This is a genomic window from Stenotrophomonas sp. FR010 (assembly GCF_047520755.2).
GTDB lineage: Bacteria > Pseudomonadota > Gammaproteobacteria > Xanthomonadales > Xanthomonadaceae > Stenotrophomonas > Stenotrophomonas sepilia.
Genome location: NZ_JAXBQT020000025.1, coordinates 1 through 56,271, shown reverse-complemented (window position 1 = coordinate 56,271; position 56,271 = coordinate 1). Strand labels below are relative to the sequence as shown.

Annotated in this window: 50 protein-coding genes and 2 pseudogenes (1 of these 52 only partly in view); 17 read left to right on the top strand and 35 right to left on the bottom strand. The window is 67.7% G+C overall.

The window, feature by feature from the left end; all coding sequences use genetic code 11:
- The 3 genes in view from ACM0PK_RS18610 to ACM0PK_RS18600 are tightly spaced (each overlapping or abutting the next) and all read right to left on the bottom strand, a layout consistent with a single transcriptional unit that may run on beyond the window.
- Positions 1 to 91, bottom strand: the start of a protein-coding gene (locus ACM0PK_RS18610; protein WP_227836764.1) for an ABC transporter permease. It extends 1,163 nt beyond the left edge of the window; the window shows 91 of its 1,254 coding nt (coding positions 1-91); its start codon is at positions 89 to 91; its stop codon lies off the left edge, out of view.
- Positions 84 to 779 (bottom strand): ATP-binding cassette domain-containing protein, encoded by a 696-nt coding sequence (locus ACM0PK_RS18605; protein ID WP_111200952.1) that lies wholly within the window; start codon positions 777 to 779, stop codon positions 84 to 86. Before ACM0PK_RS18605 ends, ACM0PK_RS18610 begins: the two co-directional genes overlap by 8 nt.
- Positions 776 to 1,309, bottom strand: coding sequence for a ZrgA family zinc uptake protein (locus ACM0PK_RS18600; RefSeq protein WP_414607882.1), 534 nt, complete (start codon positions 1,307 to 1,309; stop codon positions 776 to 778). Before ACM0PK_RS18600 ends, ACM0PK_RS18605 begins: the two co-directional genes overlap by 4 nt.
- Positions 1,310 to 1,341: 32 nt before the next feature.
- On the opposite strand from ACM0PK_RS18600, the gene ACM0PK_RS18595 reads away from it, so the two are divergent.
- Positions 1,342 to 1,815, top strand: a complete 474-nt coding sequence (locus ACM0PK_RS18595; protein WP_005416722.1) for a MerC domain-containing protein — start codon at positions 1,342 to 1,344, stop codon at positions 1,813 to 1,815.
- Between the two features lie 175 nt (positions 1,816 to 1,990).
- On the opposite strand, the gene ACM0PK_RS18590 is transcribed toward ACM0PK_RS18595, so the two are convergent.
- Entirely contained in the window at positions 1,991 to 2,893 is a 903-nt protein-coding gene (locus ACM0PK_RS18590; RefSeq protein ID WP_069138427.1) for a LysR family transcriptional regulator, read from the bottom strand.
- A 118-nt stretch (positions 2,894 to 3,011) separates the two neighbouring features.
- Between ACM0PK_RS18590 and dkgB the strand changes: the two genes are divergently transcribed.
- The 4 genes from dkgB to ACM0PK_RS18570 are packed head-to-tail and all read left to right on the top strand — an operon-like array spanning position 3,012 to position 6,053.
- Positions 3,012 to 3,815 carry a 2,5-didehydrogluconate reductase DkgB gene (gene dkgB / locus ACM0PK_RS18585; protein WP_111200951.1) on the top strand — a complete coding sequence of 268 codons (804 nt, stop codon included), beginning with the start codon at positions 3,012 to 3,014 and terminating at the stop codon, positions 3,813 to 3,815.
- Positions 3,816 to 3,826: 11 nt separating this feature from the next.
- Positions 3,827 to 4,798 carry a TIGR03571 family LLM class oxidoreductase gene (locus tag ACM0PK_RS18580; RefSeq protein ID WP_414607881.1) on the top strand — a complete coding sequence of 324 codons (972 nt, stop codon included), beginning with the start codon at positions 3,827 to 3,829 and terminating at the stop codon, positions 4,796 to 4,798.
- Entirely contained in the window at positions 4,795 to 5,733 is a 939-nt protein-coding gene (locus ACM0PK_RS18575; RefSeq protein ID WP_414607880.1) for a cyclase family protein, read from the top strand. Before ACM0PK_RS18580 ends, ACM0PK_RS18575 begins: the two co-directional genes overlap by 4 nt.
- Positions 5,730 to 6,053, top strand: a complete 324-nt coding sequence (locus ACM0PK_RS18570; protein ID WP_414607879.1) for a MoaF-related domain-containing protein — start codon at positions 5,730 to 5,732, stop codon at positions 6,051 to 6,053. Before ACM0PK_RS18575 ends, ACM0PK_RS18570 begins: the two co-directional genes overlap by 4 nt.
- 19 nt (positions 6,054 to 6,072) lie before the next feature.
- On the opposite strand, the gene ACM0PK_RS18565 is transcribed toward ACM0PK_RS18570, so the two are convergent.
- Positions 6,073 to 7,026, bottom strand: a complete 954-nt coding sequence (locus ACM0PK_RS18565; protein ID WP_414607878.1) for a LysR family transcriptional regulator — start codon at positions 7,024 to 7,026, stop codon at positions 6,073 to 6,075.
- A gap of 105 nt (positions 7,027 to 7,131) precedes the next feature.
- Between ACM0PK_RS18565 and ACM0PK_RS18560 the strand changes: the two genes are divergently transcribed.
- Complete coding sequence (locus tag ACM0PK_RS18560) at positions 7,132 to 7,875, top strand: SDR family oxidoreductase (RefSeq protein WP_414607877.1); 744 nt, start codon at positions 7,132 to 7,134, stop codon at positions 7,873 to 7,875.
- A 139-nt stretch (positions 7,876 to 8,014) separates the two neighbouring features.
- Here the strand turns inward: ACM0PK_RS18560 and ACM0PK_RS18555 are convergent.
- A pseudogene (locus ACM0PK_RS18555) lies at positions 8,015 to 8,260 on the bottom strand (efflux RND transporter permease subunit); the annotation flags it as partial.
- A gap of 112 nt (positions 8,261 to 8,372) precedes the next feature.
- Between ACM0PK_RS18555 and ACM0PK_RS18550 the strand changes: the two are divergent.
- Both ACM0PK_RS18550 and ACM0PK_RS18545 read left to right on the top strand, forming a co-directional pair.
- Positions 8,373 to 9,047 carry a response regulator gene (locus tag ACM0PK_RS18550; protein WP_414607876.1) on the top strand — a complete coding sequence of 225 codons (675 nt, stop codon included), beginning with the start codon at positions 8,373 to 8,375 and terminating at the stop codon, positions 9,045 to 9,047.
- The gene (locus tag ACM0PK_RS18545) at positions 9,040 to 10,413 is read left to right on the top strand and encodes a sensor histidine kinase (protein WP_414607875.1); all 1,374 of its coding nucleotides are present in this window, start codon (positions 9,040 to 9,042) and stop codon (positions 10,411 to 10,413) included. Before ACM0PK_RS18550 ends, ACM0PK_RS18545 begins: the two co-directional genes overlap by 8 nt.
- A gap of 142 nt (positions 10,414 to 10,555) precedes the next feature.
- Here the strand turns inward: ACM0PK_RS18545 and ACM0PK_RS18540 are convergent, their stop codons facing one another.
- Entirely contained in the window at positions 10,556 to 12,907 is a 2,352-nt protein-coding gene (locus ACM0PK_RS18540) for a GH92 family glycosyl hydrolase (RefSeq protein ID WP_414607874.1), read from the bottom strand.
- 462 nt (positions 12,908 to 13,369) lie between these two features.
- Between ACM0PK_RS18540 and ACM0PK_RS18535 the strand changes: the two genes are divergently transcribed.
- Complete coding sequence (locus ACM0PK_RS18535) at positions 13,370 to 13,612, top strand: hypothetical protein (protein ID WP_032962604.1); 243 nt, start codon at positions 13,370 to 13,372, stop codon at positions 13,610 to 13,612.
- A gap of 59 nt (positions 13,613 to 13,671) precedes the next feature.
- Here the strand turns inward: ACM0PK_RS18535 and ACM0PK_RS18530 are convergent, their stop codons facing one another.
- Together ACM0PK_RS18530 and ACM0PK_RS18525 are read right to left on the bottom strand one after the other, a co-directional pair.
- Complete coding sequence (locus tag ACM0PK_RS18530; RefSeq protein WP_180866964.1) at positions 13,672 to 13,995, bottom strand: thioredoxin family protein; 324 nt, start codon at positions 13,993 to 13,995, stop codon at positions 13,672 to 13,674.
- A 5-nt stretch (positions 13,996 to 14,000) separates the two neighbouring features.
- On the bottom strand, positions 14,001 to 14,417 hold the full coding sequence (locus tag ACM0PK_RS18525) for a host attachment family protein (protein ID WP_134968715.1): 417 nt from the start codon (positions 14,415 to 14,417) through the stop codon (positions 14,001 to 14,003).
- Between the two features lie 558 nt (positions 14,418 to 14,975).
- Here ACM0PK_RS18525 and proP point away from each other — a divergent pair.
- Positions 14,976 to 16,463, top strand: coding sequence for a glycine betaine/L-proline transporter ProP (gene proP, locus ACM0PK_RS18520; protein ID WP_414607873.1), 1,488 nt, complete (start codon positions 14,976 to 14,978; stop codon positions 16,461 to 16,463).
- A 54-nt stretch (positions 16,464 to 16,517) separates the two neighbouring features.
- Here the strand turns inward: proP and ACM0PK_RS18515 are convergent, their stop codons facing one another.
- The 10 genes from ACM0PK_RS18515 to ACM0PK_RS18470 form a co-directional block, all read right to left on the bottom strand.
- A complete protein-coding gene (locus ACM0PK_RS18515) occupies positions 16,518 to 17,132 on the bottom strand; it encodes a hypothetical protein (protein ID WP_111200940.1) in 615 nt (204 codons plus the stop codon).
- A gap of 63 nt (positions 17,133 to 17,195) precedes the next feature.
- Positions 17,196 to 17,822, bottom strand: a complete 627-nt coding sequence (locus ACM0PK_RS18510) for an ATPase (RefSeq protein ID WP_134971057.1) — start codon at positions 17,820 to 17,822, stop codon at positions 17,196 to 17,198.
- A 3-nt stretch (positions 17,823 to 17,825) separates the two neighbouring features.
- Positions 17,826 to 18,167, bottom strand: a complete 342-nt coding sequence (locus ACM0PK_RS18505) for a type II toxin-antitoxin system prevent-host-death family antitoxin (protein WP_014037381.1) — start codon at positions 18,165 to 18,167, stop codon at positions 17,826 to 17,828.
- Between the two features lie 70 nt (positions 18,168 to 18,237).
- Entirely contained in the window at positions 18,238 to 19,824 is a 1,587-nt protein-coding gene (locus ACM0PK_RS18500; protein ID WP_414607872.1) for a sensor histidine kinase, read from the bottom strand.
- A 9-nt stretch (positions 19,825 to 19,833) separates the two neighbouring features.
- On the bottom strand, positions 19,834 to 20,238 hold the full coding sequence (locus tag ACM0PK_RS18495) for a response regulator (protein WP_414607885.1): 405 nt from the start codon (positions 20,236 to 20,238) through the stop codon (positions 19,834 to 19,836).
- Positions 20,239 to 20,374: 136 nt separating this feature from the next.
- Positions 20,375 to 21,829, bottom strand: coding sequence for a surface lipoprotein assembly modifier (locus tag ACM0PK_RS18490; RefSeq protein WP_414607871.1), 1,455 nt, complete (start codon positions 21,827 to 21,829; stop codon positions 20,375 to 20,377).
- 90 nt (positions 21,830 to 21,919) lie between these two features.
- Positions 21,920 to 22,684 (bottom strand): Slam-dependent surface lipoprotein, encoded by a 765-nt coding sequence (locus ACM0PK_RS18485; protein ID WP_414607870.1) that lies wholly within the window; start codon positions 22,682 to 22,684, stop codon positions 21,920 to 21,922.
- 52 nt (positions 22,685 to 22,736) lie between these two features.
- A complete protein-coding gene (locus tag ACM0PK_RS18480) occupies positions 22,737 to 25,859 on the bottom strand; it encodes a TonB-dependent receptor (protein WP_414607869.1) in 3,123 nt (1,040 codons plus the stop codon).
- A 182-nt stretch (positions 25,860 to 26,041) separates the two neighbouring features.
- On the bottom strand, positions 26,042 to 26,998 hold the full coding sequence (locus ACM0PK_RS18475; protein ID WP_180884258.1) for a FecR family protein: 957 nt from the start codon (positions 26,996 to 26,998) through the stop codon (positions 26,042 to 26,044).
- 82 nt (positions 26,999 to 27,080) lie between these two features.
- Complete coding sequence (locus ACM0PK_RS18470) at positions 27,081 to 27,584, bottom strand: RNA polymerase sigma factor (RefSeq protein ID WP_414607868.1); 504 nt, start codon at positions 27,582 to 27,584, stop codon at positions 27,081 to 27,083.
- Positions 27,585 to 27,905: 321 nt separating this feature from the next.
- On the opposite strand from ACM0PK_RS18470, the gene ACM0PK_RS18465 reads away from it, so the two are divergent.
- A complete protein-coding gene (locus tag ACM0PK_RS18465) occupies positions 27,906 to 28,304 on the top strand; it encodes an OsmC family protein (protein WP_005416759.1) in 399 nt (132 codons plus the stop codon).
- A 160-nt stretch (positions 28,305 to 28,464) separates the two neighbouring features.
- Here the strand turns inward: ACM0PK_RS18465 and ACM0PK_RS18460 are convergent, their stop codons facing one another.
- The 6 genes from ACM0PK_RS18460 to ACM0PK_RS18435 form a co-directional block, all read right to left on the bottom strand.
- Positions 28,465 to 28,794 carry a hypothetical protein gene (locus ACM0PK_RS18460; RefSeq protein ID WP_005416760.1) on the bottom strand — a complete coding sequence of 110 codons (330 nt, stop codon included), beginning with the start codon at positions 28,792 to 28,794 and terminating at the stop codon, positions 28,465 to 28,467.
- A gap of 97 nt (positions 28,795 to 28,891) precedes the next feature.
- Positions 28,892 to 30,637 carry a putative porin gene (locus tag ACM0PK_RS18455; protein WP_414607985.1) on the bottom strand — a complete coding sequence of 582 codons (1,746 nt, stop codon included), beginning with the start codon at positions 30,635 to 30,637 and terminating at the stop codon, positions 28,892 to 28,894.
- Between the two features lie 43 nt (positions 30,638 to 30,680).
- Positions 30,681 to 31,346, bottom strand: coding sequence for a cell envelope integrity protein TolA (gene tolA / locus ACM0PK_RS18450; RefSeq protein ID WP_414607984.1), 666 nt, complete (start codon positions 31,344 to 31,346; stop codon positions 30,681 to 30,683).
- A gap of 39 nt (positions 31,347 to 31,385) precedes the next feature.
- A complete protein-coding gene (locus ACM0PK_RS18445) occupies positions 31,386 to 31,799 on the bottom strand; it encodes an ExbD/TolR family protein (protein WP_005409874.1) in 414 nt (137 codons plus the stop codon).
- Positions 31,800 to 31,809: 10 nt separating this feature from the next.
- Positions 31,810 to 33,594: a DUF2341 domain-containing protein gene (locus ACM0PK_RS18440; protein WP_111200550.1), complete on the bottom strand. Its 1,785-nt coding sequence runs from the start codon at positions 33,592 to 33,594 to the stop codon at positions 31,810 to 31,812.
- A gap of 38 nt (positions 33,595 to 33,632) precedes the next feature.
- Entirely contained in the window at positions 33,633 to 35,249 is a 1,617-nt protein-coding gene (locus tag ACM0PK_RS18435) for a ShlB/FhaC/HecB family hemolysin secretion/activation protein (RefSeq protein ID WP_414607983.1), read from the bottom strand.
- Positions 35,250 to 35,450: 201 nt separating this feature from the next.
- On the opposite strand from ACM0PK_RS18435, the gene ACM0PK_RS18430 reads away from it, so the two are divergent.
- Positions 35,451 to 35,786 (top strand): hypothetical protein, encoded by a 336-nt coding sequence (locus tag ACM0PK_RS18430; protein WP_111200552.1) that lies wholly within the window; start codon positions 35,451 to 35,453, stop codon positions 35,784 to 35,786.
- A gap of 90 nt (positions 35,787 to 35,876) precedes the next feature.
- On the opposite strand, the gene ACM0PK_RS18425 is transcribed toward ACM0PK_RS18430, so the two are convergent.
- Positions 35,877 to 36,326 carry a hypothetical protein gene (locus ACM0PK_RS18425; protein WP_414607982.1) on the bottom strand — a complete coding sequence of 150 codons (450 nt, stop codon included), beginning with the start codon at positions 36,324 to 36,326 and terminating at the stop codon, positions 35,877 to 35,879.
- 115 nt (positions 36,327 to 36,441) lie between these two features.
- Between ACM0PK_RS18425 and gspH the strand changes: the two genes are divergently transcribed.
- From gspH to ACM0PK_RS18410, 3 genes are read left to right on the top strand one after another with little or no spacing between them, the layout of a single operon-like run.
- The gene (gspH, locus tag ACM0PK_RS18420; protein WP_111200554.1) at positions 36,442 to 36,888 is read left to right on the top strand and encodes a type II secretion system minor pseudopilin GspH; all 447 of its coding nucleotides are present in this window, start codon (positions 36,442 to 36,444) and stop codon (positions 36,886 to 36,888) included.
- Complete coding sequence (gspI, locus tag ACM0PK_RS18415; protein ID WP_111200555.1) at positions 36,885 to 37,247, top strand: type II secretion system minor pseudopilin GspI; 363 nt, start codon at positions 36,885 to 36,887, stop codon at positions 37,245 to 37,247. Before gspH ends, gspI begins: the two co-directional genes overlap by 4 nt.
- Complete coding sequence (locus tag ACM0PK_RS18410; protein WP_414607981.1) at positions 37,244 to 37,858, top strand: prepilin-type N-terminal cleavage/methylation domain-containing protein; 615 nt, start codon at positions 37,244 to 37,246, stop codon at positions 37,856 to 37,858. The genes gspI and ACM0PK_RS18410 overlap by 4 nt, the downstream gene beginning before the upstream one ends.
- 386 nt (positions 37,859 to 38,244) lie before the next feature.
- On the opposite strand, the pseudogene ACM0PK_RS18405 reads toward ACM0PK_RS18410, so the two are convergent.
- The 8 genes and pseudogenes from ACM0PK_RS18405 to glgA all read right to left on the bottom strand — a co-directional run.
- A pseudogene (locus tag ACM0PK_RS18405) lies at positions 38,245 to 41,013 on the bottom strand (putative filamentous hemagglutinin family protein); the annotation flags it as partial.
- Between the two features lie 90 nt (positions 41,014 to 41,103).
- Positions 41,104 to 43,224, bottom strand: coding sequence for a glycogen debranching protein GlgX (gene glgX / locus ACM0PK_RS18400; protein WP_414607980.1), 2,121 nt, complete (start codon positions 43,222 to 43,224; stop codon positions 41,104 to 41,106).
- Positions 43,211 to 43,381 carry a DUF2934 domain-containing protein gene (locus ACM0PK_RS18395; RefSeq protein WP_072167575.1) on the bottom strand — a complete coding sequence of 57 codons (171 nt, stop codon included), beginning with the start codon at positions 43,379 to 43,381 and terminating at the stop codon, positions 43,211 to 43,213. Before ACM0PK_RS18395 ends, glgX begins: the two co-directional genes overlap by 14 nt.
- A complete protein-coding gene (gene treY / locus ACM0PK_RS18390) occupies positions 43,350 to 45,923 on the bottom strand; it encodes a malto-oligosyltrehalose synthase (protein ID WP_414607979.1) in 2,574 nt (857 codons plus the stop codon). Before treY ends, ACM0PK_RS18395 begins: the two co-directional genes overlap by 32 nt.
- Positions 45,920 to 47,764, bottom strand: a complete 1,845-nt coding sequence (locus ACM0PK_RS18385) for a 4-alpha-glucanotransferase (RefSeq protein WP_252745097.1) — start codon at positions 47,762 to 47,764, stop codon at positions 45,920 to 45,922. Before ACM0PK_RS18385 ends, treY begins: the two co-directional genes overlap by 4 nt.
- Positions 47,761 to 49,479 carry a malto-oligosyltrehalose trehalohydrolase gene (treZ, locus tag ACM0PK_RS18380; RefSeq protein ID WP_072167572.1) on the bottom strand — a complete coding sequence of 573 codons (1,719 nt, stop codon included), beginning with the start codon at positions 49,477 to 49,479 and terminating at the stop codon, positions 47,761 to 47,763. Before treZ ends, ACM0PK_RS18385 begins: the two co-directional genes overlap by 4 nt.
- Positions 49,476 to 51,710, bottom strand: coding sequence for a 1,4-alpha-glucan branching enzyme (locus ACM0PK_RS18375; protein WP_414607978.1), 2,235 nt, complete (start codon positions 51,708 to 51,710; stop codon positions 49,476 to 49,478). Before ACM0PK_RS18375 ends, treZ begins: the two co-directional genes overlap by 4 nt.
- Entirely contained in the window at positions 51,707 to 53,233 is a 1,527-nt protein-coding gene (gene glgA, locus ACM0PK_RS18370) for a glycogen synthase GlgA (protein ID WP_080376923.1), read from the bottom strand. Before glgA ends, ACM0PK_RS18375 begins: the two co-directional genes overlap by 4 nt.
- A 441-nt stretch (positions 53,234 to 53,674) precedes the next feature.
- Between glgA and ACM0PK_RS18365 the strand changes: the two genes are divergently transcribed.
- Positions 53,675 to 54,103, top strand: coding sequence for a PAS domain-containing protein (locus ACM0PK_RS18365; protein WP_069138376.1), 429 nt, complete (start codon positions 53,675 to 53,677; stop codon positions 54,101 to 54,103).
- Entirely contained in the window at positions 54,100 to 55,629 is a 1,530-nt protein-coding gene (locus ACM0PK_RS18360; protein WP_111200568.1) for a diflavin oxidoreductase, read from the top strand. The genes ACM0PK_RS18365 and ACM0PK_RS18360 overlap by 4 nt, the downstream gene beginning before the upstream one ends.
- A 93-nt stretch (positions 55,630 to 55,722) precedes the next feature.
- On the opposite strand, the gene ACM0PK_RS18355 is transcribed toward ACM0PK_RS18360, so the two are convergent.
- A partial coding sequence (locus ACM0PK_RS18355; RefSeq protein WP_495498538.1) for an ATP-binding cassette domain-containing protein occupies positions 55,723 to 56,271 on the bottom strand: 549 nt, incomplete at its 5' end.

Below are 56,271 nucleotides of genomic sequence, written 5' to 3'. Positions count from 1 at the left end.
GCAACAGCACCACGCTGAGGGTGATGACCAGCACGGTCAGGCCCACGCTCAACGCACGGCTGCGCAGGCTGGCCCAGGCAAGCTCAAGCATGGCCGGCACCTGCCTGGTTGATCTGAGACAGGGCAATCGTGCGGTCGAACAACCGCTCCAGGCTGTCGTCATGGCTGACCACCAGCACCGTGGTGCCGGCCGCCTGGCACTGCGCGGACATCAGCTTCAGGAACGCGGTTGCCGCGTCGCGGTCAAGCGCCGAGGTGGGCTCATCGGCCAGCAGCAATGCCGGACGACCGATCAGGGCGCGTGCTGCCGCCACGCGTTGTTGCTGGCCGACACTGAGCGTGCCTGCGCGCCGCTGCATCAGCGCCGGGTCCAGCTGCAGGGCCTGCAGCAGGCGGGCGATCTCGGCATCCAACGGGCCACTGATGCGTGCGCTGCGCAGGCGCGAGAAGCGCAGGCCCAGCGCGATGTTGTCGCGCACGGTGAGGAACGGCAGCAGGTTGAACTGCTGGAAGATCACACCCAGGTGGTCGGCGCGGAAGCGGTCCCGCGCGGCACCACGCATCGCCTGCAGCGCGTGACCGGCGACCTCGATGCTGCCCTTGCAGGGCAGCAGCACGCCCGCGAGCAGGCCCAGCAGCGTGCTCTTGCCACCGCCACTGATCCCGCGCAGCAGCACGCTGCTGCCCTGCTCGATCCACAGCCGCGGCACGTCCAGCACCAGCTGCCGGCCGTAGCCGAACTGCACGCCATCCAGCGCGATCACCGGTCGCATGCTCACGGAGCCAGCACCACGCGCAGGTTGTCCGGGGTCAGCACGCTGCGGTTCTGGCCATGGGCGGTGGCGCTGTTGACGATTACTTCGTGCAGGCCCGGGAACAATGCGGGCAGGCGCACGACAATGGCCCGCAGCTCGGCAGGCTTGGCGCAGTGGTACTGCAGCGTTGCGCTGAACCCCGCGTGCCGATGCTGACCTGATGGCGGTGCGGCAACCGTCGCATCGAATCCCTCGGCCTTGGCATCGTTGCCTGAAAGGCGGCAGCCCGCGGCGGTAGGCAAGGTGACCCAGCTGCCGCCCTGCAGCAGCGCAGTCGCACGCGCCAGCGCGGACTGCTCGGCCGCATTGGCCGGCGGCCGCTCGAAATCAAGGATGCCGATGCCGGGGGCCTGCAGGGCGAATTCCAGCGTCTGCTGGTCAAGCGCAACATCGACGCTGGCCTGGCCGTGCACGTGCGGTGCGTGCTGGCGGATATCGTGGGCCTGCGCGGCGCTGGCGGCCAGCAGCAGGAAAAGAGCAGCAGAAAGCTTCATGGGGGACACTCCAATTGTTACTCTGTAACATTATGGACCACATCCCCACGACGCCCGCAAGGGCCCTGGCCCAGCCGCCAACTTCGGCACGCTGGCACCCCCGCTTCGATCTTGCCGGTGCCTGGCTGTCCCTGGCCTGCGCCGCCCATTGCATCGCCCTGCCCCTGCTGCTGGCCTTCGTGCCGGCAGCGATGATGGCGCTGCGTTCGTTCCAGCACCCCGGCCATGGCGCGATGACCGTGCTGCTGATGATGTCGCGCTGGGAATGGCTGTTCGCGCTGCTGGCCTCGTCGCTGGCCTTGGCGAGCACCTCGGCCGGGCTGCACCGGCACGGGCGCGGGCGGCCTCTGCGGCTGGCGTGCGTCGGCGCGATCCTTCTACTGTCAGCCTCGCTGTACCTGCCGCTGAAGGAATCACTGCTCTGGCATGGCGTCACCACCGCGTGCGGCGGCATGATGCTGGCGGCAGCACACATCGGCAATCGGCGGGCGCTGCACAACCGCTAACACCGGCTGCGGGTCGGTTGGAACACGCCATCCACGCATGGCGTGGATCTACTGAAACATGCAACACAGCCAACGGTAGTGCCGGCCGCTGGCCGGACGGAAAACACCATCCACGCATGGCGTGGATCTACTGATGCACTCCCGGCAGCCGGCCAGCGGCCGGCTCTACCCCTCCTTATTCGTCAAACGGACGCTGCCCCAGCGTCTGCGTCACATGGTCGACGAAGCAGGTGATGCGCGCAGCCAGCGCGGTGTTGCGGTAGTACACCGCGTTGATTGGCTGCCGCACCTCCTGCGTCTGCCTGGCCAACAGCTGCACCAGGCGGCCATCACGCCGGTCCTGACGGGTCAGGAAGTCGGACAGGCAGGCGATGCCCAACCCGGCCACCGCCATCTGCCGCAGCGTCTCGCCGCTGGATGAAGCGATCGCCGGCGCGATCACGAAAGGCCCGCCATCGGCATCGTGTAGTGGCCATTCGTTCAACGAACTGGGCTGGGTAAAACCCAGCAGGTCGTGCTCGCGCAACTGCTCCACGCGCGTCGGCGTGCCGTGCCGTCGCAGGTACTCGGGGCTGGCCACCACGCGGATGCGGCTGTGACCGATCGGTCGCGCATGCAGGGTGGAATCGCGCAGCACGCCGATGCGGAACGCCACATCGGTGCGCTTTTCGATCAGGTCGGTGATGCCCTCGTTGGAATTCAGCTCCAGCTCCACCTGCGGGTAGCGATCACGGAAGCCCTCCAGCAGCGGCACGATCACGTGCAGCATGAACGGCGTGGCCGCGTCCACGCGCAGGCGCCCGACCGGCTGCAGCCGCCGCGCCGCCATCTGTTCCTCGGCCTCGTCAACCGTGGCCAGGATCGTGCGCGCGTACTCCAGGAACGCCGCGCCTTCCTCGGTCAATTCCAGCCGGCGCGTGGTCCGCCGCAGCAGCGTGGTCTGCAGCTTGTCCTCCAACCGCGCCAAGGTGCGGCTGGTGGCCGAGATGGTCAGCTCCAGCGCCTCGGCCGCCGCCGTGATCGAGCCACCATCGACCACCGCCACGAAGGCCTTCAGCTCATCCAGGGTGGTTTTCATTATTTACCTCGTTGCAAAAGCATTTCCCGTATACACGGCTTAATCAACAAATGTAAAGCGCCCACACTTCGCCCTGTCCCGAGCCCGCCGGCTCTCAACGAAGTCCCTGGAGTCCCTCATGAGCGTTCCTTCCTTTGGCGTCGGCACCTTCCGCCTGACCGGCCAGACCGTCATCGACTCGGTGCGCAACGCGCTCGACGTCGGCTACCGTGCGATCGATACGGCGCAGATCTACGGCAACGAAGCCGAGGTCGGCCAGGCCATCGCCGAATCCGGCGTCCCGCGCGACCAGCTGTTCCTGACCACCAAGATCTGGGTCGACAACTACGCCGCCGACAAGCTGATCCCGAGCCTGCGCGACAGCCTGGCCCAGCTGCGCACCGACTACGTCGACCTGCTGCTGATCCACTGGCCGGCGCCGGGCAATGGCGTTGAACTGCGCGAGTACATGACCGCGCTGGCCGAAGCCAAGACGCTGGGCCTGACCCGCCAGATCGGTGTGTCCAACTTCAACATCGAACTGACCCGGCAGGCCATCGAGGTGGTCGGCACCGGCGAGATCGCCACCAACCAGATCGAACTGAGCCCCTACCTGCAGAATCCGGCACTGACTGCTTTCCTGCAGGACCAGGGCATCACCGTCACCTCCTACATGACCCTGGCCTACGGCAAGGTGCTGAAGGACCCGGTGCTGGCCGCCATCGCCGACAAGCACCAAGCCACTGTAGCCCAGGTCGCGCTGGCGTGGGCGCTGCAACGGGGCTACGCGGTCATCCCGTCCTCGACCAAGCGCGAGAACCTGGCCAGCAACCTGCTCGCCCAGGACCTGCGCCTGGATGCCGACGACATGGCCGCGATCGCCGCGCTTGACCGCAACGGCCGCGAAGTCGATCCGCCGGGCCTGGCCCCGGCCTGGGACTGAGGAGCCTCGCCATGGGCAGTGCGTTGGCGCGGCTGCAGGCCGGGGGTTTCAGCATCGGCATCGAAGCACCGCTGGACAATGACTGGACGCCGCTGGGCGAACAGGCGCGCCGCGCCGCGCGACGCCTGCCCGGCGAACCGGACCTGCAGCGCCATGCGGAGCTGGCACGGCTGGCCGACCGCCTCGGCTTCCGTGCGCTGTGGGTACGCGACGTGCCGGTGTACGACCCGGCCTTGGGCGATGCGGCGCAGGTGTTCGAGGTGTTCAGTTACCTCGGCTACCTGGCCGGCATCACCGAGCACATCCTGCTGGGCACCGGTGCGGTGGTGCTGCCGATCCGCGAGCCGTTGCTGACCCTGAAGTCGGCGCGTAGCGTGCAGCGGCTCAGCGGCGACCGCCTGCTGCTGGGCGTGGCCAGTGGCGACCGCCCGGTGGAGTACCCGCTGTTCGGCCGCGACTTCGACAGCCGTGGCAGCCGCTTCCGCGAGCAGATCGCACTGTTGCGCGAAGGCGCCGCCGCGCACCTGCCGCAGGGCCTGGATGTGCTGCCCGCGGATGGCCCGGCCCTGCCGCTGTTCGTGGCCGGCCTGGCCCAGCAGCAACCGGCGTGGATCGGCCAGCACATGGACGGCTGCCTGGCCTACCCGGGCACGCCACAGGACCATGCGCAACGTGTAGCGGCCTGGCGCGCCGTGGCCGGCAACAAGCCCTATGCGAGCTTCATCCACCTGGACCTGGTGGCCGATGGCAATGCCCCCCTGCAGCGCTGGCGCTTCGGCCTGCGCGGCGGCCGCAACGCCCTGCTGGCCGAGCTGCGCGCCATGCACGCGGCCGGTGTCGACCACGTCGGCCTGCAGTTCCGCCGTAACGAACGGCCCCTGGCCGAAACCTTCCACGAAATCGCCGAGTACGTGCTGCCGCACTTCCCGGCCCCATGCCCGCGCCGCCGCGACGGCCTGACAGCTACCGGAGCTTTGCCATGAAGATGAAGACCCTGGCCGCGCTTGCGCTGGCCCCCCTGCCGCTGTCCTTCCAGGCCACCGCCGAGGATTGGCATCCCTCTGCCTACGGCGCCAACGACGAGATTGGCGCGGCCAACCTGCTGACCGCGGACGTGGTCAAGCACGCGGTCTCGCTGGTCAGGACCGGCAAGACCTATCCGCTGGCGGTGCCGGTGGACAAGAACCTGCCCGCGTTCCGCCACCGCAGCTTCCGCCTGTACAACGTGCAGGTCGGCCAGCAGGCCGGCACCTCGCTGGGCCCCAACAAGTTCACCTTCAACGATGAACTGGTGAACGCCTGGACCGGCGTCGGTACCCAGCTCAACGGCATCGGCCATATCGGCATCGACAACGTCTACTACAACGGCAACAGGGCCGCCGACTTCGTCACCGTGGACGGCGTGCGCAAGCTCGGCGTCGAGAAGGTGCCGCCGATGGTCACCCGCGGCGTGGTGCTGGACATGACCGAGTACTACGGCAAGGCGATCGTGCCCGGCGGCACCGAGTTCACCGTGGCCGACATCCAGGCCGTGCTGAAGAAGCAGGGCCTGAGCCTTCGCAAGGGCGACGTGGTGCTGTTCAACACCGGCTGGCTGGAACTGATCGGCAAGGACGACACGCAATTCCTGCAAGTGGAACCGGGTATCGGCATGGAGGCCGCGAAGTGGCTGGCCGACCAGGGCATCGTCGCCTTCGGTGGCGACACCTGGGCCTCGGAGGTCTACCCGAACCCGAACGGTGCCGAGGAATTTCCGGTCAACCAGTACATGCTGGCCAAGCGCGGCATCTACAACCTGGAGCTGATCGACAGCCGTGCCCTGGTGCGCGACAAGGCCTGGGAATTCCTGTTCGTACTCGGCCAGCCGCTGTACGTCGGCTCGACCCAGGTCAACATCAACCCGGTGGCGATTCGATGAACGCTGCCACCGACCTGCCCGTGTTCGCCGGCCGCCGTTTCCGCGTCTGCTATGACGGCCTGGCGGCCGACAATGCCTATAGCGCCGATGGTCGCCACGTGCAGTACGTCATCGTCTCCGGCGCCTATGCCGGCGCACGTGGCGAAGCCGCCTGCGAGTGGCAACAGATCAGCGACGGGATCTATGCCATTTCGTGGCAGGAAGCCGACGGCGCCACGGTGGTGCATGTCGACGACTTCGTGGGTGGGCGTTCGCTGGCCTGGTTCACCGCCCCCGAAGGGGGTTTCCATCGCATGCAGGGGCCGCTGCACGCGCTGTGATGCCGGCCAGCGGCCGGCACTACCCAAGCAATACCCCACTCTGTTTGACCGGGCCCGGTAGTGCCGGCCGCTGGCCGGCAACTTCGGCCTGGTCGAACACGCCAGCCACCCAGTCGATGAACACCCGCAACCGCGGCGACGGCGTGCGGTTGCGCGGGTAGACCAGGCTCAACGGGCTTGGCGTCGGCGGCGCGTCCGGCAACAGCTCCACCAGCTGCCCGCGCGCGATGTACGGGTCCATCCGGTAGCGCGGCGCCTGGATGATGCCCAGGCCGGCCAGCGCGGCACCGAGGAACGCCTCCGCGCCGGACACACGCACCCGCGCCGGCAGCGGCAGGTAACGCACCTGCCCGCGCTGCTGGAACTCCAGGGGAATCAGCTGGCCGGTGGCGCTGGAGCGATAGCCAACCATTTCATGCCCGTCCAGCAGTGACTCGATGCTGCCTGGGACGCCCTTGGCCTGCAGGTAGCCCGGCGCGGCCACCGTCACCTCGCGCAGCATCGTCAACCGGCGCGCCGCCAGATCGCTGTCGGCCAGCGTCCCCACCCGCAACGCCGCATCCACGCCTTCGCGCAGCAGATCGACATAGCGGTCGCCTTCGCTGACGTCCAGTTCGATCTCCGGGTAGCGCTGCAGGAATTCCGGCAGGCGCGGAAACAGCAGGTGCCGGCCCAGCGTGCCGTGCACTTCAATGCGCAACGGGCCGCGTGGCGGCGCGTCACGGAACGCAGCTTCGGCATCGTCCATGTCGGCGATCAGGCGCAGGCAACGGCCGTAGAAGGTTTCGCCTTCCAGCGTCGGCACCACCACCCGCGTGCTCCGGTTCAGCAGGCGCACGCCCAGCCGCTGTTCGAGCGCCTTGATCGCGTCGGTCACCGTGGCCCGCGGCAGGCCGAGGTCCTCGGAGGCGCGGGTAAAGCTGCGGCGCTCGACGATACGGACGAAGGCGCGCATGGCCGTGAAGCGGTCCATTGTTCGGCTATCCGGATGATGTTGGCGGATTATGCAGGATTATCCGAACGGGCAATGGCGCGAAGATGGCCCTGCGCCACTCCGGCGTGCCCACTGGAAACCACCATGACCCCCTCCCCCGTCCGCTCTGTCGCCCTGGTTACCGGCGGCTCCCGTGGCATCGGCGCCGCCATTTCCCGCCGGCTCGCCGCCGGCGGCCACGCGGTCGCGATCAACTATGCGGGCCGCCGCGGCGACGCCGAAGCCTTGGTGGCCGAACTCAACGCAGCCGGCGCGCAGGCCATCGGATTGCAGGCCGATGTCGCCGATCCGCAGGCGGTGCGGCAGCTGTTCGACGCCATCGAAGTCCGCTTCGGCGGGATCGACGTGGTGGTCAACAGCGCGGGCGTACTGCAGCTGGCACCATTGGCCGACACCGACGATGCCTTGTTCGAGCGGCTGATCGGCATCAACCTCAAGGGCGCCTTCAATGTGCTGCGCGAAAGTGCGCGCCGGGTGCGCGACGGTGGCCGCATCATCACCCTGTCCACCAGCGTGGTCGGCACCCGGCTGGAGAACTACAGCGTGTACGCCGCCAGCAAGGCAGCGGTGGAGACGATGGGCGCAATCCTCAGCAAGGAGCTGCGCGGGCGCGACATCACCGTGAACGCCGTGGCGCCGGGCCCGACCGCTACCGACCTGTTCCTGGACGGCAAGTCACCGGAACTGATCGAGCGGCTGGCGAAGATGAGCCCTCTGGAGCGGCTGGGTACGCCAGAGGACATCGCCGGTGCGGTGGCCTTCCTGGCCGGTGCCGATGGCGGATGGATCAACGGCCAGGTGCTGCGCGCCAATGGCGGGATGGTGTAGGTCGCGCGGACGGCATCCACGCATGGCGCGGATCGCACCTGCGTGTGACGCGCGAATTCGGTAGAGCCGAGCCCACGCTCGGCTGCTCTTCGCGCAAAGGCCGGAAGCAGCCGAGCGTGGGCTCGGCTCTACAGCAGGGTCAGGCGATACGCGCCTCACGGCGGTGATGCACCCAGTAGTACGGCGTGGGTAACACCAGCAGGGTCAGCAGCATCGCCGACAGCATGCCGCCGATCACCACCACCGCCAGCGGCTTCTGGGTTTCGGCACCGATCGCGTGCGAGGTGGCCATCAGCAGCAAGCCGAACATCGCCAACAGTTCGGTCATCAGCACCGTGCGCAGGCGCTGCAGTGAGCCCTGCACCACCGACGGCAGCAGATCCATGCGCACAGGAGGGCGGCCAACACGGCCACAGGGCAAGGGGAGAAATTCATGCGCGTCACGGTAAGGTGACGCACTTGCGTCAATCTTGCCCCAACCTTGCACGAAGCCTGCAATGCGAATCCTGCTGATCGAAGACAACGCCGCCCTGGCCGATGGCCTGATCCGTGCCCTGCAGGGCGCGGGTCATCTGTGCGACCACCTCTCGCGCGGACTGCATGCACCCGCCGCACTGGCCAGTGCACCGTATGACGTAATGGTGCTCGACCTTTCATTGCCCGACGTCGATGGCCTCGACCTGCTCTCGCGCCTGCGCAACGACGGTGTGACCCTGCCGGTGCTGATCCTGACGGCACGCGATGGCGTGGAGGACCGCATTCTCGGCCTCGACCGGGGTGGCGATGATTACCTGGCCAAGCCATTCGCACTGGGTGAGCTGGAAGCGCGCCTGCGTGCGCTGTCACGTCGCCGCAGCGACGCGCCTGCGCAGAAGCGATTGGGTCGCCTGTGCTTCGACAGCATCCGCAATGAAGTGCAGGTGGACGGCCAGCGCATCGAACTGACCGCGCGTGAGCTGTCGCTGGTCGAGGCACTGATGAAGCATCCCGGCCGCACCGTCGCCAAGCAGCGCCTGTTCGACGCGCTGTACAGCTGGGACCACGAGGCCAGCCTGTCGGTGATCGAAGTGCATGTCAGCCGCCTGCGCCGCAAGCTGGAACAGGCGCGTGCCGGCGTCGGCATCCGCATGCTGCGTGGGCTTGGATACCGCTTGGAGGCCGTGGGTGACTGAGCGCGTGCACAGCCTGCGTAGCCTGCTGCTGCGCCGCCTGTGGCTGCCGCTGCTGGTGCTGCTGCTGTGCAGCGCGGTAGGTTCCTTCGCGCTGGCCCGTTTCTACGCCGGCCAGGTCTATGACCGCTGGCTGCTGGACTCGGCGATGTCGCTGTCCGAGCTGGTGACGGTGCAGGAGGGTCATGCCTCGATCGAGATCACGCCCGCGGTGTCACGTATGTTCAGCTGGGACACCGCCGACGAAGTGCATGGCGAAGTGGTCGATGCTGCGGGTGCACGCTTGTATGGCGACCTGGCCGAAGCCCTGCCCCGCCCGACCACCGCCGCTTCAAGCGACGACGCGGTTTATTACGATGCGCGCCTACGCGGGCAGCCGGTGCGCATGGTCGAAGTCGTGGTCGGCGCCGGGCCCGGCCACGATATCCGGCTGCGCGTGGCCGAGACGCTGCGCAAGCGCCACCGGCTGGAGCGCAAGCTGCTGCTGACCAGCATTCCGTTCCAGGCCGCGATCCTCGCCCTCGCGGCCTGGCTGGCCTGGTCCGGGACCGGCGCTGCCGCACGCCATGCCAACCTGGTCGCGCGGAAGCTGGCCAGTCCGCGGCCGGACCCGCTGGCACCCCTGGAGCCCGCGAAGGAAGCGCCACGCGAACTGTGGCCGGCGGTAGAAGCCTATAACGCGCTGCTGCACCGGTTGGATGCGATGCAGGCCGCGCAACGGCGCTTCGTCAGCAATGCCGCACACCAGCTGCGCACCCCCTTGGCGGCAATGCACGTGGAACTGGAAAGTTCACTGCGCCAGCATGATCCACAGGCGCAGCAGCTGGCGCTGTCGGGCACGCTGGCCGGGCTGGCGCGGCTGCAGCACCTGGTCAATCAGCTGCTGATGCTCAGCCGTTCCGAAGATCCCCATGGCAGCGCGCTGCCGCTGCAGCCGCTCGACCTGGCCACGCTGGCGCGTGGCGTGGTCGAGCGTTACACCGATCGTGCGTTGGCTGCGGGCGTGGACCTGGGTTACGACGGACCCGACGACGGCGTGCAGGTACAGGGTGATCCGCAGTTGCTGCGCGAGGCGCTGGGTAACCTGCTGGACAACGCGCTGCGCTACGGCGCCACGCCCGGAGTCATCACCCTCGGCCTTCGGCAGGGAACCGACGGCGTGCGGGTATGGGTGGACGATGACGGCACCGGCATCGCCGAAGCCGAGCGCGCGCGCGTCACAGAACGCTTCTACCGGGCCAGCAGCGAGGGCGACGGCTGCGGGCTTGGCCTGGCGATCGTGGCCGAGATCGCGCAGCGGCATGGTGCGATGTTGAAGATCGAAACGGCGCCGCTCGGTGGCGCGCGGGTGGGGGTGCGGTTTCGCTGAGCTTTGTTGAGTTGCCCTTGTAGAGCCGAGCCCATGCTCGGCTGCTCCTGGCACGATGCCTGAGCCGAGCGTGGGCTCGGCTCTACAGGTTCCTGGTCACCCGTGAAGCGTGCCAACCAAGTTGGCACCTACCGGGTGCGCGTCATCGGCTCATCGAATACGGCGCCTGCGCGCCCTGCCCCGGCCAGCCCTTGTTCGGCTCGGCCTGCATGCTGAAGCGCAGTTCGCCACCGGCCAGGATCTCGTCGTGGCGCAGGAAGGTACGCTGCAGCGGCTTGCCGTTCAACGTCACGCTGCCCACGTACGTGTGCGCGTCATCCAGCCCCTCGGCCACGATGGTGAACGTCTTGCCGTTGGGCAGGCGCATCGCGGTCTTCGGCAGGAACGGACGGCCAAGAATGTACTCGCCCGAACCCGGTGCAACCGGGTAGAAGCCCAGCGCGGTGAACACATACCACGCCGACATCTGGCCGACGTCATCATTGCCGGCCAGGCCATCGGGGCGGTCGGCATACTGGGTATCCATGATCTGCTTCAGGCGCGCCTGCGTGCGCCACGGCTGGCCGGCATACGAATACAGGTAGGCCACGTGGTGGCTGGGCTCGTTGCCGTGCGCATACCAGCCGATCAGGCCGGTGATGTCTTCCATGTGCTCGAAGATCGATGGATCCACCTTGGCGTTGAACACCTCGTCCAGGCGCGCGAGCAGCTTGTCGCTGCCACCGTGCGCGGCCGCCAACCCGGCGACGTCCTGCGGCACGTACCACGAATACTGCCAGGCATTGCCTTCGGTGTAGTCGGTGCCGTAGCCGCTGGCGCTGGGGTCGAAGGGCGTGCGGAAACTGCCATCGCGCTTGCGTGCGCGCATGAAGCCGGTGTCCTTGTCGAAGGCATTGCGCCAGTTGCCTGCGCGCTTGTCGAAGGTCGCCGCGATATCGGCCTTGCCCATGGCCTGCGCCATGCGTGCGATGGTCCAGTCGTCGAAGGCGTATTCCAGCGTCTTGCTGGCTGCTTCGCCCTCCTCGTCGATCGGCACGTAGCCCAGCTCGCGGTACTGCGCGATGCCGTCATAGGGACCGTAATTGGCGGTCTCGACCATCGCCTTCAGCGCCTTGTCGGCGTCGAAGCCACGAATGCCCTTCACGTAGGCATCGGCGATCACCGGCACGGCGTGGTAGCCGATCATGCACCAGTCTTCCAGGCCATGGAACGACCATACCGGCAGCATGCCGTATGGGCTGTGCTCATGGTGGGCAAGCATGGAATTGACGAAGTCGCTGTTGCGCTTCTCCGGCTGCACCAGCGTCAGCAACGGGTGCAGCGCACGGTAGGTGTCCCACAGCGAGAACGTGGAATAGTTCGCGTAGCCCTCGGCCTTGTGCACGGCATTGTCCGGCCCGCGGTACTGGCCATCGGCATCCATGAACAGCGTCGGCCCCAGCAGGGTGTGGTACAGCGCGGTATAGGCACTGCGCCGCGCATGCTCGGGGGCGTCGATATCGAGTACCGACAGCGCCTGCGTCCACTCCTGCTTTGCCTGCGCACGCACGCGGTCGAAATCGAAGTCGGCCACTTCGGCGTCGAGGTTGGCGATGGCGCCGGCTTCACTGACCGGCGAGATCGCCACCTTCACCACCAGCGGTGCATCCAGCTTGCCGAATGCGAACGTACCGACCAGCTGTCGGCCTTCGATCTGGGCGCGCTGCGCGGGATCCTTCTCACCCGGCGGCGGGAAGCCCTTGTAGACGATGTCCTGCTCGGTGCTGTGCAGCTCGTGCCCGGCCAGCGGGCGCGAGAAACGCATCGCGAAATACAGCTGGCGGCCCGGCGCCCAGCCGCGCGTCTCGCGGAAGCCGGTCACCGTACCGTCGGCGCGCACCCGTACCCGCGACCACAGCACCTTGCCCGGGTAGTCATACATGCTGGTACGCATGTCCAGCAGCACCTTGGCGTCGGTGCCCTTGGGGAAGGCATAGCGGTGCACGCCCACGCGGGTACTGGTGGTCAGTTCGGCGCGTACCTTGTAGTCATCCAGGGTGACCGCGTAGTAGCCCGGCTCGGCCTTTTCATCGTCATGACGGAAGCGCGATGCATAGCCGCTGCGCGGCTTCTCCGGATCGCCGCGCTCCAGCCCGGGAGTGCCGGTGAACGGCATCAACAGGATGTCGCCCAGGTCCGAATGACCGGTGCCGGAGAAGTGCGTATGCGAGAAGCCGACGATGCTGCTGTCGTCGTAGCGGTAGCCTGCGGCCCAGCCATAGGCCTTTTCGCGCGGCTGGATGCGCGTGTCCGGGCTGAGCTGGACCATGCCGAACGGCACTGTGGCCCCCGGGTAGGTGTGGCCTTCGCCACCGGTGCCGATGAACGGGTCGACCGAGGCATAGGCGCGTTCGGCGGCGGATTTCGACGGGGCCGCCAAGGCGGTACCGGTGACAAGCATGGCGGTGGCAGCGAAGGCGATCAGGAGGCGACGGTCCAGCGTGGGCATCGGCATTTGGATCGATTCAGGTGGTAGACGGATCCTAGCACCGGGCCTGTCTTGTCGCATGCTGCAGTGCGGCCGCCGGAACCGGCACGATGATTTGCACGTAATTGCATGGCCGGACGACGAGTCGCCTCATAGCCTTGCGGTCTCCCGCCTCCCGATCGGTGCCGATACGCCAATGGATGTCCACACATGCACTTCTGAAAGACCGCGCCTTCGAAACGGGAGAAAGCGAGACGAACCATCAATTGGTATGCAGCGCCTCGATCTGCCCAGGATGGCACCGCAGCGCAAACGCCGCTGCCGGGATTGGAACCCCGCAATGAGCTACGAGATCTGCTTGCCGTGACTACGGCGGGCGATGCGCGGCGGCCGCATGGCCCTCCGGCTTTTCTCGTAGCTCAGCCGAAGTTCCAACCTCGCATCGCCCGCCACCCTTGCGGTGGCCTTCGCTTCCCAAGGAGTTCCCGCATGACCCAACGTCCGCTCAGCCCGGCCATGGAATCGCTGTTCCAGCGCATCGAACACGCCCTCAACAGTGCCGAAGGCATGGCCATCCTCATCGGCGAGCAGTACGGCCCCGAGCCGAAGCCACCCGCACCGATGGGCTACAACGCCAAAGAGATCGCCAATGCGATGGTCATGCTGAGCCAGCATGGGCGTTGCCTGCTGCAGAAGTTGCGCGCGGAAGCGGAAAAGGTGACCTATCACTAGACCGCAATGCAGCCAAGCCTGCTCGGCGCGGTTCGGGCCGCAGGCAGCGACTGCTGCCGTCAACCCGGCAATGCGCCCTGCAACGTAGCGAGGTCGGAGCTTTCGACCGGCCTCACCACCCGCGCCACTTCCTGGCCGTCATGCAGCAGCACCACGGTGGGCCACAGTTTTACCGTGAAGGCACGCCCCAGTGGCTTTCCCTTGCCATCTTCGATCTTCCAATGCACCAGATCATGGGCGTCCACAAACGCCTGGAGTGTGGGCTGCGCGGTCTGGCAATGGCCACACCAGGGTGCACCGAACTCGAGCAGCAGCCAGCCCGCCTGAGCTTCCACGTCCGCGTCGGCGGGCTCCGCCGCCGGGTAGTCACGCATGAACGGCATGGTCGTTACCCCGCCAAGGCCTTCTGGATGTCCTCCACCGGTGAATTGGTCAGGTCCTTGGCAATATCGCCCAGCAGGCGCGCCTGGACCTCCTTGTGCAGCAGCGGGCGGATACGGCCCAGCGTGGTCGGGTCTGCCACCAGTACCAGGTGTGCATAGCGATTATTCAAGGCATCTTCGTTGAGCTGCTCAGCCACCTGCTTGGCGAACGTCGCCTCGTTGAGCTGGGAAATGGACATGTCCTTCGGCACCGCACCGGCCGGCCCCTGACCTGAGATACCCTGCTCGCTGATGTCCTGCAGGCGCAGCTCACCTTCCTGCTTCAACGCAAGCTGATGTTCGCTGCCCACGTTGGTGAACACGCGGGCCGAACCACCATCGGCAACGACGATCAGGGTGCCTTCGGGAATGCGACGGGTCATGCGATGCTCCTTCTCGATTGCGTTCGGCACTACCGTAGACAGCACTGCGTGAGGGCTGCGGCCAAGGTTCGTTCAACGCGTGTCATCGCATGCATTGCGGATGAACAGGCGCAATGGAACACAGCGTGCAGATCAGCCCGCTTCTCCGCATGCTCACACCGATGCCGTTATCATGAACCGATGATCGACACGACCCACTACGTGACGGGCGCACCTGTTACGTGGGAAGCACTGCCGACCGGCGCTTCGCTTGCCACGATGGCTCCCGCCCTGCCCTTCCATCGCCTCGCGCTGGATCCCGGCGGATGACGCCCGCAGGCGCTCTGCCTGCATTCCCACGCTGACGTGACCGCTGGCCGCTGATTGCGCGGCTGCAGCGGTGTGTTTCCGCATGTCCACCGTTACTGCGGTGCGATTTCGTGCGCGTGGCGTCGTGCGTGCGCACATTCCCCCAGCCCCGATGCCCCCTGCGCCACCTGCGCCTGCATCGCCGTTTCCGTTTCTCGGGACACACCACACCGTCTATTCCGCACCGTATTTACTCAACAAGGAGTCCCCATGCAGGACACCCCCGATGCACACGCCCACTTTGGCTGGTTCAAGCGCCGCCGCCACCTGAAGGTCGATGAGATCACCGTCGTCGACAAGCCCATGCTCAAGCGCGCCGTTGGCGCCGCTGCACTGGGCAACGCGATGGAATGGTTCGATTTCGGTGTCTACGGCTATCTGGCGGTCACCATCGGCCAAGTCTTCTTCCCCTCCAGCAATCCCACCGCGCAGGTGATCGCCGCGTTCGCCACTTTCACCGTGGCGTTCCTGGTACGGCCGCTGGGCGGCCTGGTGTTTGGGCCGCTGGGTGATCGCTACGGTCGCCAGAAAGTGCTGGCGTTCACCATGATCCTGATGGCGCTGGGCACGTTTGCCATCGGCCTGATTCCCGCCTACGAGCGCATCGGCATCTGGGCGCCGGTGCTGTTGCTGCTGGCGCGCGTGGTGCAGGGTTTCTCCACCGGCGGCGAATATGGGGGCGCGGCGACCTTCATCGCCGAGTATTCCACCGACCGCAACCGCGGCCTGATGGGCAGCTGGCTGGAGTTCGGCACGCTGGGCGGCTACATCGCCGGCGCCGGTACCGTGACCGCGCTGCACATGCTGTTGAGCAGCGAGCAGATGCTGGACTGGGGCTGGCGCATTCCGTTCCTGGTGGCCGGCCCTCTGGGCCTGCTCGGCCTGTACATGCGCATGAAGCTGGAGGAAACCCCGGCGTTCCGCGCCTTCGCCGAGGAAGCCGAGAAGCGCGAACACGACCGGCCGGGGCTGCGCGCGCTGTTCAAGGTGCATGGCCGCCAGCTGCTGGTGTGCATGGGCCTGGTGCTGGTGTTCAACGTCACCGATTACATGCTGTTGACCTACATGCCCAGCTACCTCAGCGTCACCATGGGCTACGCCGAGAGCAAGGGCCTGCTGCTGATCATCATCGTGATGCTGGTGATGATGCCGTTGAACATCGTCGGCGGGTTGTTCAGTGACCGGCTGGGCCGCCGCCCGATGATCATCGGTGCCTGCATCGCGCTGCTGGTGCTGGCCATTCCGTGCCTGCTGCTGGTCGGCAGCGGCCATGACGGGCTGATCTTCCTCGGCCTGATGCTGCTGGGCCTGGCGCTGGTGTGCTTCACCAGTTCGATGCCGTCCACGCTGCCGGCGCTGTTCTACACACCGGTGCGCTACAGCGCGCTGTCGATCGCCTTCAATGTGTCGGTGTCGCTGTTCGGCGGCACCACGCCGCTGGTGACCGCGTGGCTGGTGGAACGCACCGGCGACCCGCTGGTGCCGGCCTATTACCTGATGGGCGCGGCGGTGATCGGGCTGCTGACCATGCTGTTCGTGAAGGAAACCGCCGGCCTGCCGCTGCGCGGCTCACCGCCGGCGGTCGGCTGCAGGAAGGAAGCCGCTGCGCTGCTGATGAGCGATGCACCGGTGACCGTGGACCCGACCCTGCCGCCGCTGCCGGATGTTGCCGAGACCGAGCAGGTGAAGCCTGCCTGAGATCGGGTGCAAAACGCGATCCACGCATGGCGTGGATCTGCGGCGCCACTGGCGCTACGTCTTGATGCGCGCCAGCTTTCCCGGCGTCCAACGCAGCGTCCAGGTGTAGTTCCCGTCCGGCGGACAGACGTGGCGATTTGGGCTCTTCCATTCGCAGACCGTCGCCCCGGCACTGACGGTGAAATCGACAATGATGCGATCACCCTGGATGCGGATGGCATGGATGGCGCCTGGAATCTGTTCGACCGCGTCGTCGCCATAGCCATACCTGCGGATGGCGGCATAGTCCTCTGCCTCCACCGGCGACAGGCTCTTCGGGTTCTCCTGGCCACGCGGATCGTTCGCTGTCAGCGCCGTCATCACCGCCACCACATTGCTCTGCGCGAAGCTGCCGCCGGTGTAGGTGGACGTGTAGAAATACACGACCTCGGCACGGCCATCGCCATCGAGATCGGCAACAGCGGTCCACACCGGACGGAACTCGGATTCAATGTCGTCGCCGGGAATCAGCCGCAGGTTCGCTTCGGCGGCCCGATAGGCCTGCACCAGGCTGGGTGGCGCAACCACCCGCTTGGATCCGGGCGCAGCCACCGCCGTCAAGCTGGACAGCGCCAGCGCAGCAAGCGCCAGGAAGATCGAAGTGGAGCGGAATATCGCGGGTCCGTGCATGTCATCCTCCTTGATGGTGCGGCCAGTCTAACCACAGCCAAGGCATCCACGCATGGCGTGGATCTAGCGCGGGCTGTTCAATTCCATCGCACGCATCACGATGGGCTTGGCCCAGCCGGGCGTGTGCAGCAGGTCGGCTACCGCAATGGGGTATTGCAGTTCGCCTGCAGCCATGGCCAGTACCGGCAGCGGCACCACGCAGCCCTGTGCGTCGGCCGGTGCGCTGTTGTCGTAGACGTGCAGCTCGGCCAGGTGTGGCAGCAGCTCCAGCAGGTTCGCGCGCGCGGAATCGAAACGCGCGCGGATCCTCTCCACCGGAATATCGTGGCCGCCAGCGGCCACCCGCGCCGAAACACGGGCGATGTGCAGCTCGACATCGGCCAGCCCACAGAACCAGATCGCCACCTGATGCCGTTCGCAGGCCTCACGCAGCAGGCGCGGAATGGTATTGCCGCCGAGTGTGGTCTCGAAGGCGAAGTCGGTGCCATCAGCCATGGCCTGGCGCAGGCGGCGGGTGCCTTCCTGCCATGCCTCGGCGTTGGCCTCCGGCAGCGGCCAGCCGGCGTCGACCAGGCGACGGGTGAACGAGTCCGGGTTGAACCAGCTCAGCCCTTCGGCGTCCAGCCAGGTGCCCAGCAGCGAACTCTTGCCGGCGCCATTGACGCCGGCCAGCGCCAGGATGCGTCCCATCGATCAGAGCGGGCGGCCGAGGGTGACCTTGCGGCCGCGCCGGATCGGCTGGCCCAGCACCTTGCCCAGCCCTTCCCCACGCTGCAGCCCGGCCAGGGTCTGGTCGAACTCGCTGCGCAGGCGCTGCAGTTCCTCGTTGCGCTCACCGGCATCACCGCCCGCAGCCTTGGCCAGCAGTTCCTGGTAGGTGCGGATGTCCACGATCACCGCTTCCGGGTGATTGTGGTTGGTGATGACCAGCGCCTGCTTCTCGCGCACGGTGCGCATCAGGCTCGGCCAGCCCCGGGTCTTCACCGATGAGGCCGGGGCCTTCTCGAGGCCAGGCAGATCCAGCGGCAGGGTCATCACACGGCTCCAGACGGGGTGGATAAGCGCCACTATACCCAATTTGGCCAAATTGGAGCTAAATACCCTTTTACCCAGGCAGCCCGGTGTCCGGGGCGTCGGTCTGCAGCAGGCTGTCGCGCTCGCGCAGCGGGAAGCGGATCCAGGCATCCAGGCCTTGCGGGGCAAAGCGCAGCTCGCCGCTGCCGGCCAGTTCATAGGGCACCCGCTGCTCGATCAGGACCCGGCCCAGGCCACGCTGGCGTGGCATCTCCCACCCCGCCACCTCGGCATGGCGCTCGCACCAGTGCAGGCCCAGCCACGGCTGCCCATCCTGCACCTGCAGGTGCCAGCAGACATCGATCCGGCCGTCCTCGTGGGCCAGCGCACCATACCGCAACGCATTGGTGGCCAGCTCATGGATGGCCAGCGACAGTACTTCGGCCGCCTTCGGTGGCAACAGCACATCCTCACCCTGCAGGTGATAGGCGGCGGCGGCCGGTGTCTGCGCCGCGATCTCCTCCTCGAGCATGCCGCGCAGGCAGACCCCTACATTGGCGCCACGGGTCAACAGGCTCTGCGTGCGCGCCAGTGACATCAGCCGCGCGCACAGGCGCTCGGCATACTCGTCCACGCTGCCGACCGATGCGCGGGTCCGCCAGGCAAGGGCATGGATGGTCGTCATGATGTTGCGCACGCGATGCTGCAGTTCGGCCAGCAGCACCGATTGGCGCTCGGTGGCACGCTTGAGGTCGTCGATGTCCACAGCGATCGCGAACACGCCACTCACCCCGCCATCGGCATCACGCAGCGGTGCGGCGGCGACACGCGTCCAGCGCGCGCGCCCATCGTCATGGATGAACTGGAACTCCAGGCCTGGGACCATCGTCTCCCCCCGCAGGGCGCGGGCGATGGCGAAATCGTGGGGTTCGATGCGCGAACCATCGGGATGCGTACCCTGCCACCGGTAGTGGTTGGGGCGATCCATGGAGGGCACCTTGCCGGTGGGAAGATAGGTCCGCATCTGGTCGTTGGACAGTTGCAGGTTGCCGTCGGCATCGACAATGCAGACACCCACCGGCAGCACCTTGAAGGCCAGCGCCAACCGGCGGTCGCTCTCACGGCGCTTCTGTTCCTCGCGTTCGCGGGCCGCCTGCGCAACGTGCGCGGCCGTCGTTTCGAACATGGTCACCAGCACGCCGTTGATGCACCCGTCCTCTCCACTTATGGGGCTGTAGGTGATGGTGAACCAGACATCCTCCAAGCGCCCCCGCCGCGCCAGCGGATAGAGCTTGTCCTCATAGGTGATGGTCTCGCCCTGCCACACACGCTGGTAGATCGGGCCGTTGATGTGCCAGACCTCGGGCCAGCACTCGCGCGTCGGCTGGCCCAGTCCGCCAGGATGCTTGTCAGCCAGGATCTCGGCATAGCCATCGTTGTAGAGCTGCACCAGCTGCTCGCCCCACAGCACGATCATCGGAAAGCCGTGCGCAAGCATCAGGTCGACGGTGGCGCGCAGGTGCGGCGGCCATTGCTCGATCGCACCCAGTGGCGTGCCTGACCAGTCGTGCCGGGCAATACGGGCGGCCATGCCGTCATGGCGCGCATGCGCCTGCAGCGACGGCGGGATGCCCGCCGGGCGCTCAACGGCCCGGAGGCCTTCGGTGTGGCGCGACATGCCGCGCAATCAGGCGATGCCCGCAGGGGCCTGCGGCGTCGCCACCAGTCCCGCCAGCTGCTGGACCAGGGCCTCGATGTGATAGGGCTTGGTGCAGCGTGGCGCATCCGCGAAGCGGCTGGGCAGGTTGTCATCGTAGCCAGAGGTCAGCATGAACGGCGTACCCGCTTCGGCCAACCGGTCGGCCAGCGGGTACACCTGTTCACCGCCCAGGTTGATGTCCAGCACGGCCACATCGATGGGGTTGTCATCCAGCAGCCGGCCGAGTGCCTGCAGGTCCCCGGCCGGCCCCACCACCTGCGCGCCCTTCAACTCCAGGTAGTCCACCAGGAACATCGCGATGGCGAATTCATCTTCCGCCACCAGTACTCTCAACCCTTTCAGGCCTTCTGGTTTGTTGCCCGCTTCCAGCACGACCGGCGCTCCTCGATACACGCGGCCCACCTCCGCCGCAACGGTCGTAGGATGCGCGAACCGGGCTACAAGGGCGCGTGATGATCGATGAAGATCGCAGCCGCGGCGCATTCACTCCGGCCTTGCAGCGGTGCGTTCAGAACGCACGCTCCCACTTCAGGCTGAGCAGGCTGCGGTCATGGCTGTACAGCCAACCGACGTTGCTGTCGATACGGGCGTAGCGCAGGCCCAGGCTGGGCACCAGCCCGCCCACCGCCAGCCGCTCGCTGCGCACGATGGCGATCAGGTTCTGTTCGTCGTCCTGCCTCCGCGCCTCCAGCAACGGACTCCAGGCATCATAGTCACGGTGACGCAACGACACGAACACCGTGGCCGTGGTGCCACTCCACTGGCGCGCCGCGCCCAGCCGCAGGCCGCGCTGGCGGTAGCCGTTGGCCGGGTCGGCAGCGCTGCTGTCGGTCAGGTCCATGCCCGCGAACAGGGTCCAGCGCGGATTGAGCGCGCGGAACCAGGTGGCATACAGCGCGGCCAGTTCGCCATCGTAGTTGTCAGCCAGGCCCGGCTGCCGGTAGCGCTGGCGCTTCCAGTCGGCCTCCAGCTTGAGCAGGCTGCGCCCGTCCAGGGCGTACTGCCACTCGCCGTGCACGCCGCTGCCGCCCTGCAGGGCGTGGTTGCCCAGCGCCTGGAAGTCATAGCTCGGCGCCAGCTGCAGGGTGTGCCGTGCACTGCGCCAGCTGTAACCGGCCTGCACGCTGGCGTTGACCTCGTTGTATGCACTGTACCCGCGCCATGCCTGACCGAAAGCGAGACCGCGCACGTAAAGTCCATGATGGCCGGCCCACGCCCAGCGCCGTTCCAGGTTGGCGTCGTAGTCCAGGCCGGTGGCGCGCTGCGCTTCGGGTAGCGTGCGTTCGATCAGGCAGGTGTCGCCGACGACGAACAGACAGGTGCGGCTGGCCGAACTGCGGTTGATGTTGTCGCTCCATGCAGGCCCGGCGGCGACCGCCGCCTTCCAGCGCCTGCGTGCCTGCAACGCGTCCAGATAGCTGTCCACGCGAGCGCGGACACCCGTAGTGGCCGGATCGTTGCTGTCGATACCGGCCTTGATTGCACCGAACAATGCCACCGCCTCGCGGTCGCGCTGGTCTTCGGCATAGACGCGCGCCAGTTCAAGGCGGGCGGGCAGGAAGTCCGGCTGCGCTGCCAGCAGCGCTTCGTACTCCCGTGCAGCGCGCGGATGGTCACCGGCCACGCGGGCCAACGCACCCTGCGCGTAGTGGCGCAGCAGCGGATCGTGCCCCGGAAGCTCGATGTATTCGGCCAGAAACGCCGCAGCGGCCGGCCACTGCTGGTGCTGCAATGACAGGTAGAGGGCCTGGCCGAGATCATCGACGGTGCGCTCAACCCGCACGGTCTGGCCGTCGATGGTGAGCGTCGGCCGTTGCGATTCGGCCTGCTGCAGGCGCTGCTGGTCCTGCTGCTGGTGGCGCAGTTCGCTGCCCTGTTCGAGCACGCGGCGCAGATCGTCCTGCTGGGCGCGCACGTCGGCGGCAACCAGCAGCAGGAACACAAGGAAAATGGGGTGGCGCATGGTCGATCCGTGGCGGTGCATGCAGCGGGCCGAAGCAGGGACTGGCGGATCGCGGCTTGTCCCTGCCCTGCCCCGTCAAGGGCGTGGCAATCAGTTCTTGCTGCCGCCGAAGGCGGTGTCGTACTGGCTGTTGCCGGCGAACGTAGCGATACCGGCCAGGGTGGCGGCGTTGGCGCCGAAGAACTGGCCCTGGCTGTTGCCGGTGACCGAACCGTTGGCCACAGCGGTGCCGGCGAAGGACGCATCGGCGCTGTTGATGTTGGCGTTGATCGCCAGGGTCTGGCCACCACCGGCCAGGCCGCCGGTCAGCTTGCCGGTACCGAAGTTCGCGGCGAAGGTGCCGCTGAGCAGGTTGCTGCCGTTGAACTTGTTCAGGCCGGCCACCGCGTACGTGGCGGTGCCGCTGGGCAACGTGGTGCCCGCGCGGTCGCCAGCGAAGTACACCTGGCGGTTGTTGAAGCCACCCGCGGCGCCATCCTTGGACCATTCACCGAACCACACATCGCCACTGCCCACCTTGACGAAGTTGAAGTGGCCCATGCCGGCATGGTTGCCGGGGGTACCGGTGATCGGCATGGCCAGCGTACGTACGGTCACGTTGCCCACGGTGGTGGGGGCCGAGTATGCGGCCAGGCCCTGGAAATCGACCGGCTTGGCGTTGGAGACGGTGCCGACACCGATGCCGGCCTTGCCTGCGCTGTGCGGGCCGCCGTTGACTTCAGAAGCGCCGACCTTGACGTACAGCTGCGAATCGGTGGCCGGGCTGGCCGCACCGACGATGTCGGCAGCCTGCGCAGCACCGGCCAGGGCAAAGGTGGCGGCCACGGCCAGTACGGAACGGGAGATCATCTTCATGGAACTACTCCTTGGGTTGAGGGAACTACGGGTACAACAACGGAACAGGTCATCAGAAGCGCGCGGTGACACCGAGCTTCAGCGTGCGCCCTGGCGCCGGCAGCGTGGAGCGCGTGGCCGGGTCGACGTAGTAGCGGTTGCCGAGGTTGGTGCCGACCAGCTCGACGCTGGCATGGTCGTTGATGCGCCAGCGCGCGTAGGCGTCGACGGTGGTGATGTTTCCCCAGGTGAACGGCACGTTCTGCCAGATCAGGCCACCACTGCCGGCGTACAGGCGGTCACGGTAGGCCTGCAGGTCCGGGTTCTGGTGGCGCTGGTAATGCACGATGCGGCTGCCCAGCTCCAGGCGCTCATCGAACAGCCGGGTGCCCAGCGACGCGTTCACCGACAAGCGGGGAATGGCCTGGGTCAGCAGGTAGCCACTGACGAAGCCGTCCTGCACGCAGTTGGGCACCTTGCCGGCGAGTGCATCGAGCTGCACCGCCATGCTTTCGTCACAGACCTTGTTTTCCAGCGTGCGGGTGATGCCCAGGTCGGTGAAGAAGCGGTGGTTGTCGAACCGGGCCTGCAGCTCCACGCCGCGGATGCGCTGCTTGTCCAGGTTGTCGAACAGGAAATTGCCGTCGCGCTCGATGACGTTGCGGGTCTTGTGCACGTAGTAGGCCAACTTCACGTCGGCATCCGCGGTGTTGCCGAACAGCGCCGACAGGTTGTGCACGTAGCCCACTTCGTAGTTGTAGGCGTGCTCGGGCTTGAGCGGGTACAGCGGGTTCAGGCTGCTGGAGAACGCGATGGTGCTCTCGAACATGCTGGGGAAACGCACCGCCTCGCTGTAGCGGACGTAGGCGCGCGCATCGGGCGAGAAATGCGCGGTGGCCGAGAAGGTCGGCAGCCAGGCATGGTCGCGCCTGCGCTCATTGCGCCCGGACACCGTCTGCGGCCGCCCGCTCTGGATGCTGCACAGGATCTGCGCACCCTGCACCGGCAACAGCCCGGGAATGGCCGCCACCTGGCCATTCAGGCAGGGGTTGCTGGCACGGCTGTAGTTGCCGTCCGCATCCGGCAGCCACGGAATGGTGTGGTCCACCGCGACCGGCGTCTCATACCTGCTCAGCAGGCCCTTCAGCAGATCATCAACGATGAAGCCCATGCCGATGCTGTCCCAGAACGCGCGCTGCGACTCGATGGCGTCGATCTCGCCCTGCAGGCTGGCCGGGCGTTCGGGCAGTTCGTTGACGCGGTAGCGGGCCTCCTTGGGGAGCACCGAGGTGGTCATCAGTTCCGGGTGGTCCTGCAGGAAATCATCGAAGGCCCAATAGCGCGCGTAGCGCACACCGGCACTCAGGGAGAGGAAATCCGCGGGCCGCCAGTCCAGCACCAGGTAGCCTTCGCCTTCCTGGCGGCGCCCCGCGCGCGGATACATGCGCCAGCCATCGCTGACGCCGAAGTACGGGTCCGCCGAGCGCAGTTTCTCGAACTGCCAGTTGCCGCCCACGGTCAGGTCCAGGGTGGAATGCAACGCGAAGCGGTTGCTCAGGGTCAGGCCGGTGCGGTCGTTGCGGGCATTGGCCAGCGCGGTATTGCGCAGGATCGGGCTGCTGCCGGGGTTCCAGTCGGGGTTGCTGGCAAAATTGGGGAAGCCGCCAGCGGTGTACGTATCGCTGGTGGTTTCGGTGCGCCACAGGTTGGCACGCAGGTCCAGCCAGCGGCTGCCGGCGGGCTGCCAGTGGTATTCCAGGTTCCAGGCATCGGCATCGACGCGGCTGAGTGGCCACTGGATGCGACCGTAGTCGGGCGCGGACAGGATGCGCGAGGGCATGATCTCGCCGTAGTGCGAGAGCGTGCGCCGCCAGGTCGCGCGCAGCTGCTGGTCGTCGTTGATCTGCCAGGTCGCTTTCAGCAGCCACGATTCCTGCTCGCTGGAGGTATTGGGCACCTCGTCGCCGGGCTTGAAGTAGCGCGCCAGCGTGGTGATGTAGTCCAGGCCCTTGTACTCGAACTGCTCGCGCGGATCCTGGTCGTAGTACGCCGCGCCCCGGGTGCCGGAAAAGTAGTTGCCGCGCTTGCGCCAGGCATAGGCCGCCATCAGGTCCACGTGTTCGCCACGCAGGCCCAGCGCCAGCCGCCAGGCCTGGTCTTCCCCGGCGAACACATGGGCTTCAGAACCGCGCGACTTCACCGGCACCAGCAGCGTGCTGTCGGCATACGGTGCAGAGGGCGAGCCCTGCGGGAACCCGGGCACCGTGCGGTAATCCTCGCCGGTATGCAGCTGCGGCAGGCGTGGTGCCACCGCATTGCTGCTGCCTTCGATCTTCAGCTCCCCGCCGAAGCGCTCGCCGGCAGCAACAATGTCGTCAACGTCGATGGTCTTGATCACCAGCGCGCCACCGATCCCGCTGTGCACATCGCGCACCAGCCCTGGCCCCTTGATGACCTGGATGCCACCGATCAGGTTGGGATCGATGTAGTTGCGGTTGCTGACGCCGTTGTAGCCGCGCCAGACCGTGAGCGCCTGCTCGCCACCGTCGATGCTGACCGGCACCCGCCCCGGCCCCTGGATGCCGCGGATGTTGATGTCCAGCGCGCCGCTGTTGCGCGCATCACCGCTGAACACACCGACCAGATCCTTGACCACGTCGGCCGGGTTGGAGCCGCGATAGCGCTCCACCCGGTCGCGCCCCGAGTACGCCGTGGTCAGATCCAGCGCGAACACATCATCGTAGCCGCGCCAATCGCGGGCCTCACCCCCTTCCGACTGCAGGCGACCGGCCACGTCCAGTGTTTCGGTCACCCGCACCCCCTCCCCGTCCCCTTCCCCCGCCTCCGCTGCGGCGCGCAGGCTCCAGGTACCATCCATGCCGCGCTGCGCACGCACCCCACTGCCGCGCAGCAGCTGATGCAGGGCCTGCATCTGGCTGTACTCGCCGCTCACCGCGCTGGATCGACCGCCCTCCACCAGGTCACTGCGGAAGACCACCTGCACATCGGCCTGGCGGCCAAAGCTGCGCACGGCATCGGCCAACGGTTGTTCCGGAATGGCGTAAGTGCGCAGCGGTGCGGCCACCGCCGCTTGCGCCTGCACCACCGGCACCCAGGCCAACGGCAGCAATGCGGTGGAGATCGCCAAGGACAGGACGGTAATGCGACGATGACAGGCGGATGCCGTGGACGGCATGGACAGGAACTCCTCAAGCGGGGCGGGACCACGGGCACGACCGGTGCGCGGTGGTGTGTCTGGCTTGAGAAGAAACGCGGTTTCGCTCTGGCTATACCTCTATAGACAGCGGGGTACGACGACCGCCCACGGTTTTTTCATGTTTTTTCATGCAGCCGGTTCATGCGTGCTCCGCGGGCGCTTCACCACACCAGCAACGCACCACCGGGCAAGCGCTGCACCCGCAGTCCCGCCTGCGCGGCCACGGCGTCGATGGCCGCTTCCGGCTGCTGCAGATGGAACAGGCCGCTGACCCGCACGCGTGCGCCCTGCCCGCCCACCACCCAGACCGGGGCACGCCGGTAGCGGCCGAGATCGGCGATGGCCTGCGCGGCAGGCAGACCGTCGATCACCACCTCACCGCGACGCCACGGCGCCATCGCCTCCGGCGCGGCCTGTTGCAGCGGCTGCAGCCAGCGCCCGTCACGGAACGCCCGCACCTGCCCGGCGCGCAGGCGCTGCACGCTGCCATCGCCCGGGCGCACATCGACCACGCCCTCGCTGACTTCGGTGGTAATGGTGGCGCCCTGCATCGACACGCTGAACGCCGTACCGATATCGCGGATCTGGCCACCGCCGGCCTCGACCTGGAACGGTCGCTGCTCATGCGCCACCTGGAACCAGGCCTGCCCGCGCAGCAGCTGCACGCGCCGCTGCTGGCCATCGAACGTGAATGCCAGTGCGGTGCCGGCATCGAGAACCGCCGTGCTGCCGTCGTCCAGCCGCACCACGCGCGGCGCATCACTGCTGCGCACATCGCTGCGCGCCAGCAGCAACGCGTGCGGTGCGGCCGCGACCATCAGCACTGCGGCCGCAGCACTGGCGAGCAGCCAGGGCAGACGGCGGCGCGGTGCGATCGGGCGCAGCCCCTGCTGATCTGCGGTCAGCTCGGGCAGCGCGGCCAGCACCTCCGGCCCGGCAGCGTCCAACCGCTGCCAGAAGGCCTGCTGCTGGCGCCAGGCCCGCGCGTGGCGGGGATCGGCCTGCAGCCAGCGCTGCAGGGCTCGTTGCTGGCGTTCCGGCAGCGGGCCTGCACTGCGCAGTATCACCCAGCGCAACGCCTGCCTGGCCTGACGCGGCGAGGGTTCGGAGGTGGTCATGATTGTGGCCTGCCGCACCACGAACGGGTGCGCTTTCCTGTTGTGACAACGGCGGGCGCGATCTGCCCACGGTAATCGCCGCTCATCGACGCATTCCCTGCTGCTGTTGTTGGATCAGCAGCGCTGCGCGCAGCACATGCTTGCCGACCAGGCTCTTGGAGATTCCCAGGCGCGCGGCGATTTCGCGCTCGCACAAGCCCAGGTAGCGGTTGAGCACGAAGCACTCGCGCACCTGGGTCGGCAGGGCGAGGATGGTCTGGGTGATCTCGCGCAGCTGCGCCTGGTCCAGCGCCTGCGCCTCGCCATCACGGCTTGCCTCGGCCATGTCGACGGCGTACTCGGCCATGGCACGGCGTTCGCGGGCGTCGGCCTGGCTGCGATTGAGCGCGTGGTGATAGGCCATCCGGTACAGATAGCCGCGCGGCTCCAGGATGGGCGGATCGCCGGGCACGCTGCTGGCCTTCAGGTACAGGTTCTGCAGGGTGTCCTCGGTACTGGCCGGGTCGAGATAGCGTGCGATGAAGCGGGACAACGCGCGGCGCTCGCGGATCAGCAGCTCGACCAGCGCCAGGGCATTGGGAGACATAGGTGCCAAGGCCGGACCGGGGAATGATGGGCGTGATGGCGACGGTCCGGACGTGGATTGTGGGCTGCGCGGCCGCAGGCGGCAAGCCGCGGGCTCGTTCATCCACGCATGGCAGGTGCTCTGCGAACTGCAGCGCGACTGGGCCCGCTCGGCAACGGTCCCGGATTTCATGAACCTCTTCATCGCAACCGGTGGTACCGCGGGCATCCAGTTCTCGTACGATCGTACCGAGTGATGGGGTGGCGGCCCCGGTCCTGGCTGGGGCCGCCCTTTTTGGCGCAGTCGAGCGTGGCTCGACGCCACAGACAGATGGAGAACGTGATGGCCTACGCACGCATTGTTTCGACCGCCGACAACTATCTGCACCACATCAGCAACGGCAGCTTTGATGTGGATGCGGACGAGCCTGCCTCGCTGGGTGGCCAGGGCAAGGGCTTTGCGCCGTTCGACCTGTACCTGGCCTCGCTGGCGGCGTGTACCGCCATCACCCTGCGCATGTATGCGCAGCGCAAGGGCTGGGATCTGGGCGAGTTCCATGCCGAGCTGCGCTCGGAACGTGACGAGGATGGACGTTTCCACGTGCACCGCGTGCTGCATGCCAGCGCCGAGCTGAGTGATGCGCAGTGGCAGCGGTTGCTGGAGGTGGTGGAGAAGACCCCGGTGACCCTGGTGATGCGCGAGGGTGCACGCATCACCAGTGAGCGCGGGGGTGCTGCGTAACCCCATCCACGCATGGCGTGGATCTACTGTAGAGCCAAGCCCATGCCCGGCTCTGCAAAAGGCTCAGCGCCGTGAATGCAGTACGGTGCGCTGGCGCATCGCGTTGAATTCCTGCTCTACCTGCTGGATATCCTCGGCCTGGAACCCGGCCGCGTAAGGCTCAGCGCCGTGAATGCAGTACGGTGCGCTGGCGCATCGCGTTGAATTCCTGCTCCACCTGCTGGATATCCTCGGCCTGGAACCCGGCCGCGTCCAGCAGCTGGTCGGCGGCGGCGGCGGCCAGCGGATCATCGTCACGCTGGCGCCAGCAGCGCGCTGGCAGGAAGTAACCCACTTCGCTGCGCCCGCGCATGATCACCACCGGCCGGCCTGCATACAGCAGGAACTCCGCCAGGTGCTGGCGCAGCCCCTCCACCGAGACATAGGCCGGGCCGATGCCCAGCGATCGGCTGGACGGTTCGGAACTTTCGAACAGCTTGCGACGGCTCATCCACTCCTCCTTATGTGCAGCGCGTGGTCTCCTTTCCCTAGACGGGCGCATCGCTGCGCCCCCGCCACGCACTACGTGATCCGCATCACGCCGTCACTCAGAACCCGGTATTGAACTCCAGCTGGAACACGTCGATCGACAGTGGAGCACCGGACACTTCCTTGGCCGCCATCCACTTGCCGCTGATCCAGCTGCGCGCGTCCAGCGCGTAGGCGCCGCCCACGTAGTAGCCGCGGGCGTTGGTGCCTCCGAGGTGGAAGTTCGGGTCGTTGTAGGCGTCCGGCAGCGCATCGGCCTCGATGCGCTTGTAGCCCAGCAGCGCCTGCCACTGGCCCTTCTCCTTCAGGTCGGTGGCACCGAAGGTGGCCTGCACCATCCAGGCGGTATCGCCGCTGCGGAACGTATCGATGCCGGCGGTGCCACCGGCACCGTAGTTGTTGACGATGCCGCTGTTGGCGCGGATGAACATCTTCTGCTTGTCGTAGGCCAGGTTGCGGATGTAGTCGCCATCCAGGCGCAGGCCGATGCCCTGGGCCAGCTGCGTATCCCAGCGCAGGTTCAGCGTGGCCAGGCGGAATGCCGAGGCCAGGCCGACATACTGCGGGGTGGGCGTGTTGGCTGGATCCAGCGGGTTGCGTGCGATGTCGCGGATCAGCATGAGGGTGTTGCCCTTCTGCATGAAGGCCGGGCGCGACCAGTCGGTGTCGCAGCCGACCGCGCCTGCGTACAGCGCGCACGGCGAGGACAGGCGGCCGCTGATGTTCTTGAAATCGTAGTAGCCCAGCGCTGCGCGCAGCGCGTTGTCGTCGTTGAAGCGCCAGTTCACGCCCACCTGCGCACCGGACAGCCACTTGTTCTCGTTCGGGGTCTTGACCCGGCTCTGGCTGGGCGCGCTGTCGGAGGTGTACTCCAGCGGTACCACCGCGAAGTTGCCGAACAGGCCAAGGTCACCGCCGTCCAAGTCGTACTGCAGGTTGGCGGCCAGGCCATCGAAGTTCAGGTCGTTGGAGAACAGCGTATCGCTGGTCCAGAACGGATTGCCGAAGCGGCCGCCGCGCACCGTCACCCAATCGGCCGGACTGTAGGCCAGCCAGGCCTGGTCCAGCCACACGTGCTTCTTGCTCAGGCCACCGCCCAGCTGCTCGGTGGTCGACACCGGGCCATTGCTGCTGCCGCTGGCCAGGCGCACGCCGGCCGTGGTGTGCTGGCCGATGGTTGCCTCGATGCCCAGGCGCGCACGGATGCGCCACAGGTTACGGCGGTCCTGGCGGGTGTTCAGCAGCGGCGGCAGCTGCAGGTTGGTGTTGGTGTTGGTGTCGAAGCCGTTGCCGGAATTGATCGACGACCAGTTGCTGACGATGTCGCTGTTGCGTTCGGAGAAGAAGCGCGACTCGCTGCGCACGCGCATGTCACCGGTGACCTTGATGCGCTTGGTCCACTCAGCCACTTCGTTCGGCGCCGCCCAGCCCTCGGACCTGGCCTGCGTCATCACCTCCTGGCGCACCTCGTCACGAATGCCGTCGCGCACGCTCTGCGGTACGTACGGCACCCGCACGTCACCGGGCTCCAGGGCCACCCCACCACTGGCGGCCGGTGTCCCGGCGGCCGCGGTGTGCTGCAACGCCGCTGCTTCGGCCTGCGCCTGCACCAGCAATGCCTGGCCGTCTTCGGGCTTCAGCGCACCACTGGCGATCAAGCCCTTGATCAGCTTGACCATGGTGGTTTCGGCGGCCATCGCACCGGCCGGGGCGGCCAGGCTGAGCAGCACGGCGCAGCACAGCAGCGCCCGTCGGGCCGGCCGCGGGCGGCGGGAATCGGTTCGTGCGCGGACGTGGTCGTTCATCACGGTTCTCATCGAATGAAGGGAAATCACGGAGTTCGAGGAATCAGGCCCCGGGCCGGCGGCCCTGGATCAGGACGCGGGCGGGGAAATCAAGCGACGGCGGCGGTGCCTGGTCGACCTTGCCGATGCGACGCAGTGCATCGAGCACGGCCGCGTCGGCCTCCTCGTTGCCACTGCCACGCACCAGCTCGACCTTTTCCAGGCGACCATCGCTGGCCAGCCACACATTCACCTGCAACTGGAACGCCAGGCGCTTGACCTTGTCGTCGCGCGACATCGCCTGCTGCATCAGGTAGCCGAGGTAGCGCCCATAGGTGGCATTGCCGGCACCGCCACGACCGACACCGGACGAACCGCCGCCGCTGCCGGACTGGATGCCGAAGTTGTCGCCACCGGCCTGCGCGTCGGCATTCATCGTAACCGGATCGCTGTTGTCCGGGGTCGGCGTCGGCTCTTCGGCCGGCGTCGGCTGATCCAGCGGCTCCGGTTCGGGCATCGCCTCTTCCGGCGGCGTTTCCGGTTCCGGCGGTTTCTCCGGCGGCGGCGGGGGTGGCGGAGGCGGTGGCGGCAACGCCAGCATCGGCGGCTGCACCACCGGCCGGCGGGTGCTTGCGGTGTCCTTGAACAACAGCCACCACAGCGCGACGCCAAGCACCAGCAACGCGAGCAGCACCAGCGCGACGGTCACCAGCAACGGGCGACCACGCATGCCGGGCTCCGGCCGAGGGGGTTGATGGGCGGTCATGCCTCAGCCCTGCGCCTTGCCGGTGACCAGGCCGACCTGGGCCAGCTCCAGGCGCCGCAGCAGGTCCAGCACCTCGACCACGCGGGCGTACTGCACCTGCGCGTCACCGCGCACGATCACCGGGAAATCCGGCGTAGTCGCGCGCTCGGTGCGCAGGCGGTCTTCCAGCTCGGCCATCGTCACCGGGTAGGCATCCAGGAACACCTGCCCGCTGGGGTCGATGGTGATCGCCTTGGTCTTCGGCTTCTCCAGTGCAACGCTGTTGCTGGCCTTCGGCAGGTTGACCTCGATGCCGGGGATGGAGGCGTTGCTGGTCAGGATGAAGATCACCAGCACCACCAGCAGCACGTCGACGAAGGGCGTCACGTTGATGCCCTTCTCGCGCTTCTTGATGCCGAACTTCGCCTTCTGGCCCATGGCGCGCCCCTCAGCCCTGGACCGCGGCCGGGCCGCGCCCGTCCTGCTCTTCGGCCAGGCGTGCGGCGAACTCGTCGATGAACACTGCCATGTCCGCACCGATCGCTTCGGCACGCGCGCCCAGGTAGTTGTAGCCGAACAGTGCCGGGATCGCGACGCCGAGGCCGGCCGCCGTACACAGCAACGCTGCGGCCATGCCGGGTGCCACCGAGTTGATGTCGACCGCGCCGGCCATCGCCGCCACCACGAACACCAGCATGATGCCGATCACGGTGCCGAACAGGCCCACATACGGGGCTCCCTCGATGGTGGTCGACAACCAGTTCATGCGTCGTGCCATTGCCTCCTGCTCACGCACCATCACCGCATCCATCGACGCGCGGATCGCCGCGATGGTGGCGCCACTGAGGTAGCCACTGTTGCCGTCGCGCTGATGGCGCTGCTGCATTTCATCGATGGCCACCTGATAGATGCGCCACAACGAACCGTCGTGCATCGCGGTGGGGGCCTTGCCCTGGCGGTCCATGTCGGACAGGGTGCGCAGCGGCACACCGGACAGCTTGCCGAAGCTCTCGGTGAACACTGCGTTGGCCTTGCTGGTACGGCCGAAGTGCCGCCCCTTGGCGATCATGATCGCCCACGACAGCAGCATCATCAGGCCGAGGATCGCGACCACCACCCAGGCGTCGAACGGCATCGCCTTGAGGATGAAGGCGAAGTGGCTCTGGCCGGTGGACTGCTCGTCGGCGCCGTAGCTGATCAGCCGCGAATCGGCACCCTGTGCGGTGGCATCGGCCAGCAGCAGCGCGGCCGGCCGTGCCACGCGCGAGATGCGCAGTTCATCCAGCGCACCTTCGAAGTTGGCCAGTGGCTGCACCGCGCCCGGCGCATCGGCACCCACCACCGGAGCCGTGCCCAGCGTCGGCAGCGCACCGCTCAGCTGGGCAACGACGCGCCCGTTGAGGTACAGCTGCAACGCGCCCTTCTCTGCCGTCAGTGCAACGTGTGCCCACTGTCCTTCCGGAACCGGCTGCGCGGGCCTGCTGCGCTGGCCATTGAGCTGCACGAACGGCACGCGGTTCTCGATGCCCAGCACCAGTTCGGACGCGCCGTCGCGACGCGCATAGATCGCCTGCGCCGCAGTGTTGCCGCCCGGCTTGATCCAGGCGGAAACGGTGAGCGGCGCGCCCGCTTCCTGAGCCAGCGAGGCGCTGGCCGGCAGCGGCAGCGGACCGGCGCCCAGCTGCACGCCACGGCCGATCACCGAGCCTTCCGCCGGCGCTGCCACGGCACCGGCGTTGTTGCCGTAGGCGGTGGTATCACGCGCCGGGGCGTTGGCCTCGGCAAAGTGGTAGACCAGCGTATAGTCCGGATCGAACACCTGCTGGCCGTTGCCGCTGGCCGGGGCCTTTTCATTGCCGTAGTACATCCAGATCGTCTGCGGCGCGGCGGCACTGACCGCCGGCACGTCCACCCAGACCAGGGCCAGGCCCATCTGGGGATCGAACTGTTCGATCTGGTGGGCCAGCACGGTACGGCCATCACCCGAGACGAAACGCAGGTCGTTGCCCGCATCCTGGGTGCCGTCGAAGCCGAAGTTGCCGGTATGCAGGCGCAGCAGCAGCGGCGTGCGGCCCGGGTCACCGGCCAGGCCCGCGCCCTGCGGTCCGGCGTCGATGGTGATCGGCTTGCGGTACTTCCATTCGGCCTGCCACCAATTGGCATCGGCCGCAGCCGCCGGCAGCGCAACCAGCGCGGCCAGCAGCAACAACACTCGGGAAAGCAAACGGTCCATGCGAAGGGTCTCCGGAGAACGCATGTTCAAGGGAAGGGTCAGTAACTGGTGCTGATGTTGAAATGCAGGCGCGGGTCGTCCTTGCGCGTGACCGGGCCATCGGCATACGGCCAGGCGTAGTCCAGGCGCAGTTGCAGGTGTTCACCCAGGCGCAGCTGCGCGCCCAGGCCGACCGAGGCCAGGTTGTACTTGTCGCGCTGTTCGGGCAGCGGCTGGCGCAGGCGCAGGTAGGCCGCGTCGGCAAAGCTGTAGACGCGCAGGTCGGTGCCGCGCCACAGTGACCACGCAGGCGTGCGCCATTCCAGGCTGGCCAGGCCGCCGTAATCGCCGATCGCCTCGGCCGACAGGTAGCCGCGCACGGTGTACATGCCACCTGCGGCGAACTGCTCGGCCGACACCAGTGGCGCATCGGTTACCTGCAGCGAGCCGCGCGCATACCACTGCCAGTCGCTGCCGAAGGTATGCGTGTTGGCCACGTCGGCCTTGAACGCCACGAAACTCGGGTCGGCCCAGTAGCGCTTCTGCCCGAACGCAGTGGCGTCGCTGCCGTAACCGAACAGGCGGCGGGTACCGGCCACCAGCTGGGTGTTGATGCTCAGCTGATCGTGCTCGCCCTGGCGCACGCCGACGAAGGCCAGGGTGATCGGCGCGTACTTCAGCGGCGTCTTCAGGCTGTCCTTGCCCATCTGCGTGTCCTCCTCGGTGTCCTTGAAATCCACGCCGAGGCTGAGCTGGCGCCACCACTGGCTGCTGCCCGGCAGGCGGTAGTTGAGCTTGAGGCCGATCGAATGGCCGTTGCCGATCACATTGGTGCCGGTGCCGGTGCCGACCTGCCCACCTGCATTCAACACGCGGCTGTCGGATCTGTAGCCGGAGGCTTCCAGGCTCCACGGCGTGCCTTCGAACGGCATTGTGTACGAGGCCGAGAACACCTTGGCCTGCTTCGTGTCTTCCGGCGCCAGATACACGCCAAGGTTGGCGCTGTGCCCACGCTTCCAGAGATTGTCGTAGGCCAGCGAAGCACTCAGGCGCAGCTTCTCGGTGTCGGCGCTATGGTCGTTGTTGAGTGACGCACTGGCACGCCACGGCGACTTCTCCTCGACCTGCAGGTCCACATCCATCGTGCCCGGCACCTGGCCTTCGCGCACCAGTGGCATCACCTGCCGGCGCCCGCCTTCGTTCAGTGCGGTCAGTTCCTTCTGGGCCTGGTCAAAGTCCGGAACCTTGCCTTCCGCCAATGCCGGCACGCGTTCACGAATGCGTTCGGGCGATTCGTGGCGGGTACCGACCACGCGCAGCTGGCCGATCGGCGTCTGCTGCACCTTCAGCAGCACCACGCCAACGCTGACCTGCTGCTCGGGCAACTCGACGTAGACCGACTGGTAGCCGGCCTGCTGGTAGAGCGCGTGGATGGCATCGCGCGCCTTCTCCACATCGCCCAGGGTCTTGCCTGGGCCGAGGAACGGTTCCACCGCGCGTTCAATCTCCCGCGGATCGAGCACCGTGTTGCCGCGCACGATGAATTCGTTGATGTTCACGCTGGGCGCGGGTGCTGCCTCCTGCGCGAGCAGCGGCAGCGGCAGCGCTGCCAGCGCCAGCATCAACGGATGCAGGCGCAACGGAAGGCGAACGGCTCGGCACGGGACAGGAGTCATCGAAGGCATCGCGTCGTATCGAAGGGAGGGGCCAGGGAGCGGCGCGTGGATCTACCAACAGGACGTGTACATCGCGTCAAAGCCGCCAACAGTTTTGTGACAGCGCTGTCATCTTTTGACAGCGCCGCAACGCACGCAGGCGGACCCAGCCTTGGCTACCCGTCTTCATTGCAGGACATCGATTGCTGCGGGAGATTCGAGATGCGTGAATCGTTGATGCCGCGCCTGCGCGCTGCCCTCGCCCTCGCCCTGCTGCTGGCGCTGCCATCGGGTCGCGCCGACGAGGCGAAGAAGCAGCAAGAAGCTGCGCGCTGCATCGAAGTACAGGTCAACGGCGAGCGGATTCCGGCCTGGGACTGCCTGCAACGCAAGCTGGCGCCTGCGACAAGGCCGGCGAAGTCGGCGGCGCTCCCCGAAGCCGAACGCCTGATGCGGCAGCCTGGCAACCAGCTGATGCAGTACAACCTGGAAGGCACGCGGCAGCGCATGGGCGATGCGTTCGGTCGCTCGGTGGTGCCGCAGCGACCTGCGCGCTGAGCCTGCGCCTCTGTAGCGCCGAGCCCCTGCTCGGTTGTCTTTGTATCCGTCGGCGAGGCCAAGCTGAAGCAGCCGAGCGCAGGCTCGGCTCTACAGGGCGGCCGGCACGATGCCATCGCTCGGCACCGGTGGCAGCGTGGGCACCGCCAGGCTACGCGGCTGCCCTGCCTGGTTCAGCTCCACCATGTTGGCACTGATGCTGGTCAGCACCATACAGGGCCCCAGCCGCTGGCCCGGCGCGTAGGCCTCGGCAGGACGCCCATCCACCGACAGCAGCGCAAGCGGTGCGTGGTCGCCGGCCATCACGCCCAGCACCACCACCTCGGTCTGCACTGCGCCAGGAGACAACAGGCGCACCAGCGGCAAGCTTGCCACCGCATCGAACATCCGCCTAGCCGGCGCATTGGCATGCGCTTCGCTGGCGGCCGCCACGGGCGCTACCGCAGACAGAGTGACGCCCCAGTAGGCCACTACGGCCAGCAGCAGCGCCGCCGCCAGCAGGGTCAGTATGCGATTGCGATCCCAGCACCTGCCATCCATGTTCCGCACCGTCGCCACGTTCGTCCCTGCCCACGCTAGCAGCTGCGGCTGACGCTTTTGTTTCATCATGCAGGCCTAGGCTGGTAGGCATCGGCCAGCACAGGAGGCAACGTCGATGCAGCGCATGCCCCGTGGTTTCACCCTGCTGGAACTGATGGTGGTGCTGGTGATCATCGGTATCTGCACGGCGGGCATCGGGCTGGGCCTGGGCAGCCTGCTCGACCCGGGCCGGCAGCTGCGACAGGAAGCCGAACGGTTGGCGCAGCGACTGCAGGTGGCGCGCGACGAGGCGCGTATCGATGGCCGCCCCCTGCGCTGGCAGGCCGACGCCGCCGGCTACCGCTTCAGCCGCCGCGAAGGCAGCCGCTGGGTGGACGTTCAGCGCGACGACCTGCTGCGTCAGCAGCAATGGCAACCGGCGGGCATCGTGGTGCAGCCGAGCACGCCGATTGAGCTGAGCCCCGAATGGATTGGCGTGGCGTGGGAGGTGACGCTGTCGTTGCAGGGCCGCCAGCTGCGTCTTCGTGATGATGGCAGCGGACAGTTGCAGGTCGTGCAGTGAAGCGGAACAGGCACGGGTTCACCCTGATCGAAGTGCTGATCGCATTGGCGATCGTTTCAATCGCACTGGCGGCGGTGATGCGTTCGGTGGCGGTGGCCACCGACGATCAGTCGCGCCTGCGCGATCGTCGGCTGGCACTGATGTGCGCGCAGGACCGCTGGCAGGAGCTGCGCCTGGCCGGGCAGCCGCCGCAGGATGCACGGCAGCGCTGCGTGCAGGGGCGCAGCACGTTCCTGGTGCTGCAACATGTCGGCACGGGAAGTGACGGACAGCCGCAACTGGAACTCAGCGTGGTGGCCGAAGAGGCACCGCGGCAGTCGCTGGCGCGGATGCAGCTGCCGTGGACAGCAGCGCCATGAAGCACGCCGCACGTGGCTTCACCCTGATCGAAGTGATGATCGCGATCACCATCATGGGTGTGCTGGCGCTGATCTGCTGGCGTGCGCTGGACAGCGTGGCCAGCAGCGACCAGCGCCTGCGCCGGGCCGATGCCGAAACCACGACGGCGTTGCGCATCCTGCAGCAGTTCCAGCGCGATATCGAGATGCGTGCCGACGACGCGCTGATGAATGGTGCAGTGCGACCGGCCGATCAACCGCAGCGGCTGCTGCCTCCGTCCCTGGTAAGCGAACGGCAGCCGGATGGCAGCTTTGCGCTGGAGATCACCCGCAGTGTCGGCAGTGATGGACTACGCTGGCAGCGGGTGCGCTGGTGGCGGCAGGGCAATACGCTGTGGCGGGCCAGTGGCGCGGCGACGGATCGATACCCCCTGCCCGCGCCTGAGCCGTCGAAAGGCATTGCGGTGGCCAGGGATGTGCAGCGGTTCGAGATACGCGCCTGGCAGCCGGGCGCTGGGTGGGCGCTGTTGCCGAGCGAAGGCGAGGTGCTGCCGGCCACCGGGCTGGAACTGCGGTTGGGCCTGCGCGATGGGCGTGGGCCGCTGAGCTACCGGCGGGTGCTGGAGCTTTAGGATTCCTCCCAGGCAAAGCATCCACGCATGGCGTGGATCTACTGCCGAGCGGCTTCTACTGCCCGGCCTGCCCTGGTGGGTGCCGACCGTTGGTCGGCACTGATGCTGGCCCAGCCATCCACGCATGGCGTGGATCTACTGCCGAGCCTGCCGCCGGGTGCCTTCCTGCGCCCGGCGGCGCCGCTTCGGTGGTCCTCACCGCTGATGGCCGCTCCCTGCCCTCCGTGCCGTCCTGGCTGGGGCCGCCACCGTTCCCTGGCGGCTGGCCCGATGCTGTCCGTTCCTCCAGTTCAGCCGCATCCACGCATGGCGTGGATCAACTCCCGGCCACGTTCGGCAGCATGGTGTGCCGACCAAGGTCGGCACCTACCGGGATCGCTCGATGCCTACCGGCGCTGCGTGCCGTCGTCGCGGCTGGCCTGCGGGAACTGGAACGCGCTGTCGGCGTCGTAGCCGCTGTTGGCGGTAGTGCCACGGGCCGGCGGCGCTACGCTGCTCGTGCCGCTGCCGAAGCCCAGAATCTGCACGCTGATCACCGACGGCTGGTTGCGCCGTGCGTCGTCCTGGCTCTTGCGCATCACGTCCTGTGCCGCCTGGCTGGCGCTGTTGGCTGCCGCACTGGCCGCGGCCAGCGCATTGACGTTGACCGATGCCAGCACCGGCAGGCCCTTGCTCTCGCCCTGCACCTGGATGTTGGCCGCGTTGAGCACCTGCAGCGCGGCCAGATTGATGTTGCCGGAGACGCGGATACCGGCCTCGCCCGCATCGATGGTGCCCAGCGGTGCGATCAGGTCGACGTCGCCCGGCGGCACTTCGGCGATGGGGTTCAAGGTCGCGATGCCAGCACCGCTGGCAGGGGCCTGCGGCGACAGGATCACATTGCCCCACCCGTCATAGACGCGGCGCGGTGGCGTGTACAGCAACGTCGTGCGCGAACCACGACCGGCATTGATGTCACCCTGCTCCGACCACGCCAGGATGTCGCCGCCGAACGTGGTCATCACCCGCGACAGGCCCAGCAGCACGCTGTCCTGGCTGAACAGCCGGATATCGCCCTGCCCTTGGGTCACCAGTCCGGCACTGGCCGGGGGCACCACGCCCTGCACACCGATCACGATCTGCCCACCCGGTGCCATCAGCTCGATGTTGCCGCCCGCCTCGGTGCGCACGCCGGAGCCGCCGTACATCACGATATCGCCGGTACGGTCGATCATCGCGCCGGTCGCAGCCTTGTCTGGCATCAGCGTGGCGATGGCCTCGCGCCCACGCAGGTAGGAGCCGAAGCGGGGTCCTTCTGCATCGGTATATTCCCGTCCACCTTCGCGCAGCTCGGCGTAATAGACCTGGCGCAGGAAGATGTGCTGCTGTTCCTGCGGCAGCGCATCGAAGGCAGCCAGCGCCCCGTCGCCGTCAGCAGCCACGCCGAAGCGCTGCTGCAGCCACTGCTTCAGCTCCTGGTCGTACACCTTGACTGCCTTGCCCCGCTGCGACGCCAGCGATTGCGCCGGATCGGCGAGGTTGGCGGGATCCAGATAGCGTGCACGCAGGGTCGCGAAATCGATCTGCTGGTTGCCGGCCGTCAGCGCGATGCTGGCGCCGGCACGGGTGTCGCCCTGCACGATGCCACCGAGGCTGACGATGCTGCCCGCATCCTCCTGGCGCAGCTGGCGGCCGGCACTGATCTCGGTGTTGCCGGGGCCGGCGATGGTCGCGTTCAGATGCACGATGTCGCGGCCCGCCGCCGCCACCGTGATGTCGGTGGGCGCGGTGTTCAACGCGGTCATCGACACCCCGAGGATGTCCCGACCTGCCCGCAGTTGCACGGCGCCGGCGGCCTCGAACCAGTTCAGCTGCGTGCGCTGCCCCACGTTGGGATTCAGCGTGCGCCGGGCGCCGGTGGCCAGACCGATGATGTCGCCCTGCATCGCGTAGAAGCGGCTCGGCGCCAGGGCCGGAGACACGGTGGACAGCGGAGTATTCGGACCGAACGCAAACAGCGGAAGCGACGCGTCCGGCGATGCAATGTTGCCGTCGACCGACAGGTTGTGCCGCGAGCGGGTCACATTGCCGCCGGAATCCCCCTGCTGGGCCAGGAACGCGGGGTCGAAGGGTCCCGGCAGGCGCGCATCCGCACCCGAGCGCGCGATCTGGGTAGCGCCACGCTGGGCGAAGATGCTGCCACCGGCCAGGACGTCCAGCCGTCCTGTTGCCGAGGGTGCCAGCAGGATCACATCCTGCGTCCCCGGCGTGGCGCTGATCCGGTCCAGCTTGATGTCGCCCTGCGCAGCAATGGCGCTGAAGCGCGAAGGATAGAGCCAGTAATTCAGCAGATCATCACTGCCACGCACAACAAGCTGGACCTGCTCGCGCCACAGATTGCTACCGGTCACGTTATCCGGCCCGGCGAGGCCTGGCGCGAGGTCACCACCGGCACTGAACAGATCCACGGCCGTGCTGGCGGTCCACAGGGAAAACCACGTGCTGCCTGCAGCGCGCGCGCCATCATCCTGCAGCACCGCGCTGTAGTTGGCCAGCGGCACCCGGCCTGCATCGGCGACCCCGCCGAGCACCACATCGCCCCGTGCCTGCAGCTGCGCGACCGCATCGCCCAGCACCAGCACCGGTCCGCCCATCGCGCGGGCGGCGTCGGGCGCAAACAAGTCTGCGGCGCGCTGCTGACGCAGCGTCGCGTAGTTTTCCAGGGTGACGCCCATTGCACCGATGCGCCCGGCATCGAGCTGCAGGCTGCCACGCAGATTGCTGAAGGTACCGTTGAGGTCGAGATTCTGTCCCGCCCTGGAGGGATTGAGGCTGGAGATCGTCGCCTGCAGATTCGGATTCAGTGCGCCACCGATGCGCAACCGCAGGTCGCCGCCACCGGTCAGGTGCAGCTGGCCATTGCTGACGCGGCCGGTCGATCCCACCGCCGCGATGATCGCGCCCGAGCGCGGTGCGCTCAGCGAGCCCAGCGCGTCGCCCATCGGATCGCGGACGCCGGCATTGCGCCCGGCCTCAAGCGTCAGGTCGCCGCCACCCAAGGTGCCGAAGCCGGTGAAGCCGACCATCCGCGGAGAGGCGCCAGCGGCAGCGGACACGTTGGTGTAGGTGCCAAAGTTCACCCACCAGCTGGTCGGCACCGGCTCCACGCCGGTGGTGGGTCTCGGCGGGTGTGTTGCGTTATCTGATGGGGTAGCTACCGGTACGCCGGGCAACGCCCGGCGGACCGTAGTGGCGCCGCGATGCAATCAAGCGCTGCTGCTTGCCGCCAGCAGGCACAGGCTGCGCGGCGGCAGCGTCCAGGCGCCTTCCTCATCCGGCTCCAACGGCGTTTCGTCGGTCTGCAGGAGTACGCGCCGGAACGGCAGGGCGTCGTCTGACACACAGAACCGCTGCGGCTGCTCCCCGGCGTTCAACAACAGGGCCAGGCTGACATGCCGCCCGGGCTCGCGCAGGCTACTGTCCGGACTGCGACCGTCCAAAATGATCAGCAGCGCACGCAGCCCTGCGTCATGCCAGTCCGCTTCCTCCATGCCGCGACCATCGGGATGCCGCCAGTCGATATCGCGCAGGCCCAGCGCCTCATCGTATTCGCCGCGCAGGAACCGGTTCCTGCGCAGCAGGCCATAGCGTCGGCGCAGCGACAGCGCCCGCCGCACGAACGCCACCTGCGCCTGGGCTGCCGGCTGCGCCGCACGCTCCCAGTCGATCCAGCTCAGCGGGTTGTCCTGGCAGTAGGCGTTGTTGTTGCCCTGCTGCGAATGGCCGAACTCATCGCCGGCCAGCAGCATGGGGGTGCCCTGCGCCAGCAGCAGCGTGGCCAGCAGGTTGCGCATCTGCCGCGCACGTACGGAGAGGATCGCCGGATCATCGGTCTCACCCTCCACGCCATGGTTGCTGGAAAGGTTGTGCGAATGGCCATCACGGTTGTCTTCGCCGTTGGCTTCGTTGTGGCGGTCGTTGTAGCTCACCAGGTCGTGCAGGGTGAAGCCGTCGTGTGCGGTCACCAGGTTGATGCTTGCCGAGGGTCGCCGGCCATGGTGATCGAACAGGTCGGCCGAACCGGTGAAGCGGGTAGCGAATTCCGGCAGCTGGCCGCCATCGCCGCGCCACAGCGCGCGCACCGTATCTCGGAAACGGTCATTCCATTCGGCCCAGCCCGGCGGGAACTGGCCCAGCTGGTAGCCGCCCGGGCCGATGTCCCAGGGCTCGGCGATCAGCTTCACCTGGCTCAGGATCGGGTCCTGGCGCACCGCGTCGAGGAAGCTGCCCGAGGCATCGAACCCATGCCGTTCACGGCCGAGAATGGTCGCCAGGTCGAAGCGGAAGCCGTCCACCCGCATCTCGGTCACCCAGTAGCGCAGCGAGTCCATCACCATGCGCAGTGCACCGGCATTGGTCAGGTCGAACGTGTTGCCGGTGCCGGTATCGTTGATGTAGTAGCGGCGATCATCAGCCAGGCGGTAGTAGCTGGCGTTGTCGATGCCCTTGAAGGACAGCGTAGGGCCCAGCTCATTGCCTTCGGCGGTGTGGTTGTAGACCACATCCAGGATCACTTCGATGCCAGCATTGTGCAGCCGCGCGACCATCTGCTTGAACTCGGCCACGGTGCCCAGCGACAGGTAACGCGGCTGCGGCGCGAAGAAGCCGATGGTGTTGTACCCCCAGTAGTTGCGCAGCCCGCGCTCGAGCAGCTGCTGGTCATCGACGTAGGCGTGCACCGGCAGCAGTTCGATGGCGGTCACGCCCAGATGGCTGAGGTGGTCGACCACTGCGTCATGGCGCAGGGCAGACAAGGTGCCACGCTCGGCCTGCGGAACATCGGGGTGTTGCATGGTCAGCCCGCGCACGTGCGCTTCGTAGATCACGGTCCGGTCCCAGGGCGTGGCAGGTGCCCGCTCGGCACCCCAGCTGAAGGCCGGATCGATCACGGCACAGCGCGGCATGTAGCTGGCGCTGTCGCGGCGGTCGAAGCTCAGGTCGCCATCGCGGTGGCCCAAGGTGTAGCCGAACAGGTGGGGGGCCCACTTCAGTTCGCCCACAATCTGCTTGGCGTAGGGGTCCAGCAGCAGCTTGTTGGGATTGAAGCGATGGCCTTCCTCCGGAGCATAGGGACCATGCACTCGGTAGCCATAGCGCTGGCCGGGCCGCACGTCCGGCAGGTAGCCGTGCCAGATCTCGTTGGTGTACTCGGGCAGCGCGATGCGTTCCACTTCGCGGTTGCGTGCATCGAACAGGCAGAGTTCCACCCGGGTGGCATGCCGCGAGTACAGCGCGAAGTTCACGCCCAACCCGTCCCAGGTCGCCCCCAGCGGGAAGGGCCGGCCTTCGCGCACGCGCGAGGTCTGCGTCCACTTACGGCTCGCCATCGGTGCCCTCCTCCTCGCGTGCGGCGGCGATCTCGGCCTCCACCAGCCGCTCGGCCATGTGCCAGTGCCGTTGCTGCTGATCGTCCGGGCGCCCTTCTGCCTCCCAGATCTGGTGGGCCAGTGCCTCAATCCGCTGCCGTCGTTCCCTGCTGTCCATCCCTACCTGCCTCCTCGTTGATCCATATCGCCAACGGGCTGCCAGCCAGAAGCCTGGCCACGTCCGTGGTTGCGTTGAAATGTTCGATGCGCCCGTCAAGGACGTTGCGCATGGGGCCTGTCGGCACCCCACGCAGCGTCACATCGCTGCCGACGTCGCGCGGCGCATGCAGGCTTGGGCCAGGCACGGCGGTGGGCGAACCACGCCGCACGACCACCAGCAGCATCTGCGCCTGATGCCTGCGCGTGAACGCCAGCCACGGTGAGCGCACCGGCGCCGACAGCGGCTGCAGCGCGCCGTGCAGGAACAGCTGCGGGTGCCTGCGGCGGCAATCCAGTAATCGCCGGAGTAGAAATGCCTTGATCCCACCGTCCCGCCAGTCCTCCAGCAGCGCAGGCCACGCGCGCGCATCACGCAGCCACGCCTGCCGCGCTGGATAATCCACGGCGCGCCGGTTGTCCGGGTCCACCAGGCTCAGGTCCCAGCCTTCACCGCCTTGGTAAAGATCGGGCACGCCGGGAAGGCAGTGCTGCAGGCACAGCTGTGCCAAGCCGTTGCAGGCGCCCGCCGGCGCGATGCGCGCCACGAAGGTCGCCAGCGCCTCCCGCACCGGCTGCAACGGCGCTCCATCCAGCAGCGCGTGCAGCCACTGCGCGGCGCCCTCCTCCACGGCCACGTTGGGATCGGACCAGCTGCTGACCCGCTTGCCCTCGCGCAACGCCTTGGTCAGCCATTGCCCCATCCTCGATGCGAAGCCTGCGCCGGGGGTACCGTGCATCGGCCACGCGGCCACGAGCGCCTGCCATAGCGCATAGGCCTCGGCACTCGGCAATGGCATTGGCGCGCCGGCGCGGGTCGCCATCCGGCCCCAGCGCCGCACCGCGTCCCGCCACTCGACCGTGCAGGTACTGAGAACCGCCAGCCGTGCCCGGCTGTCGGCCCCGCGCTTGTGATCGTGGGTCGCCAGCGCAAGCAGCGCCCTGGGATGGCGCCGCAGGCGCCAGGCTGCATGTTCCAGCAGCTCGCGCCCTTCCATGCCCAGCCGCTGCGGATCACTGCCGACTTCGTTGCGCGACAGCAGCCTGAAATAGCGATAGAACCCGGTATCTTCCAACGACTTGGCATTCAACGGCGCGGCCAGCTGCCCGAACCGTACGCGCAGCTCGGTTTCAGCCGGCGCCTGGCCGGGAAGTGCCTGCAGCAGCAGATCCAGCGCGGCGCATGCCGCACCGTCCAGCGCCTCGCGCGCAGCAGCTGCAGCGTCCACCAGCGCCTTTCGTTCACCCGCCCCCTGCAGCGAATAGGGCCGGTAGGTGCGGTAATGCCGCAGCAATGAAGCCAATGCGCGTGCCAGCGCAGCCACTCCGATATCGGCCTCGGCCAGCCGGGGCTGCAGGACCTGCTGCGCACTGCGCAGCAGCCGCTGGAAGTCTGCGTGAAGGCCCTGGCGCAACATCATGCCGCGAGCGTCCTGCTGGATCCGGTCGAAGCTGCGCGGATCACCGCCCAGCGCCTGCCACGTGCGCGAGAGCGCGGGTCCAGCCGCCGGATCGTGCAACCAGGCACCGGTCTGGTCCATGAAGTCATAGCCGGTGGTGCCGTCGCAGGCCCAGCTGTCGGGCAGCTGCTCGCCCTCGGCCAGTATCTTCTCCACATGCAGGCTCACCGCCTGCGGATCACGGCCGCCGGCCGCACAGGCTGCGTCAAGCGATTCACGAAGGCGCCGCAGGTAGGCGCCCGGGGAAGACAGGCCATCCACATGATCGATACGCAGGCCGTCCACCCATCCCTCGCGTACCAACCGCAGCGGCAGCGCATGCACCGCCTCGAACACGTCATCGCGCTCCACCCGCAGCGCGGCCAGTTCATTGATATCGAAAAAGCGCCGGTAGTTCACCTGATCGCCCGCCGTGCGCCACCAGGCCAGCCGGTAGTGCTGCCGCTGCAGCAGCGTATGCAGCCGTTCAACGCTGCGGTTGCAGCGCTCGGCCCACGCCGGCCACTGCGCGGGGTCCAGTGGATGGCTGCGCGGCGACAAGGGCAACGCCAGACCATGGTGGCGCAGCACGGGACGCGCGTTGTCCACCACCACGCGCACTACGCCATCGCGCACCGCGTCGTGCAACGGCCGGTCCAGTGCAGGCAGCCAGAGCCGGCCCTCGCAGCCCGGCGCCTCCCAGTCGATGTCAAACCATGCTGCGTGCGGGCTTCGACGCCCGTGCATCAGCACATCGTTCCACCAATGGCTGTGCGGGGACGCCGCCAGATGGTTGGGTACGATGTCGAGGATCAGGCCCATGCCGTGCGCGCGCGTCGCTGTGGCCAGTTGCCGGAAGGCTTCTTCGCCGCCCAGTTCCGGATTGATGCAGGCCGGGTCGATGCCATCGTAGCCATGCGTAGACCCAGGCAGCGCAGCGGCGATCGGCGACAGGTATAGGTGGCTGACGCCCAGCGCGGCGTAGTACGGCAGCTGCATCGCGGCGGCCTCGAGGTCGAAGCCTGCATGCAATTGCAGGCGTACGGTGGCACGCAATGGAGTCATCGCCGCTCCCTCCGCCGCGTTGCGCTGAACCGAGCAATACGCGCGTCAACCGCGTCCTGTTCCCATGCCAGCGGTAGCCGCCGGCGCCAGTTCGGATGGCCGTTGACGGTGCCCGGCAGGTTCACCTGCGCGCGGCTCCCCAGCGCATCTTCCAGCGGGAGCAGCGCCAACCGCGAAGGCGCGTGCGCGACCAGCGACAGCGCACGCGCTTCCAGCGTCGCGCCCTCGCCTCGGGCAACGGCGGACAGTCCCTGCACCTCACTGGCGCGCGCGTGCAACGCCGCTGCAAGCCCGGTCAGCTCACCCAGGCGGGCACGCCAGCGCAGGTCGCGCCCGTGCAGCCAGCCGGACAGCGGTGGCAGATCATGGGTGGAGGGCATGGCCACCGCATCGCGGCGCCACCGTGGCGCAGGCAGGAAGTGCTCACCCTTGCGGGCGAACGGCAGCACCTCGATGCCCAGGATGCCGCGGGCTGCCAGCCGCTGGCGAATGCCCGGCGGCACCACGCCCAGGTCTTCACCGATCAGCACGCAGCGATGCCGCCACGATTCCAGAACCAGCAGGTTGATCAGATCATCGAACGGATAGCGCAGGTACACGCCCTGTCCGGCGGCTGAGCCACAGGGAAGCACCCACAGCCGCTGCAGGCCGAGGATATGGTCGATGCGCAGCCCACCACGGCCGGCCATCACGGCGCGCAGCACGCGAATGAACGGCTCAAAGCCCTCGCGCTGCAGCGCGGAGGGTGACCAGCTGGTGATACCCCAGGCCTGGCCCAGCGGATTGAACGCATCCGGCGGCGCGCCCAGCTCAAGGCCCTGCAGCAGATGGTCGCCGCCGGTCCGGGCCTCGACGCCCTGCGGCGCGCAACCCACCGCCAGATCTGCGATCAGTCCGATCGACGCGCCGTCGTCGCGCAAGCCCGCCTGCACCTGCGCCCAGCCCTGCCGCGCCAACCACTGCGCAAACGCATGGTCGTCGGCGCTTCCAGTGAACCGATCGGCGGCGTGCTGGCAATAGCGCAGCAGGGATTCGCCCTGCGCATCGCACCACGTCTGCATCTGTTCGTACTGAGCCGGCGCCTGCTGCCGCAGCCACTGGCGCACCTGGCGCAGCCAGCGCCACTTCAACGCCGCCGAGTGCGGCCAGTCGATGCGGCGCGCGGCAGTGGCTGCTGCAACGGCCGTCGCCAGTGCTTCGTCTTCAGCCAGCACGGCGTCGGCTGCTTCCGGCAGTACCTGCGGCAGGGAGGTCTGCAGCGGATCGAGCCAGCGCCGGTCGCTGGGCGAATAGGGGCTGTAACCGGGCCCTGGTGGCAAGCCGGCATGCAGCGGGCTCAACGCCACTGCATCGCCGCCGTGACGGTGCAGCAGTTCGCTCCATCGCGCACAGCCGGCGCTGTCACCGATGCCGGCGTCGTCGCGAGCGCGCAGGCTGTAGACCTGCGCCGACAGGCCCCAGCCGCGCAGCAAGCCCAGCGGCCACCAGGCACGCTGTGGCGCCACCGCAATCGCCTGTTGCCGTCCGCCCTGGCGCCACTGCCAGTAGCCGGGCTGGTCCGGCACGCGCCAGCGCCCTTGCGCATCGGGGTGTGCCGGCAGCACTGCGCCCTGCTCATCCACCCAGCACGCTGCGCCTGCCGCCTGGGGCATCGCCAGCAGCTGTCCACAGCAAGCCGTGCGCAGGCCACCGTGCTCGGGCGCTGCATCGCCCTGCAGCGCCTCCAGCACCGCGCGCAGCACGTCCGGTGCGACCTCGCGCGCGGCACCGGCCACGTCGGTCCAGCGGACCAGCAGGCCCGCACGGCCGGCCGCTTCCCGCACCGCTGCATCCGTGCTCATGCGGCGATCCAGCAGGCCAGCACGCCGCCGCCGGCTGGCAGCATCCCGGCCGCGTCCGGCCCCACGACGCAGTCGCCGGCCGGCACCGCATGCGCCACCGGCACAGGGCCCACGTTGATCGCGATCCACCATTGGCCCGAGGGCAACTGCCAGCCCGCCTGCACCGCGCCTTGGCCCAGCACGCGCGCACCCAGCGACCGCGCCTGCAGCAGGCCCGGCTGCAGATAGCGCCTGCGCAGGCCGAGGAACTCGCCCGTGCAGCGCAGCCAGTGCTGCGACCAGGGATCATCGCCGGGCGGCGGCGTGTACGACGCCTGCAGGGTCGCCGCATCGTTCGGGTCCGGAATACGCGCGCGCGAGGCGGCGTCGGCAAAGGCGCTGAAACCAGCGAACTCGCGGCGACGCCCTTCGCGCACCGCCTCGTCCAGCGGCGGCGCGTAGTCGGTGAAGAACAGGAACGGCGATTGCGCCTGCCACGGTTCGCCCATGAACAGCAGCGGGATCATCGGCGTCAGCACGGTCAACGCCAGCGCCGCACGCAGCCGCGCCGGATCCACCAGCATCGACAAGCGCTCGCCGAAAGCACGGTTGCCTACCTGGTCGTGGTTCTGCGCGAATGCCACAAAACGCGCGGGAGACAGGTCAGCGCTGGGTTCGCCGCGGGGATCGCCGCGCAGGTCCGGTTCACCCTGCCAGGCGAATCCTTCGGCCAGGCAGCGCGCCAGCAGTGCTTCGGCGCGACCGGCATAGGCCGCGTAATAGCCCTCCTGCTCGCCGGTCAGCATCACGTGCAGCGCATTGTGGAAGTCGTCATTCCATTGCCCCTGGTAGGCGCCGCGCAACCATCGCGCCTGGTTGCGTTCGTTCTCCAGCACCAGGTGCGCGTGCGGCACCACCGCGTGTACCTCCTCGGCCAGCTGCTGCAGGAAGCGCTCATCATCGATGGCATGCACCGCATCCAGGCGCAGCCCATCGAAGCCGTAGTCGCGCAACCACATCAGCGCGTTGTCGATGAAGAAGCGCCGCACCCAGGGCTGGCGGAAGTCGATGGCCTCGCCCCAGGGAGTACTGCGGTCATCACGGAAGAACCCCCGCGCGTACTGGCGCAGATGGTTACCCTGCGGTCCGAAGTGGTTGTAGACCACGTCCAGCAACACGGAAAGCCCAGCGGCATGTGCCGCCTCGACGAAGGCATTCAGCTCTGCCGGCCCACCGTAAGCATGGGCCGGCGCATACGGGAACACGCCGTCGTAGCCCCAGTTGCGCTGGCCGGGAAACTGCGCGACCGGCATCAGCTCAATGGCGGTGATGCCAATCGCGGCCAGCATCGGCAGCTGCGCGGTCAGCGCCGCGAAGCCGCCGCCGGCCTCGATGTGTACTTCATAGATCACCAGGTCCTGCCAGGCATGCCCGCGCCACGTGGGTTGCACCATGTCCTTGTCCAGCACCACCGCGCTGTCGCCGTCGATGCCGTCCGGCTGCCAGCGCGAGGCCGGGTCGGGCACGTCCAGGCCGGAAGGAAGGCGAAAACAGTAGCGGTCGCCATGCGATGCCGGTGTTCGCAGCCAGTGGCAGCCGTCCGGGTCGCGTTGCATCGGCCGCTGCGTGCCGTGCAGGCTCAGCGCCATCGTCCTTGCGTCCGGTGCCCACACGCGGAACTCCACCCCGTCACCGGCCACAGGCCATGCGCCCAGGCGCGGCGTCACTGCCGTCATGCATCAACCTGCAGGTACAGCGTGGACAGCGGCGGCAGCGTCAGCCGCAGCGACTGGGCGTGCCCATGCATCGGCCGGGGCTCGGTAAGCGCCGCTCCGAGGTTGCCGCTATTGCCGCCACCGTAGTACACGCTGTCGGTGTTGAGTCGTTCGGTCCAACGCCCCGGGCGCGGCACGCCGACCCGGTACGCCTCGCGCCGCACCGGGGTGAAGTTGCTCACCACCAGCAGGGTGCGGCCGCTGCCGGCAGGATCCCGGCGGATGAACGCGTAAACGCTGTTGCGGTTGTCATCGGCCACGCTCCAGTCGAAACCGCGTTCGTCGCGCTCGTCGCGATGCAACGCGGGTTCGGCGCGGAGCACGCCGTTGAGGTCTCGCACCAGGCGCGACAGGCCCTGGCCCTCACTGCTGGCCGCCTGTGCCCAGTCCAGTGCCGCATCGTGCGACCACTCGTGGCCCTGGCCGAACTCGCCGCCCATGAACAGCAGTTTGTTGCCCGGGTGCGCCCACATGAAGCCGTAGTACGCGCGCAGCTGGGCCAGCCGCTGGGCCGGCTCGCCGGCCATCTTGGCCAGCAGCGCCCCCTTGCCGTGCACCACCTCGTCATGCGAAAGCGGCAGCACGAACCGTTCGGAAAAGGCGTAGACCAGGCCGAAGCTGATCTCGCTGTGGTGATGCGGGCGATGGATCGGGTCGCGCCCCATATACTGCAGGGTGTCGTGCATCCAGCCCATGTTCCATTTATGGGTGAAGCCAAGCCCGCCCGCTTCCACCGGCGCGGTCACGCCCGGCCACGCGGTGGATTCCTCGGCGATCACCAGCACGTCCGGAAAGCGCTCGCGCAGCGTCTGGTTCATCCGCCGCAGGAACGCGACCGCCTGCAGGTTCTCGCGCCCGCCCTGCTCGTTGGGTATCCACTCCCCCTCGGCCCGGCTGTAATCCCGGTACAGCATCGACGCCACGGCATCCACGCGCAGACCGTCGATGTGGAACCGCTCCACCCACTCCAAGGCACTGCCGATCAGGTAGGCGGCCACCTCATTGCGGCCATAGTTGTAGATCAGCGTGTCCCAGTCGGCGTGCACCCCTTCGCGCGGATCCGCATGCTCGTACAGCGCAGTGCCATCGAACCCGGCCAGGCCATGCGCATCGTTCGGGAAGTGCGCGCTCACCCAGTCCAAGATCACCCCCACGCCGGCCTGGTGGCAGCGGTCCACGAAGCGCGCGAAGGCCTGCGGCGTGCCATGGCGCGCCGTCGGCGCGTAGATGCCCAGCGGCTGATAGCCCCAGGAACCACCGAAAGGATGCTCGCTGACCGGCAAAAGTTCGATATGGGTGAAGCCCAGCCCGGCCACGTACGGAATCAACCGGTCGGCCAGGGCATCCCAGTCCAGCGGCGCACCCTCGTCGCTGCGCTGCCAGGAGCCCGCATGCACTTCGTAGATCGACAGCGGTGCGCTGGTTCCGGCCTGGCGTCGGGCCGCCAACCATGCGTCATCGTGCCACTGCGTCGGCGCCGCCGAAGGCACCCGCGAAGCGGTGGCCGGTGGCAGCTCGGCCCAGCGCGCCATCGGATCGAACTTGTCGGGCATCACCCGGCCGTCGGCGCCGACGATGCGGAATTTGTAGCGGGCACCGGCCTGCACGCCCGGCAGGAACAGTTCCCACACGCCGGCGGTGTGACGCAGCCGCATCGGATGGCGTCGGCCATCCCATCCATTGAAATCGCCAACCACCGCGACCCGCTGGGCATTGGGTGCCCACACCGCGAAGCGCACGCCCGCGATGCCCTGCACCTGCATCGGCACCGCCCCCAGCTGCCGCGCCGCATCGGCATCACCGGCATGGAACCGCTGCAGCAGGGCTTCGTCCAACAGTGGACCGAACCCATAGGCATCGTGCACCTGCTCCACGCCCTGTTCGAAATGCAGGGCAAGCAGCGGTATCGCCGCGTCGCCGGCCGCGCCCTCGAACAGGCCGGGCAACGGGCCGGGGGACAGGTCCCAGCGCCGCCCGTCGTCTGCGATCACCTCGACGCGCTGCGCGTGCGGCACCAGCACGCGCAGCTGGCGTCCGCCTTCTGGCTGGCGGTGCGGGCCCAGCCAGGCGAATGCGTCGGCCGGGCGTGCATGGACGAGGTCCTCCAGCGCCGGCGCGATGCGCTGATCCAATCCCATCTCCGCGATGGTTTCATCCTCCAGGGCGGCCAGATGCAGGCTGTCGTGGCTCATGCGGCCACCTGGCAGGTCTGCTGGTACAACGCCAGGTAGGCGCGCCCCGCCGCATCCCAGCCACCTGGCCGCAGCATGGCCGCGCGGCGCATGGCCTGCAGCAGCCCCGGCAGGCGGAAGGTGCGCATCGCCCGTTCCACGCAGCGGCGCAGGCCATCGGCATTGGCGCCATGGAACAGGAAACCGGTCACGCCGTCCTCCACGGTATCCACCAGTCCGCCGGTCGCGTGTGCGATGGGCAGGCAGCCGAAACGCTGCGCGTACATCTGGCTCAGCCCGCAGGGTTCGAAGCGCGAAGGCATCAGCAGGAAATCGGCGCCGGCAAACATCTGGCGGGCCAGCGCTTCTTCGAACCCGATGAAGGCGCCCACCCGCCCCGGGTAGCGGCGGGCCAGCGCCTGCACCTGGGCTTCCACCTGCGGCTCGCCACCGCCGATGATGACCAGCTGGCCGCCGGCCGCCACGATCTGGGGCGCCACGTCGCAGGTGATGTCCAGGCCCTTCTGGTGCACCAGCCGCGAGACCACCGCAAACAGCGGGCCGGTCGACGGCGCCAGGCCGAACGCCTTGCGCACCGCATGCGCGTTGGTGGCGCGCCCGGTCCACTCGCCAATGCCGAAGTGGGCCTTGAGATGGATATCGCGGCGCGGGTCCCAGCTGGCGTCGATGCCGTTGACGATGCCACTCAGGTGCCCGCCGGCTGCGCGACGCGCCAACAGGTCATGCAGCCCGCAGCCTTCATCCGGGGCGGTGATCTGCTGAGCGTAGCGAAGGCTGACCGTGTTCAGCCGCGTGGCGTTGGTGATGCCGCCCTGCAGGAACGACATCTGCCCGTGGAAGTGCAGTTCATCCAGGTGTTCGGCCGGCACGCCCAGTACCGGCGCAAGCGCGTAGGGGAACAGCCCCTGGTAAGCCAGGTTGTGGATGGTCAGCAGGGTCGGCACGGCCGTCCTGTCCCAACGCACGTAGGCGGCCGCCATGGCCACCGGCCAGTCATTCAGGTGCAGCAGCTGTGGCGACCAGTCCAGCCCGGCACGCCCGGCCGCAATCTCCGCCGCCGCATGCGAAAGCGTCGCGAATCGAACCGCGTTGTCCTTCCACTCCTGCCCCTGCCCGTCCACGTAGGGCGAGCCCTCACGCTCGTACAGCTCCGGCGACAGCAGCACGTAGATCGGAAGGCCGTCGGCCTGCACCGCCATGCCGATCGTGCACGCCGGCAAGCCGGCCCGCGCGCTGACCTGCCCCACCCGCTGCAGCTGTGGCAGGCGCTGCAGTACCTCCGGGTAGCCGGGCAGCAGCACGCGCGAATCACACGCACCGCGCACCGCACGCGGCAGGGCCGCAGCGACGTCGCCCAGGCCACCGGCCTTGACGAAGTCCGCCATCTCAGTGGCAACGAACAACACGCGCTGCACCAGTTCCGGCAGATCCAACGGTTGCGAATGGCCGCGGCGGGTGCCGATCGGCACGGGCGTGACGGGAGAGATCGCAACGGGTGAAGCGGACTGGGCGGCGCGGGCCATGGGGATGATCTCGGATGCTTCAGGCAGACAGACGCCAGCGGCGCCCGGACGGGCGCTGATGCTGGGAAGGAAGTCGACGCAGGACGTGGGGGACGCCAGCGAGAGGCTCAGGACGACAATAGCCCTGCATGCGATCAATCAACCGTGAAGCCATGGCGATTTCTTTGTGACAACACGTCATGAGCTCAGTACACATGACATGCGCCCGCCTCCTGCCCGTGTCTCCTGCGATGGGGCCGAGCCCACGCCCGGCTGCTGGCAATCCCGCGTGCCGCCTAAGCCGGGCTGGGTTGATCTCTAAAGAGACTCACCCTGCGACACCCGGTCGCAGGCCTTCGCGCTACGCGCTTGACCAATGTCAAACCGCCCGCTGCCACGCGGGCGTATTCCTATGCAGAACCCGAACACGCCGGCGCTGCCGGCCTCTACAAGGACCCTGCGATGAGCTACTCCCCCGACAACGCCCAGCTCGTGAATGCGCTGCAGAACGTCATGGTGATCTCCACCACCGACCTGCAGGGCAACATCACCTACGCCAATGACCTGTTCTGCACGCTCACCGGCTTCGCCCGAGAGGAACTGATCGGCCAACCGCACAGCATCGTGCGCCACCCGGACGTGCCCAAGGCGGTCTACAAGGACATGTGGGACACCATCAAGGCCGGCAAGACCTGGACCGGCATCGTGCCCAACCTCGGCAAGGGCGGCGTGCTCTACGTAGTCGACACCACCGTGCAACCGCTGTTCGACGGCGACGGCAACATCACCTCCTACATCAGCATCCGCCGCGTGGTGAACGACCTGATGCAGAACTACGACCTGGTCGAGTTCAGCAAGGAAAAGTTCGACGACTTCTACGAGGCCGCGTGAACGCCCTCCCGACCAGTACGCCCTTCAGCCGCCTGCTGGTGGGATTCGCGTCCGAGTCGGGCAATGCCCGCGCCCTGGCCCAGCGCCTGGGCGCGGGCCTGCAGCCGCACGGGCCGCAGGTGCTCCCGTTCAACGACATCGACGTGGCCAGTCTCGGCCACGGCGATGTGCTGCTGGCGATTTCCAGCTCGTTCGGCGATGGCGAACCGCCAGCCAACGGCGAACAGTTCTTCGAAACACTGCGCCAGACCCCGACGCTGGCTGGCCTGCGCTATGCGGTGTTCGGCCTGGGTGACACCGGCTACCCCAACTTCTGTGGCTTCACCAAGGCGCTGGATGCTGCGCTGAGCGAGCGCCAGGCGCAGCCGCTGCTGCATCGGGTGGACGCCGACCTGGGTTACGAGCAGTTCTTCCAGCAATGGCGGCCGGTGCTGGGCCAGGTGCTGGAGGGCGACCTCAACGCTGGCCACGACCTGCACCTGCAGGTCACCGCCTATGGCGAAGACAATGCCTTTGCCGCCCGCATTCTCGAACGTCGCCGCTTGAACAGCAGCGACCCCGCTGCCTGGCACCTGCAGCTGGACATCGCCGGCAGTGGCATGGCCTACCGCGCGGGTGACACCCTGCACGTGGTGCCGGAGAACGATCCTGCCCTGCTGCGGGCATTGGCCACCTGGTACGGCGACAGCACCGCCGTGGCCGCCCTGCACGACCGCGAGCTGCGCCTGCTGAGCAAGGGCGTACTGCGCGAACTGGCCAGGCTCAGCGGCAGCGAGGGATTGAAGCGCCTGTTGAAGGTCAACCAGAAGCGCGAGCTCGACGCCTACCTGCATGGCCTGGACCTGCTGGACGTGCTGCAGCACCACGCCACGCCGGACGGCGTGCCGCTGGCCCGGCTGCGCGAGCTGCTGTCACCGCCGCTGCCGCGCGCTTATTCCATCGCCTCTCACCCTTGCGACGACCAGCTGAGCCTGTGCGTGCGCGAAGTGCGCTACACCCTGCGCGACCGCGAGCGCTTCGGCACCGCCACCGGCAGCCTGCTGCACGGCGGCGACCACGCCCGGGTGTACTGCCGTTCCAACCCCGGCTTCCACCTGCCCGATACCGGCCAGGCACCGCTGCTGCTGGTCGGCACCGGCACCGGCATCGCACCGTTGATGGGCCTGCTGCAGGAACTGCAGGCCAACGGCTGCGCACGCGAGGTGCACTTGGTGTTCGGCGAGAAGCACAGCAAGCACGACTACCTGTACCGCGACCAGCTGCAGGACTGGCACACGCGTGGCGTGCTCGCCGGCCTGCATACCGCGTTCTCGCGCGATGGCGCCGAAAAGGTCTATGTGCAGCATGTGCTGCAGCAGCGTGCCGCCGAAGTGCGCGATGTCCTGGCCCGCGGTGGGCACCTGTACCTGTGCGGCAACAAGAGCCACCTTGAAGGCGCGGTGCGCGAAGCCATCGATGCCATCGGTGGCGAAGGGCATTGGGACGCGTTGCGGGGCGAAGGCCGCACGCACTGTGAGTTGTATTGATCCGTAGATCCTGTAGAGCCGAGCCCACGCTCGGCTGCTGTTGGCGGTGTCGCGCAGAGCAGCCGAGCATGGGCTCGGCTCTACAGATGCAGGTCAATCGCCGACGATACGGCCGTCCACCATGCGCGCCACCTGCTGGCCGAACATGGCCACGTCCTGCGGATCGTGGCTGATCAACAACAACGGGATCCCGGTCTTGTCCAGCACCGCCTCCAACTCCTGGCGCAGATGCTGCCGAAGGTCATGATCCAGTGCGGAGAACGGTTCATCCAACAGCAGCGCCTGCGGTTGTGTCACCAGCGCCCGCGCCAGTGCGGTGCGCTGGCGCTGCCCGCCGGAAATCTGCGAGGGCAGCAGATCGCCCACCGTGTCGATGCGGAAGGCGTGCAACCACTGCTCCACCGCATCGAAGCGCTGGCCCACGCGCGGATTCAACCACCCCTTCTCCAGCCCGAACGCCACGTTCTGGCGCACGCTCAGGTGCGGGAACAACGCGTAATCCTGGAACACATAGCCCAGCTGGCGGCGCTGCGGCGGCAGATCCACACCGGTGGCCGCATCGAACAGGGTCTGCCCCTGCACGCGCACATGGCCCTGGCCCGGCCGCAGCAGCCCGGCCACCGCCTTCAAGGTCAGGCTCTT

Bases quoted from the DNA above. Each gene is read 5' to 3' on its own strand.
- ACM0PK_RS18600 (WP_414607882.1), bottom strand. From the start codon at position 1,309: ATGAAGCTTTCTGCTGCTCTTTTCCTGCTGCTGGCCGCCAGCGCCGCG.
- ACM0PK_RS18595 (WP_005416722.1), top strand. From the start codon at position 1,342: ATGGACCACATCCCCACGACGCCCGCAAGGGCCCTGGCCCAGCCGCCA.
- ACM0PK_RS18590 (WP_069138427.1), bottom strand. From the start codon at position 2,893: ATGAAAACCACCCTGGATGAGCTGAAGGCCTTCGTGGCGGTGGTCGAT.
- dkgB (WP_111200951.1), top strand. From the start codon at position 3,012: ATGAGCGTTCCTTCCTTTGGCGTCGGCACCTTCCGCCTGACCGGCCAG.
- ACM0PK_RS18580 (WP_414607881.1), top strand. From the start codon at position 3,827: ATGGGCAGTGCGTTGGCGCGGCTGCAGGCCGGGGGTTTCAGCATCGGC.
- ACM0PK_RS18575 (WP_414607880.1), top strand. From the start codon at position 4,795: ATGAAGATGAAGACCCTGGCCGCGCTTGCGCTGGCCCCCCTGCCGCTG.
- ACM0PK_RS18570 (WP_414607879.1), top strand. From the start codon at position 5,730: ATGAACGCTGCCACCGACCTGCCCGTGTTCGCCGGCCGCCGTTTCCGC.
- ACM0PK_RS18565 (WP_414607878.1), bottom strand. From the start codon at position 7,026: ATGGACCGCTTCACGGCCATGCGCGCCTTCGTCCGTATCGTCGAGCGC.
- ACM0PK_RS18560 (WP_414607877.1), top strand. From the start codon at position 7,132: ATGACCCCCTCCCCCGTCCGCTCTGTCGCCCTGGTTACCGGCGGCTCC.
- ACM0PK_RS18550 (WP_414607876.1), top strand. From the start codon at position 8,373: ATGCGAATCCTGCTGATCGAAGACAACGCCGCCCTGGCCGATGGCCTG.
- ACM0PK_RS18540 (WP_414607874.1), bottom strand. From the start codon at position 12,907: ATGCCGATGCCCACGCTGGACCGTCGCCTCCTGATCGCCTTCGCTGCC.
- ACM0PK_RS18535 (WP_032962604.1), top strand. From the start codon at position 13,370: ATGACCCAACGTCCGCTCAGCCCGGCCATGGAATCGCTGTTCCAGCGC.
- ACM0PK_RS18530 (WP_180866964.1), bottom strand. From the start codon at position 13,995: ATGCCGTTCATGCGTGACTACCCGGCGGCGGAGCCCGCCGACGCGGAC.
- ACM0PK_RS18525 (WP_134968715.1), bottom strand. From the start codon at position 14,417: ATGACCCGTCGCATTCCCGAAGGCACCCTGATCGTCGTTGCCGATGGT.
- proP (WP_414607873.1), top strand. From the start codon at position 14,976: ATGCAGGACACCCCCGATGCACACGCCCACTTTGGCTGGTTCAAGCGC.
- ACM0PK_RS18515 (WP_111200940.1), bottom strand. From the start codon at position 17,132: ATGCACGGACCCGCGATATTCCGCTCCACTTCGATCTTCCTGGCGCTT.
- ACM0PK_RS18510 (WP_134971057.1), bottom strand. From the start codon at position 17,822: ATGGGACGCATCCTGGCGCTGGCCGGCGTCAATGGCGCCGGCAAGAGT.
- ACM0PK_RS18505 (WP_014037381.1), bottom strand. From the start codon at position 18,167: ATGACCCTGCCGCTGGATCTGCCTGGCCTCGAGAAGGCCCCGGCCTCA.
- ACM0PK_RS18500 (WP_414607872.1), bottom strand. From the start codon at position 19,824: ATGTCGCGCCACACCGAAGGCCTCCGGGCCGTTGAGCGCCCGGCGGGC.
- ACM0PK_RS18490 (WP_414607871.1), bottom strand. From the start codon at position 21,829: ATGCGCCACCCCATTTTCCTTGTGTTCCTGCTGCTGGTTGCCGCCGAC.
- ACM0PK_RS18485 (WP_414607870.1), bottom strand. From the start codon at position 22,684: ATGAAGATGATCTCCCGTTCCGTACTGGCCGTGGCCGCCACCTTTGCC.
- ACM0PK_RS18480 (WP_414607869.1), bottom strand. From the start codon at position 25,859: ATGCCGTCCACGGCATCCGCCTGTCATCGTCGCATTACCGTCCTGTCC.
- ACM0PK_RS18475 (WP_180884258.1), bottom strand. From the start codon at position 26,998: ATGACCACCTCCGAACCCTCGCCGCGTCAGGCCAGGCAGGCGTTGCGC.
- ACM0PK_RS18470 (WP_414607868.1), bottom strand. From the start codon at position 27,584: ATGTCTCCCAATGCCCTGGCGCTGGTCGAGCTGCTGATCCGCGAGCGC.
- ACM0PK_RS18465 (WP_005416759.1), top strand. From the start codon at position 27,906: ATGGCCTACGCACGCATTGTTTCGACCGCCGACAACTATCTGCACCAC.
- ACM0PK_RS18460 (WP_005416760.1), bottom strand. From the start codon at position 28,794: ATGAGCCGTCGCAAGCTGTTCGAAAGTTCCGAACCGTCCAGCCGATCG.
- ACM0PK_RS18455 (WP_414607985.1), bottom strand. From the start codon at position 30,637: ATGAACGACCACGTCCGCGCACGAACCGATTCCCGCCGCCCGCGGCCG.
- tolA (WP_414607984.1), bottom strand. From the start codon at position 31,346: ATGCGTGGTCGCCCGTTGCTGGTGACCGTCGCGCTGGTGCTGCTCGCG.
- ACM0PK_RS18445 (WP_005409874.1), bottom strand. From the start codon at position 31,799: ATGGGCCAGAAGGCGAAGTTCGGCATCAAGAAGCGCGAGAAGGGCATC.
- ACM0PK_RS18440 (WP_111200550.1), bottom strand. From the start codon at position 33,594: ATGGACCGTTTGCTTTCCCGAGTGTTGTTGCTGCTGGCCGCGCTGGTT.
- ACM0PK_RS18435 (WP_414607983.1), bottom strand. From the start codon at position 35,249: ATGACTCCTGTCCCGTGCCGAGCCGTTCGCCTTCCGTTGCGCCTGCAT.
- ACM0PK_RS18430 (WP_111200552.1), top strand. From the start codon at position 35,451: ATGCGTGAATCGTTGATGCCGCGCCTGCGCGCTGCCCTCGCCCTCGCC.
- ACM0PK_RS18425 (WP_414607982.1), bottom strand. From the start codon at position 36,326: ATGGATGGCAGGTGCTGGGATCGCAATCGCATACTGACCCTGCTGGCG.
- gspH (WP_111200554.1), top strand. From the start codon at position 36,442: ATGCAGCGCATGCCCCGTGGTTTCACCCTGCTGGAACTGATGGTGGTG.
- ACM0PK_RS18410 (WP_414607981.1), top strand. From the start codon at position 37,244: ATGAAGCACGCCGCACGTGGCTTCACCCTGATCGAAGTGATGATCGCG.
- glgX (WP_414607980.1), bottom strand. From the start codon at position 43,224: ATGGCGAGCCGTAAGTGGACGCAGACCTCGCGCGTGCGCGAAGGCCGG.
- ACM0PK_RS18395 (WP_072167575.1), bottom strand. From the start codon at position 43,381: ATGGACAGCAGGGAACGACGGCAGCGGATTGAGGCACTGGCCCACCAG.
- treY (WP_414607979.1), bottom strand. From the start codon at position 45,923: ATGACTCCATTGCGTGCCACCGTACGCCTGCAATTGCATGCAGGCTTC.
- ACM0PK_RS18385 (WP_252745097.1), bottom strand. From the start codon at position 47,764: ATGAGCACGGATGCAGCGGTGCGGGAAGCGGCCGGCCGTGCGGGCCTG.
- treZ (WP_072167572.1), bottom strand. From the start codon at position 49,479: ATGACGGCAGTGACGCCGCGCCTGGGCGCATGGCCTGTGGCCGGTGAC.
- ACM0PK_RS18375 (WP_414607978.1), bottom strand. From the start codon at position 51,710: ATGAGCCACGACAGCCTGCATCTGGCCGCCCTGGAGGATGAAACCATC.
- glgA (WP_080376923.1), bottom strand. From the start codon at position 53,233: ATGGCCCGCGCCGCCCAGTCCGCTTCACCCGTTGCGATCTCTCCCGTC.
- ACM0PK_RS18365 (WP_069138376.1), top strand. From the start codon at position 53,675: ATGAGCTACTCCCCCGACAACGCCCAGCTCGTGAATGCGCTGCAGAAC.